The organism is Streptomyces sp. NPDC005962 (assembly GCF_040629205.1).
Taxonomy (GTDB): Bacteria; Actinomycetota; Actinomycetes; order Streptomycetales; family Streptomycetaceae; genus Streptomyces.
Map to the genome: position 1 here is coordinate 1 of NZ_JBEXVE010000015.1, position 55976 is coordinate 55976.

Annotated in this window: 51 protein-coding genes and 1 pseudogene (1 of these 52 running past the window's edge); 26 read left to right on the forward strand and 26 right to left on the reverse strand. The window is 73.2% G+C overall.

Annotated elements, in window-relative coordinates; genetic code table 11:
* The 3 genes and pseudogenes from ABZ370_RS24210 to ABZ370_RS24220 form a co-directional block, all read left to right on the forward strand.
* Positions 1 to 113, forward strand: a pseudogene (locus ABZ370_RS24210) (electron transfer flavoprotein subunit alpha/FixB family protein); the annotation flags it as partial.
* 178 nt (positions 114 to 291) lie between these two features.
* Entirely contained in the window at positions 292 to 1569 is a 1278-nt protein-coding gene (locus ABZ370_RS24215) for an aldolase/citrate lyase family protein (RefSeq protein ID WP_358624524.1), read from the forward strand.
* 76 nt (positions 1570 to 1645) lie between these two features.
* Positions 1646 to 2842: a hypothetical protein gene (locus tag ABZ370_RS24220; protein ID WP_358624527.1), complete on the forward strand. Its 1197-nt coding sequence runs from the start codon at positions 1646 to 1648 to the stop codon at positions 2840 to 2842.
* A gap of 10 nt (positions 2843 to 2852) precedes the next feature.
* Here the strand turns inward: ABZ370_RS24220 and ABZ370_RS24225 are convergent, their stop codons facing one another.
* Positions 2853 to 3485, reverse strand: a complete 633-nt coding sequence (locus ABZ370_RS24225; RefSeq protein WP_358624530.1) for a GAP family protein — start codon at positions 3483 to 3485, stop codon at positions 2853 to 2855.
* Between the two features lie 204 nt (positions 3486 to 3689).
* Between ABZ370_RS24225 and ABZ370_RS24230 the strand changes: the two genes are divergently transcribed.
* Positions 3690 to 4073: an SHOCT domain-containing protein gene (locus tag ABZ370_RS24230; RefSeq protein ID WP_358624533.1), complete on the forward strand. Its 384-nt coding sequence runs from the start codon at positions 3690 to 3692 to the stop codon at positions 4071 to 4073.
* An 86-nt stretch (positions 4074 to 4159) separates the two neighbouring features.
* Here ABZ370_RS24230 and ABZ370_RS24235 read toward each other — a convergent pair whose 3' ends face one another.
* On the reverse strand, positions 4160 to 5203 hold the full coding sequence (locus ABZ370_RS24235) for a LacI family DNA-binding transcriptional regulator (RefSeq protein ID WP_358624882.1): 1044 nt from the start codon (positions 5201 to 5203) through the stop codon (positions 4160 to 4162).
* 164 nt (positions 5204 to 5367) lie between these two features.
* On the opposite strand from ABZ370_RS24235, the gene ABZ370_RS24240 reads away from it, so the two are divergent.
* Positions 5368 to 6342 carry an ROK family protein gene (locus ABZ370_RS24240; RefSeq protein ID WP_358624536.1) on the forward strand — a complete coding sequence of 325 codons (975 nt, stop codon included), beginning with the start codon at positions 5368 to 5370 and terminating at the stop codon, positions 6340 to 6342.
* A 61-nt stretch (positions 6343 to 6403) separates the two neighbouring features.
* Positions 6404 to 8053 carry a serine/threonine-protein kinase gene (locus tag ABZ370_RS24245; protein ID WP_358624539.1) on the forward strand — a complete coding sequence of 550 codons (1650 nt, stop codon included), beginning with the start codon at positions 6404 to 6406 and terminating at the stop codon, positions 8051 to 8053.
* A gap of 51 nt (positions 8054 to 8104) precedes the next feature.
* On the opposite strand, the gene ABZ370_RS24250 is transcribed toward ABZ370_RS24245, so the two are convergent.
* Positions 8105 to 10171, reverse strand: a complete 2067-nt coding sequence (locus tag ABZ370_RS24250) for an NPCBM/NEW2 domain-containing protein (RefSeq protein ID WP_358624542.1) — start codon at positions 10169 to 10171, stop codon at positions 8105 to 8107.
* A 211-nt stretch (positions 10172 to 10382) separates the two neighbouring features.
* Between ABZ370_RS24250 and ABZ370_RS24255 the strand changes: the two genes are divergently transcribed.
* From ABZ370_RS24255 to ABZ370_RS24270, 4 genes are all read left to right on the forward strand, one after another.
* Positions 10383 to 11666: an ABC transporter substrate-binding protein gene (locus ABZ370_RS24255; RefSeq protein ID WP_358624545.1), complete on the forward strand. Its 1284-nt coding sequence runs from the start codon at positions 10383 to 10385 to the stop codon at positions 11664 to 11666.
* A gap of 12 nt (positions 11667 to 11678) precedes the next feature.
* Positions 11679 to 12593, forward strand: a complete 915-nt coding sequence (locus ABZ370_RS24260) for a sugar ABC transporter permease (RefSeq protein ID WP_358624547.1) — start codon at positions 11679 to 11681, stop codon at positions 12591 to 12593.
* A complete protein-coding gene (locus ABZ370_RS24265; RefSeq protein WP_358624550.1) occupies positions 12590 to 13513 on the forward strand; it encodes a carbohydrate ABC transporter permease in 924 nt (307 codons plus the stop codon). The genes ABZ370_RS24260 and ABZ370_RS24265 overlap by 4 nt, the downstream gene beginning before the upstream one ends.
* 224 nt (positions 13514 to 13737) lie before the next feature.
* The gene (locus ABZ370_RS24270; protein WP_358624552.1) at positions 13738 to 14772 is read left to right on the forward strand and encodes an NUDIX domain-containing protein; all 1035 of its coding nucleotides are present in this window, start codon (positions 13738 to 13740) and stop codon (positions 14770 to 14772) included.
* A gap of 519 nt (positions 14773 to 15291) precedes the next feature.
* Here ABZ370_RS24270 and ABZ370_RS24275 read toward each other — a convergent pair.
* The gene (locus tag ABZ370_RS24275; RefSeq protein ID WP_358624555.1) at positions 15292 to 16653 is read right to left on the reverse strand and encodes a dipeptidase; all 1362 of its coding nucleotides are present in this window, start codon (positions 16651 to 16653) and stop codon (positions 15292 to 15294) included.
* A 148-nt stretch (positions 16654 to 16801) separates the two neighbouring features.
* On the opposite strand from ABZ370_RS24275, the gene ABZ370_RS24280 reads away from it, so the two are divergent.
* Positions 16802 to 18007, forward strand: a complete 1206-nt coding sequence (locus ABZ370_RS24280) for a geranylgeranyl reductase family protein (RefSeq protein WP_358624557.1) — start codon at positions 16802 to 16804, stop codon at positions 18005 to 18007.
* A gap of 25 nt (positions 18008 to 18032) precedes the next feature.
* Here ABZ370_RS24280 and ABZ370_RS24285 read toward each other — a convergent pair whose 3' ends face one another.
* Complete coding sequence (locus ABZ370_RS24285) at positions 18033 to 18479, reverse strand: nitroreductase/quinone reductase family protein (protein ID WP_358624559.1); 447 nt, start codon at positions 18477 to 18479, stop codon at positions 18033 to 18035.
* 135 nt (positions 18480 to 18614) lie between these two features.
* On the opposite strand from ABZ370_RS24285, the gene ABZ370_RS24290 reads away from it, so the two are divergent.
* The 3 genes from ABZ370_RS24290 (at position 18615) to ABZ370_RS24300 (ending at position 21358) form a co-directional block, all read left to right on the forward strand.
* On the forward strand, positions 18615 to 19322 hold the full coding sequence (locus tag ABZ370_RS24290; protein ID WP_358624561.1) for a TetR/AcrR family transcriptional regulator: 708 nt from the start codon (positions 18615 to 18617) through the stop codon (positions 19320 to 19322).
* A gap of 93 nt (positions 19323 to 19415) precedes the next feature.
* Positions 19416 to 20687: a sensor histidine kinase gene (locus ABZ370_RS24295; protein WP_358624564.1), complete on the forward strand. Its 1272-nt coding sequence runs from the start codon at positions 19416 to 19418 to the stop codon at positions 20685 to 20687.
* 5 nt (positions 20688 to 20692) lie between these two features.
* Positions 20693 to 21358 carry a response regulator transcription factor gene (locus ABZ370_RS24300; RefSeq protein ID WP_358624885.1) on the forward strand — a complete coding sequence of 222 codons (666 nt, stop codon included), beginning with the start codon at positions 20693 to 20695 and terminating at the stop codon, positions 21356 to 21358.
* A gap of 25 nt (positions 21359 to 21383) precedes the next feature.
* Here ABZ370_RS24300 and ABZ370_RS24305 read toward each other — a convergent pair whose 3' ends face one another.
* The 4 genes from ABZ370_RS24305 to ABZ370_RS24320 all read right to left on the reverse strand — a co-directional run bounded on the left by ABZ370_RS24305 (position 21384) and on the right by ABZ370_RS24320 (position 24615).
* Entirely contained in the window at positions 21384 to 22283 is a 900-nt protein-coding gene (locus tag ABZ370_RS24305; RefSeq protein ID WP_358624566.1) for a DUF2797 domain-containing protein, read from the reverse strand.
* Positions 22280 to 22528: a DUF6332 family protein gene (locus tag ABZ370_RS24310; RefSeq protein WP_358624569.1), complete on the reverse strand. Its 249-nt coding sequence runs from the start codon at positions 22526 to 22528 to the stop codon at positions 22280 to 22282. The genes ABZ370_RS24305 and ABZ370_RS24310 overlap by 4 nt, the downstream gene beginning before the upstream one ends.
* A 61-nt stretch (positions 22529 to 22589) precedes the next feature.
* Positions 22590 to 23324 carry a maleylpyruvate isomerase family mycothiol-dependent enzyme gene (locus ABZ370_RS24315; protein WP_358624571.1) on the reverse strand — a complete coding sequence of 245 codons (735 nt, stop codon included), beginning with the start codon at positions 23322 to 23324 and terminating at the stop codon, positions 22590 to 22592.
* A 49-nt stretch (positions 23325 to 23373) separates the two neighbouring features.
* Positions 23374 to 24615: an MFS transporter gene (locus ABZ370_RS24320; protein ID WP_358624574.1), complete on the reverse strand. Its 1242-nt coding sequence runs from the start codon at positions 24613 to 24615 to the stop codon at positions 23374 to 23376.
* On the opposite strand from ABZ370_RS24320, the gene ABZ370_RS24325 reads away from it, so the two are divergent.
* Together ABZ370_RS24325 and ABZ370_RS24330 are read left to right on the forward strand one after the other, a co-directional pair.
* Positions 24606 to 25859 carry an ROK family protein gene (locus ABZ370_RS24325; RefSeq protein ID WP_358624576.1) on the forward strand — a complete coding sequence of 418 codons (1254 nt, stop codon included), beginning with the start codon at positions 24606 to 24608 and terminating at the stop codon, positions 25857 to 25859. The genes ABZ370_RS24320 and ABZ370_RS24325 overlap by 10 nt on opposite strands.
* Before the next feature lie 150 nt (positions 25860 to 26009).
* Positions 26010 to 26303, forward strand: a complete 294-nt coding sequence (locus ABZ370_RS24330) for an SHOCT domain-containing protein (RefSeq protein ID WP_358624579.1) — start codon at positions 26010 to 26012, stop codon at positions 26301 to 26303.
* A gap of 11 nt (positions 26304 to 26314) precedes the next feature.
* Here the strand turns inward: ABZ370_RS24330 and ABZ370_RS24335 are convergent, their stop codons facing one another.
* Positions 26315 to 26944, reverse strand: a complete 630-nt coding sequence (locus ABZ370_RS24335; protein ID WP_358624582.1) for an ATP-binding protein — start codon at positions 26942 to 26944, stop codon at positions 26315 to 26317.
* Positions 26945 to 27130: 186 nt separating this feature from the next.
* A complete protein-coding gene (locus ABZ370_RS24340; RefSeq protein WP_358624583.1) occupies positions 27131 to 27457 on the reverse strand; it encodes a hypothetical protein in 327 nt (108 codons plus the stop codon).
* A gap of 175 nt (positions 27458 to 27632) precedes the next feature.
* Between ABZ370_RS24340 and ABZ370_RS24345 the strand changes: the two genes are divergently transcribed.
* Positions 27633 to 28754 carry a PLP-dependent cysteine synthase family protein gene (locus ABZ370_RS24345; protein WP_358624585.1) on the forward strand — a complete coding sequence of 374 codons (1122 nt, stop codon included), beginning with the start codon at positions 27633 to 27635 and terminating at the stop codon, positions 28752 to 28754.
* Between the two features lie 76 nt (positions 28755 to 28830).
* On the opposite strand, the gene ABZ370_RS24350 is transcribed toward ABZ370_RS24345, so the two are convergent.
* Both ABZ370_RS24350 and ABZ370_RS24355 read right to left on the reverse strand, forming a co-directional pair.
* On the reverse strand, positions 28831 to 29301 hold the full coding sequence (locus ABZ370_RS24350) for an SRPBCC family protein (RefSeq protein WP_358624588.1): 471 nt from the start codon (positions 29299 to 29301) through the stop codon (positions 28831 to 28833).
* 33 nt (positions 29302 to 29334) lie between these two features.
* Positions 29335 to 30186, reverse strand: a complete 852-nt coding sequence (locus ABZ370_RS24355) for a DeoR/GlpR family DNA-binding transcription regulator (protein ID WP_358624590.1) — start codon at positions 30184 to 30186, stop codon at positions 29335 to 29337.
* Positions 30187 to 30529: 343 nt separating this feature from the next.
* Here ABZ370_RS24355 and ABZ370_RS24360 point away from each other — a divergent pair, with 343 nt between their 5' ends.
* Positions 30530 to 32812, forward strand: a complete 2283-nt coding sequence (locus ABZ370_RS24360; RefSeq protein WP_358624888.1) for a hypothetical protein — start codon at positions 30530 to 30532, stop codon at positions 32810 to 32812.
* A gap of 33 nt (positions 32813 to 32845) precedes the next feature.
* On the opposite strand, the gene ABZ370_RS24365 is transcribed toward ABZ370_RS24360, so the two are convergent.
* From ABZ370_RS24365 to ABZ370_RS24385, 5 genes are all read right to left on the reverse strand, one after another.
* Positions 32846 to 35287: a right-handed parallel beta-helix repeat-containing protein gene (locus ABZ370_RS24365; RefSeq protein WP_358624593.1), complete on the reverse strand. Its 2442-nt coding sequence runs from the start codon at positions 35285 to 35287 to the stop codon at positions 32846 to 32848.
* 202 nt (positions 35288 to 35489) lie between these two features.
* Positions 35490 to 36092 (reverse strand): hypothetical protein, encoded by a 603-nt coding sequence (locus ABZ370_RS24370; RefSeq protein WP_358624890.1) that lies wholly within the window; start codon positions 36090 to 36092, stop codon positions 35490 to 35492.
* 91 nt (positions 36093 to 36183) lie between these two features.
* On the reverse strand, positions 36184 to 37959 hold the full coding sequence (locus tag ABZ370_RS24375; RefSeq protein ID WP_358624596.1) for a GAF domain-containing protein: 1776 nt from the start codon (positions 37957 to 37959) through the stop codon (positions 36184 to 36186).
* Between the two features lie 74 nt (positions 37960 to 38033).
* On the reverse strand, positions 38034 to 38921 hold the full coding sequence (locus ABZ370_RS24380) for a universal stress protein (protein WP_358624599.1): 888 nt from the start codon (positions 38919 to 38921) through the stop codon (positions 38034 to 38036).
* 96 nt (positions 38922 to 39017) lie between these two features.
* The gene (locus tag ABZ370_RS24385) at positions 39018 to 39485 is read right to left on the reverse strand and encodes an ATP-binding protein (RefSeq protein ID WP_358624601.1); all 468 of its coding nucleotides are present in this window, start codon (positions 39483 to 39485) and stop codon (positions 39018 to 39020) included.
* 209 nt (positions 39486 to 39694) lie between these two features.
* Between ABZ370_RS24385 and ABZ370_RS24390 the strand changes: the two genes are divergently transcribed.
* Both ABZ370_RS24390 and ABZ370_RS24395 read left to right on the forward strand, forming a co-directional pair.
* Positions 39695 to 40144 (forward strand): cyclic nucleotide-binding domain-containing protein, encoded by a 450-nt coding sequence (locus tag ABZ370_RS24390; protein WP_358624604.1) that lies wholly within the window; start codon positions 39695 to 39697, stop codon positions 40142 to 40144.
* Positions 40145 to 40282: 138 nt separating this feature from the next.
* On the forward strand, positions 40283 to 41002 hold the full coding sequence (locus ABZ370_RS24395; protein ID WP_358624606.1) for a response regulator transcription factor: 720 nt from the start codon (positions 40283 to 40285) through the stop codon (positions 41000 to 41002).
* Positions 41003 to 41031: 29 nt separating this feature from the next.
* On the opposite strand, the gene ABZ370_RS24400 is transcribed toward ABZ370_RS24395, so the two are convergent.
* Positions 41032 to 41874, reverse strand: a complete 843-nt coding sequence (locus ABZ370_RS24400) for an MOSC N-terminal beta barrel domain-containing protein (RefSeq protein WP_358624607.1) — start codon at positions 41872 to 41874, stop codon at positions 41032 to 41034.
* Positions 41875 to 42042: 168 nt separating this feature from the next.
* A complete protein-coding gene (locus tag ABZ370_RS24405; protein ID WP_358624609.1) occupies positions 42043 to 42561 on the reverse strand; it encodes a DUF6643 family protein in 519 nt (172 codons plus the stop codon).
* Positions 42562 to 42772: 211 nt separating this feature from the next.
* Between ABZ370_RS24405 and ABZ370_RS24410 the strand changes: the two genes are divergently transcribed.
* On the forward strand, positions 42773 to 44098 hold the full coding sequence (locus ABZ370_RS24410; protein WP_358624893.1) for a TerD family protein: 1326 nt from the start codon (positions 42773 to 42775) through the stop codon (positions 44096 to 44098).
* A 4-nt stretch (positions 44099 to 44102) separates the two neighbouring features.
* On the opposite strand, the gene ABZ370_RS24415 is transcribed toward ABZ370_RS24410, so the two are convergent.
* The gene (locus tag ABZ370_RS24415; RefSeq protein WP_358624611.1) at positions 44103 to 45413 is read right to left on the reverse strand and encodes a glycosyltransferase; all 1311 of its coding nucleotides are present in this window, start codon (positions 45411 to 45413) and stop codon (positions 44103 to 44105) included.
* Positions 45414 to 45481: 68 nt separating this feature from the next.
* On the opposite strand from ABZ370_RS24415, the gene ABZ370_RS24420 reads away from it, so the two are divergent.
* Both ABZ370_RS24420 and ABZ370_RS24425 read left to right on the forward strand, forming a co-directional pair.
* The gene (locus ABZ370_RS24420; protein WP_358624614.1) at positions 45482 to 46285 is read left to right on the forward strand and encodes an aspartate/glutamate racemase family protein; all 804 of its coding nucleotides are present in this window, start codon (positions 45482 to 45484) and stop codon (positions 46283 to 46285) included.
* Between the two features lie 74 nt (positions 46286 to 46359).
* Positions 46360 to 46932 carry a hypothetical protein gene (locus ABZ370_RS24425; protein WP_358624616.1) on the forward strand — a complete coding sequence of 191 codons (573 nt, stop codon included), beginning with the start codon at positions 46360 to 46362 and terminating at the stop codon, positions 46930 to 46932.
* Between the two features lie 567 nt (positions 46933 to 47499).
* On the opposite strand, the gene ABZ370_RS24430 is transcribed toward ABZ370_RS24425, so the two are convergent.
* Positions 47500 to 48417, reverse strand: coding sequence for an O-antigen ligase family protein (locus tag ABZ370_RS24430; protein ID WP_358624895.1), 918 nt, complete (start codon positions 48415 to 48417; stop codon positions 47500 to 47502).
* 402 nt (positions 48418 to 48819) lie between these two features.
* On the opposite strand from ABZ370_RS24430, the gene ABZ370_RS24435 reads away from it, so the two are divergent.
* Genes ABZ370_RS24435 through ABZ370_RS24445 form a run of 3 tightly spaced genes read left to right on the forward strand, consistent with a single transcriptional unit; the run spans position 48820 to position 52179 of the window.
* Positions 48820 to 49299, forward strand: coding sequence for an NUDIX domain-containing protein (locus ABZ370_RS24435; protein WP_358624619.1), 480 nt, complete (start codon positions 48820 to 48822; stop codon positions 49297 to 49299).
* A 55-nt stretch (positions 49300 to 49354) separates the two neighbouring features.
* A complete protein-coding gene (locus ABZ370_RS24440; protein ID WP_358624622.1) occupies positions 49355 to 50179 on the forward strand; it encodes a 3-hydroxybutyrate dehydrogenase in 825 nt (274 codons plus the stop codon).
* The gene (locus ABZ370_RS24445) at positions 50164 to 52179 is read left to right on the forward strand and encodes a GAF domain-containing protein (RefSeq protein ID WP_358624624.1); all 2016 of its coding nucleotides are present in this window, start codon (positions 50164 to 50166) and stop codon (positions 52177 to 52179) included. The genes ABZ370_RS24440 and ABZ370_RS24445 overlap by 16 nt, the downstream gene beginning before the upstream one ends.
* Before the next feature lie 47 nt (positions 52180 to 52226).
* Here the strand turns inward: ABZ370_RS24445 and ABZ370_RS24450 are convergent, their stop codons facing one another.
* The 4 genes from ABZ370_RS24450 to dhaK all read right to left on the reverse strand — a co-directional run.
* On the reverse strand, positions 52227 to 53615 hold the full coding sequence (locus ABZ370_RS24450) for an MFS transporter (protein WP_358624627.1): 1389 nt from the start codon (positions 53613 to 53615) through the stop codon (positions 52227 to 52229).
* A 235-nt stretch (positions 53616 to 53850) separates the two neighbouring features.
* Positions 53851 to 54282: a PTS fructose transporter subunit IIA gene (locus ABZ370_RS24455; RefSeq protein WP_358624630.1), complete on the reverse strand. Its 432-nt coding sequence runs from the start codon at positions 54280 to 54282 to the stop codon at positions 53851 to 53853.
* Positions 54279 to 54914 (reverse strand): dihydroxyacetone kinase subunit DhaL, encoded by a 636-nt coding sequence (dhaL, locus tag ABZ370_RS24460; protein ID WP_358624632.1) that lies wholly within the window; start codon positions 54912 to 54914, stop codon positions 54279 to 54281. The genes ABZ370_RS24455 and dhaL overlap by 4 nt, the downstream gene beginning before the upstream one ends.
* Before the next feature lie 110 nt (positions 54915 to 55024).
* On the reverse strand, positions 55025 to 55976 hold the 3' portion of the coding sequence (gene dhaK, locus ABZ370_RS24465; protein WP_358624635.1) for a dihydroxyacetone kinase subunit DhaK. Its footprint extends 41 nt past the window's final position; only the last 952 of its 993 coding nucleotides appear in the window; the start codon falls outside the window, past its right edge; the stop codon is at positions 55025 to 55027.

Consider the following 55976-nt stretch of genomic DNA (forward strand, 5'->3'; position numbering starts at 1 on the left):
TCAACAAGGACGCCGAGGCCCCGATCTTCGACCTGGTCGACTACGGCGTGGTCGGCGACCTCTTCGAGGTCGTCCCGCAGCTCACCGAGGAGGTCAAGGCCCGCAAGGGCTGACCGCCCGGCCGGTGTTCCCGTGAGGCCCCGTACGCACTGCGCGTACGGGGCCCCACGTGCGTCAATGGGGTGTTGACCTCCACACGGACCCCGTATAACTTCACTCTACGGATATTCGTTTCCGCAAGGCGGAAACTTCAGGTCGGTTCGGGTGAAGGTGAAAGGCGGAGGTGCGGGCATGACTCAGCACGAGACGGCGGGGACGAGCCTGTCGCGCGGCGTACACGAAGGGATCGCGGCGACCCTGGCTCCCGTCGACGCCGACCTCGCCCGCCGCTACCCGGGCGACTCCGGCACCCGCCAGCCCGTGCACACCGTCTACGTCCCCGCCGACGCCTTCACCGGCGGCACCGTGCGCGACTGGGGCGACCGGGCGCTCGCCGCCCTCGACGAGCACGCGCCCGGCGCGGGCGCCCTCGCCGCCGTCCTCGGCCTCCCCGACGAGCTGGCCGAGCCGGTGTACCGGCGGGTGCGCGCCAAGCTGGAGCGCGAGCCGGTCGAGGACCTGCGCATCGACTTCGAGGACGGCTACGGGCCGCGCCCCGACGCCGAGGAGGACGCCGCGGCCGCGCATGCCGCCACCGTGGTCGCCGCCGCCCACGCGGCGGGCACCGCACCGCCCTACGTGGGCATCCGTATGAAGTGCATGGAGGCCGCCGTCCGTGACCGCGGCATCCGCACCCTCGACGTCTTCCTCACCGGACTGATGGACTCCGGCGGTCTGCCGGACGGGCTCGTGCTCACCCTCCCCAAGGTGACGTACGCCGAACAGGTCAGCGCCATGGTCCGGTTGTGCGAGGAGTTCGAGAAGGCCCGCGGGCTCCCCGCGGGGCGGCTCGGCTTCGAGATCCAGATCGAGACCACCCAGGCCATCCTGGGCTCCGACGGCCGCGCCACCGTCGCCCGCATGATCGACGCGGCCGAGGGGCGCGCCACCGGGCTGCACTACGGCACGTTCGACTACAGCGCCTCCTGCGGCGTCAGCGCCGCCCATCAGTCCATGGACCACCCCGTCGCCGACCACGCCAAGGCCGTCATGCAGGTCGCCGCCGCGGGCACCGGCGTACGGCTCTCCGACGGCTCGACCAATGTGCTTCCCGTAGGCCCCACCGAGCGCGTCCACGACGCCTGGCGGCTCCACCACGGCCTCGTCCGGCGGTCCCTGGCCCGCGCGTACTACCAGGGCTGGGACATGCACCCCGGCCATCTGCCCACCCGCTACGCCGCCGTCTACGCCTTCTACCGCGAGGGCCTGGAGACGGCCTCGGCGCGGCTCGCGGCCTATGTGAACCGTACGGGCGGGGACGTCATGGACGAGCCCGCCACCGCCAAGGCGCTCAGCGGCCATCTGCTGCGCGGTCTGGACTGCGGCGCGGTCGACGCCGCCGAGGTGGAGCAGCTGACCGGGCTGGACCGCGCCGAACTCGACACCCTCGCCGGACGCGCCCGGCGCTGATCCGCATGGCCATATCCGCTCACCCCTCCGTGTCACCCGGGATGCGGGCCCGCCGGGGAGGGCGGGAGATGGTGGCATGGTCAGACGTGCCGTGTCAGCCCTGCTGATCGTGCTCGGCTGCCTGCTCGTACCGGTGTCCGTGCTGACCGTATGGGTCCACGGCATCGTCCTGGACACCGATCGCTACGTGGCGACGGTCGCCCCGCTGGCGACCGATCCGGCGATCCAGGAGTCGGCCGTGGACCATGTCGGCGACGCCGTCGACCTCCGGCACAACAGTCGGAAGGTCACCTCCGAGATCGCCGACTGGCTGCGCGACCAGGGCCTGCCGTCCCGGGCCGCCGACACCGTCGAGGGCCTGGCCCCCCAGCTCGACGCGGCCCTGGACCAGGCCGTACGCAAGGTCGCGACCCACATCGTGCACACCGAGGAGTTCGCGGCCGTATGGACCGGCGCCAACCGGGCCGCCCATACGGCCGTCGTGCACGCCCTCACCGGCGAGGGCCGGGGCCCGGTCGCGGTACGCGGCGACACCGTCACCCTGAACGTCGGCGCGGCCGTGGAGAAGGTCAAACTCCAGCTCGTTGACGCCGGATTCCCCTCGGCGAGCGACATCCCCGACATCCACCAGCGGACGATCCTCTTCCACTCCCATCAACTCGACCGCGTCAAACGGGCGGTACACCTGCTCGATCTGGTCGGCAACTGGCTGCCCACCCTGACCGTCGCGCTCGGCGCCACCGGCGTCCTGCTCGCCCGGAGCCGCCGCCGCGCGCTCGTCTGCGCCGCCCTCGGCGCCGCCGTCGCCTCGCTGGCGCTGGCCCTCGCCCTCACCGTGGCCCGCCGGTACTGCCTCGACCATGTGCCGCCGGGCGTGCTGTCCCGGGCCGCCGCCTCGGCCCTCTTCGACACCGTGGTGCGCTTCCTGCGGGTCACCGTGCTGACCGTGCTGGTGCTCAGCGCCGTCGTGGCGGCGGGCGCGTATCTGGCTGGGCCAGGACGGCTGCCGTGCGCCGTACGGGCGTCGGCCGAGCGCGCCGCCGACTCCGCCGCGCACTGGGGCGCGGCCCGTGGGATGTGTACCGGACGGGCCGGGGTCTGGACCGCGGACCACCGCCGCGAGCTGACCGTCGCGGCGCTGCTCGCCCCGGCCGCCCTCTTCGCGCTGTGGAACGACCCCACCGTGCTGACCGTGCTGTTCCTGGTGCTGGTCCTGCTGGCCGTCCTCGCGGTGATCACGGTGCTGGCGGCGACGGGCCGGGACCGGCTTTAGGGAGTGAGTTTCAGGGGGTGAGGATGAGCACGATGAAGAGCAGGCAGGCGGCGATGTTGACCACCCAGCTGTGGGTGTTCAGCCACTCCCGCAGCCGGGGCATCGCGCGCTGCGCCCGGGTACGGAAGACGAGGTAGACCAGCAGCGGCAGCGCCGCGATCAGCACGGTCGCGCCGATGAACGGCAGCGCCTCCGCCAGAGCCGCCCGGTGCTGCTCCAGAGACGCCCCCACCGTCAGCAGCACCACGATGTCCGACGGCATCAGCAGGATGACCAGCAGCCCGGTCGACAGGGCCCGCAACGGGCCCGCCTCCATCAGCGAGCCCAGCCACTTCGGCGGCTCGACCGACTCCCGGCGTACGAAATTCTTCACCGCCACCAGCACCAGCAGCCCCACCAGCACCAGCTGCACGATGGTCGCGACCGACCCCCGGTCAGAGGGGTGGCCCGGCGCGACCGCGTTGCCCAGCAGCGCGAAGATCCCCCGGGTGATGGCGACACCCACCGTCGTCGCGACCGCCACCCCGAGCAGGAACGCCGAGGACACCCGCACCGGCCGCGCGGTGGTCACCAGGATCACGGCGGCCACGATCTGCGGCCCCGCCATCATGGTGACGGCCAGCGGAAGAATCTGGAGGTCCATGGCTGCCCTTCCGGCCCCCGTCCGTCCTGCCTCCGCCCTGCGCCGTCCTGTCTCCGATCCTGTCTCCATTGGTACGCGGCCGGGCCCGCGGCGCACCCGGTGCTGCGCCGACCGGGGCCGCGTACCGGCCGCCGCCGTAGGCTGGAAGCGTCGGCTCCGGTGGTGGCGTCGGTCCCGCCGGTCATGTCCGACGGGAGGCAGACCATGAACTACCCACTGCTCAATGTGTTCTGGACCACGATGTGGATCTTTCTGTGGGTCCTCTGGCTGATGCTGCTCTTCCGGGTGATCGGGGACATCTGCCGCGATGACTCGCTCAGCGGCTGGGCCAAGGCGGGCTGGTGCGTCTTCGTCGTCGTCCTGCCCTTCCTCGGCGTCTTCGTGTACCTGATGGCACGCGGCCGCGGGATGGGCGGACGCGAGATGAAGCGGGCCGAGCAGGCGGAAGAGGAACTCCGGGAGTTCGTCCGGGGCACCGCGGGAACGAGCCACGCCGAGGAGCTGTCGCGGCTCGTGGAGCTGAAGAACCACGGTGACATCACGGCCGAGGAGTACGAACGCGCCAAGGCCAAGGTGCTCGCCGCATGAACGCATGACGAAAGCCGTCTCCAGCGTCCAGAACGTCGCTCAGGGCATCGTCCAAACGTCGCTCAGGGCATCGTTCAGGACGTCGTTCAAGACAGGGACGGAGGCAGTTCGCCGGAGCCGCGGGCGATCAGGCGGGTCGGCAGCACGACCCGCCGCGGTTCGCCGCTCGCGCCGTCGAGGCGGCGGAAGAGCAGATCCGCGGCGGTGCGGCCGAGCTGGGCCGCGTCCTGGGCGACCACGCTGATGCCGGGGGAGAGCAGATCGGCCAGCTCGAAGTCGTCGAAGCCGACCAGGGCGACGGGAGCGGCGGGGCGGGGGCGCTCGGCGAGGACCCGCACCACCGTCACCGTCACCCGGTTGTTGCCCGCGAACAGCGCGGTGACCGGCTCGGCGGCGTCCAGCATGGCGGCGGCCGCGCCGCGTACCCGCTCCGGGTCGGTGGGACCCAGAGAGAGCCAGCCGTCGTGCACCGGCAGCCCGGCCGCGTCCATCGCGGCGTGGTAGCCGCGCAGCCGCTCGGCGGCGGTGTGGATGCCCGGCTGGTCGCCGAGGAAGCCGATCCGGCGGTGGCCATGGGAGATCAGATGGGCGACCGCGTCCCGCGCGCCGCCGAAGCTGTCGGAGAGCACCGCGTCGGCGTCGAGGCGGCCCGCCGGGCGGTCGACGAAGACGGTGGCGACACCGGCCGCTATCTCGGGGGCCAGATAGCGGTGGTCCTCGCCCGCCGGGATGACGACGAGGCCGTCCACCCGGCGCGCGCACAGGGCGAGCACCAACTCCTGCTCGCGGACCGGGTCCTCGGCGCTGGAACCGTTGATCAGCAGCGCTCCATGGTCCCGGGCGACCTCTTCGACGGCGCGGCTGAGCGGGCCGTAGAACGGGTCGGCGAGGTCTTCCAGGACGAGGCCGACGCTCGCGGTGCGCCCCTTGCGGAGGATGCGGGCGCTGTCGTTGCGGCGGAAGCCGAGGGCGGTGATCGCCTCCTGGACGCGGTGCTCGGTGTCGGAGGTGACGCCCGGCTCGCCGTTGACGACGCGCGAGACCGTTTTGAGGCCGACTCCGGCCCGGGCGGCGACGTCCTTCATCGTGGGCCGGGACCCGTAGCGGTGGGGTGTGGTGCGGCCGGCCATGTCCCGGGCGGTGTCGGTCACGGTGTGCTGGTCCCGTCGCTGATCGTCGTGGCGGAAGGGCGGAAAGGGGTGTCGAGCATAGCCTCTGGACAACGTTGTCAGCGGCAGGGAAGACTGTGGCCGCGTAACTGTGACACCCACGCCCACCAGGAGAGTCGACAGCCATGGCACGTGACCTCATCGCCGCGCTCGACATCGGCGGCACCAAGATCGCGGGCGCCCTGGTGGACGGCGGCGGCAAGCTGGTCGTACGGGCCCGGCGCGCGACCCCCGCGCAGGCCGACGGGCCGACGGTGATGCGGGAGGTCTCCGCGGTGCTCGGCGAACTCGGCGCCACCGCGCACTGGTCCCGGGTGGCCGCCGTAGGGATCGGCAGCGCGGGCCCCGTGGACGCCTCGGTGGGCACCGTCAACCCCGTCAACATTCCCGGCTGGCGTGACTTCCTGCTGGTCGCCGGGGTCCGGGAGATCACCGGCGACCTGCCGGTCACCCTGGTCGGCGACGGACCGGCGATGACCGCCGCCGAGCACTGGCAGGGCGCGGCGCGCGGGCGCGCGAGCGCGCTGTGCATGGTGGTGTCCACCGGGGTCGGCGGCGGGCTGGTGCTGAACGGGCGGCTCCACCCCGGCCCCACGGGCAACGCCGGGCATATCGGTCACATCAGCGTCGACCTCGACGGGGATCTGTGCCCGTGCGGCGGGCGCGGCTGCGTCGAGCGCATCGCCAGCGGTCCCAACATCGCCCGCCGGGCGCTGTCCGGCGGCTGGCGGCCGGGCCCGGACGGCGACACCAGCGCCGAGGCCGTCGCCGTCGCCGCGCGCGCGGGTGACCCGGTCGCGCAGGCCTCGTTCGACCGCGCGGCGCAGGCCCTGGCCGCCGGGATCGCCGCGACCGCCGCGCTCGTCGAGGTCGAGGTGGCGGTGGTCGGCGGCGGGGTGGCGGGCGCCGGTGATGTGCTTTTCGCGCCCCTGCGGCGCGCCCTGCGCGACTACGCGACCCTGAGTTTCGTGCGGGGGCTGGAGGTCGTACCGGCGCAGATGGGCACCGACGCGGGGCTGGTCGGCGCGGCCGCCGCGGCGGCCCAGGAACAGCGGCTGGAGGGTTTCGCCCCGGCGGGCGCGCCTGGCAGCCCGATTTAAGCCGCGCTGTCACCGGCTGCCCCTAAGCTGTTCGCTCACTGCTTGCGATGCGAGGGGACCGATGGTGGCACCGGGGGACATGGGCGGTGATCTGACCGGCAGACTGCTGGGCGGTCGCTACCGGGTGACGGGGCAGATCGGCCGCGGCGGCATGGGCGTGGTCTGCAGAGCGGTGGACGAGGTGCTGGGCCGGGAGGTCGCGGTCAAGGTGCTGCGCGCCTACACCGACGCGTCCGGCGCGGAGCTGGCCGATCTGCGCACCCGGATGCAGCGCGAGGCGCGCGCCGCGGCCCGTATCCGCCATTCGGGTGTGATCACCGTGCACGATGTGGCCGACGAGGGCGGGCTGCCGGTCATCGTCATGGAGCTGATCGACGGCCCGTCACTGGACGACCTGATCGACGAGCGCGGCGTCGTCGAGCCCCTGGAGGCCGCGCGGATCGGCGCGAAGGTGGCCGACGCGCTCGCCGCGGGCCATGACGCCGGGGTGCTGCACCGCGATGTGAAGCCGGGCAACGTGCTGATCGACCGCGGCGGTCGGGTGGTGCTCACCGACTTCGGCATCGCCAGCATGGAGGCGCCCGACGACGGCGCGTCCACCAAGCTGACCCGCAGCGGCGAGCTGATCGGCTCGCTGGACTATCTGGCGCCCGAGCGCGCCCAGGGCCAGGAGCCGGGCCCGGCCTCGGACGTATGGGCGCTGGGCATGACGCTGTACGCGGCGGTGGAGGGTTCGTCGCCGTTCCGCCGCACCTCCGTGTGGTCGACGCTGACCGCGATCGTCACCGAGCCGCTGCCGGAGCCCCGGCTCGCCGGTCCGCTGGCGCCCGTCCTGCGCGGGCTGATGGACAAGGACCCGGAGGGGCGTCCGACGGCGGCCGAGGCGCGGGAGCTGCTGGAGGACATCGCCGCCGGGGCCGCGCCGTCGCCCCGGCCGTCTCCGCCGCCGATTCCGCAGGCTGTGCGTGTGACGCGGACCCCGACCGCACCGGACATCGCGGCCGTGCGGCCGCCGGTGGGCGCCGGAGGCGGGGACGGCGGCGCGCCGGGACCGGGGCGCGGCCGGACGCGGGCGCTGGTGGCGGCGGCGGTCGCCGGTGTGGTGCTCGTCGGGGGCGGGGTGACCTACGCGCTGCTGGGCGGGGAGGGCGACGACCATACGACGACGGGCCAGTCGGGCCGGTCGGGCGGGTCGCCGGGCCCGACGGCATCCGGAACGCCGGTGTCCGGCGGAACGGCCCGTGAGGCGTCGGGCGGGGCGGACACGAGCAGCCCGCGGGCGAGCGGGGCGGCGTCACCACCGGCCTCGCGCCCGCCGGGCGGCAAGGACAAGGACGGTGGCAAGGACGACGGCAAGGGCGACACCGGGAAGGACCGCGGTGGCGCGGCCCCCGGCGCCGTCTCCCCGACCACCGCCCCCGGCGACGCCCCGGCCTGCAGCGACCTCGGCGGCGGCAAGTACAACTGCGTGGTGTGGCGCGACGCCACGTCGTACACCCACGGCGGCGAACCGGTCGGCGCGCTCAAGCAGGGCGTCAACTACTTCTACTGCCAGGAGAATCTGAACCGCCCGGAGCGGTACGGCAAGTGGACGAACGTCTGGTGGGCGAAGACGGACGACGACAACGGCAACAAGGACGTCTACGTCAGCGATGTGTACGTCCGGGGCGGCGACAACGACCAGCCCCTCCCCGGGCTGCCGGTCTGCTGAGGCAGAGACGGCGGCGAGGGGGAGCGGGCCGGTCGCCATGGTGGCCCGGCGTCAGCAGCTGAACGCCGCGTCCGCCCAGTCTCCGTGGTCGCTGGTGACCTCGTCCCCGCCGTCGGTGACGACGAGCCGGACCGTGCTCGCGCCGTCGATGGCGGCGGTGACGGCCTTGGCCGGGTCGGCATTGGTCAGCGTCCCCGTCGAGGCCACCTTGGTGCCGTCCGCCCACACCTCGAAGGCGACCGTTCCGGCGGTGCCCTCCTCGTCGTCCACGCCGACCTTCGCCGTGAAGTCGGTGCAGTGGCCGCCGGTGTAGTACAGGACCTCACTGGGCGCGTGCACGCCCAGACCCTTCGGGTAAGCGGTGCCGTCGAGGGTGATCGGATGGCCGTCGCCCGCGGCGTTCTCGCCGACGCTGGTGTCCTTCTCGACCGGTCCCCAGCCGTTGAGCGCGCTCAGCCACGGCAGATCGCTCGCGTAATGGGCCCCGGCGGGCGGCGCGACCACCACATTGACCTTCACGGGCAGCTCGGTGCCGACCTTGTCGCCGCGCGCCGAGCGATAGTCGGCGCGCACGTTCAGGTCGTACGCCCCGGGCTTGACGTCCTTCGGGGCGGTGACCTGCCAGCGGGTGGTGAGCCTGCTGCCGGTGGGCAGGGTGGCAGCCCGGGTCGGCCAGGTGGTCTTGATGCGCCAGCCGTCGGGGCCGGTGAGCCGGACACTGGCCTGGTGGGCCGCGGTGCCGCCGAAGTTGCGCAGCGCCGTCTCGACCGGTGCGGTGGCTCCGGCCTCGGTGAACGGGGCGGCGTCGACGCCGAGTTCGGCGGCGGGCGGGTAGGAGGCCCAGCGCCGGTCGGCGGAGACCCGGTAGAGCACCGTGCCATGGGCCGGGACGGTGGCCGCCACGGAGCCCGCGGTGTTCTGGTCCTGGTGCTGCCACAGATCGCGCAGCCGGTATCCGTCCGCCTGCGGCAGGCCGAGACGGGCGGCGGTGGTGGTGATGCGCTGCGGCCGGTCGGTCTCGTTGAAGAGGGCGACGGCGCGGCCGCCGTCCGCCATCTCCTTGGAGATCACCCAGCGTCCGCCCTCGGAGGACAGCACGGTGCCCTGCTTGCCCAGCGGGTCCTGGTCGACGGCGATGACGTCGCGGTTGCCGAGGATCTCGAACGCCCTGGCGTCGGCCTTGCGCAGATCGGTGCCGATCAGCAGCGGCGCGGCCATGATCGACCACAGCGAGAAGTGGCTGCGGTACTCGGTGTCCGTCATGCCGCCGTTGCCGACCTCCAGCATGTCGGGGTCGTTCCAGTGGCCGGGCCCGGCGTACGGGGCGAGCGGCAGGTTCTTCTTGGCGATCGACAGCATGCTGCCCCAGGTGTCACTGATGTCGCCGGTGGTGCGCCAGAGTTGGCCGACATCCGCCGCCCATTCCCACGGCTTGTTCTGCCCCCATTCGCACAGGCTGTAGACGATCGGATGCCCGGTGGTCTCGGACGCGGCCTTCAGCGCGTCCCGCATGGTGCGGTAGCGCTGCTTGGCGTCTACGCCTTGGTTATTGCAGTTGTCGTACTTGAGGTAGTCGACTCCCCAGTCGGCGAACTGCTGGGCGTCCGACCTTTCATGGCCCAGCGCGCCGGGGAAGCCCGCGGTGTTGCAGGTCTTGGTGCCCGCGCTGGTGTAGATGCCGATCTTGAGGCCCTTGGAGTGGACGTAGTCGGCGACGGCCTTGATGCCCTTCGGGAAGCGCACCGGGTCCGGGACCAGCTTGCCGTCCGCGTCGCGCTGCGGGAGCGCCCAGCAGTCGTCGAGGTTGACGTAGGTGTATCCGGCGTCCTTGAGCCCCTTGCTCACGAAGATGTCGGCGATGCCCTTGACCATCGCCTCGTTGAAGTCGGCCCGGCAGTGGGTGGAGTTCCAGTTGTTGAAGCCCATCGGCGGGGTGAGCGCGAGCCCGTCCCCGGGCGCGGCGGTTCCACCGGCCGGGGCGGTCTCCCCGGAGCGAGTGGGCTGGGCCGCGGCAGGCTGGGCCGCGGTGGGGAGGGTGAGACCGGCCGTGCCGAGCAGCGCGGCGGCCAGTCCTCCGATGATTCTCTGTCTCGCGGTGCGTAAAGAGCGGTGGCGCATGGTGGGGGTCCTCCGTTCTCAACGGGGTGACGCAGTGTCGTGGGCGCGTCATATGCGAGCGTTTACGGTAGGCCGTGTTGGAGTCTGTTGGAAGAGATGCGGTAACAGTTGTTCGATATCTCGTCAAAACCCTTGACTACGTGGCCTCTTGCCCGATGTGATCCAGCCACTCGCGTTCGGTTGTGTTTGATTGATCCTCTGTGGAGGGCCCATGGCACAGTCATCGTCAGGACATCGGATCTCCCGCCGGACGTTGCTCCGGGGTACCGCGATCGGAGCCGGGGCCGTCACCCTCCCGGCGGTCCTCACCGCCTGCGGCGGTCCGGGCAACGAGGTCAAGATGGGCTCCAACGCCTCGGATGCCGTGCCCCGCAAGGCGTTCGCCGAGGTGTTCGCGGCGTACGAGAAGAAGTCGGACAAGAAGGTCAAGGTCAACACCGTCAACCATGAGGCCTTCCAGGAGGGCATCAACCGCTATCTGAAGGGCACCCCGGACGACGTCTTCATGTGGTTCGCGGGCTACCGCATGCAGTTCTTCGCCGAGCAGGGGCAGCTCGCCGAGATCGGCGACCTCTGGAAGGGCTTCAGCGGTTTCTCCGACGCGCTCAAGAAGCAGTCCACCGGCAAGGACGGCAAGCAGTACTTCGTGCCGTACTACTACTACCCGTGGGCGGTCTTCTACCGGAAGAGCGTCTTCGAGCAGCACGGCTACGAGATCCCCAAGACGTTCGACGCGTTCCGGGCGCTCGCCAAGCGGATGGACAAGGACGGCCTCGACGCCATCGCCTTCGGCGACAAGGATGGCTGGCCCGCCATGGGGACCTTCGACTATCTCAATATGCGGGCCAACGGCTACGACTTCCACGTCTCGCTGATGGGCGGCAAGGAGTCCTGGACCGATCCCCGGGTCAAGCACGTCTTCGACCTCTGGCGCGGCCTCATGCCGTACCACCAGCAGGGCGCCAACGGGCGCACCTGGCAGGAGGCGGCGCAGAGCCTGGCGCAGAAGAAGTCCGGTATGGCGGTCTTCGGACTGCCCCACCCCGGGCAGCAGTTCGCCGCCGCCGACCGCGAGGACCTGGACTTCTTCCCCTTCCCCGAAATCGACTCAGCCTACGGCCAAGACGCGGTCGAGGCGCCGATCGACGGATTCCTGCTGGCGAAGAAATCCAAGCGGCAGAAGGAGGGCAAGGAACTGCTGAAGTACCTCGCCACCCCTGGCGCCGAGGAGATCTACCTCAAGCGGGACCCCAACAACATCGCGTGCAACGACAAGGCGTCCGCCTCGTCCTACAACGCGCTGCAGAAGAAGGCCGTCGAACTCGTCTCCGGCGCCAAGCAGATATCGCAGTTCATGGACCGCGACACCCGCCCCGACTTCGCGTCGCAGGTGATGATCCGGGCGATCCAGCAATTCATCAACAAGCCGGACGACATCGACACCCTGACCAAGGACATCGAGTCCCAGAAGAAGACCATATTCGCCGACAGCTAGGAGAACCGCGCCGTGCCGTTCACCACCGCGCGGCGTGCCAAACGGCGGGGACCGCGGAGGTTCACCTCCCGCGACCTCGCCGTCATCGGCGTGCTGCTGGGCATACCCGTCCTGCTCGACCTGGCCCTGGTCTGGGGCCCGACCCTCGCCTCCATCGGTCTGTCCTTCACCAGCTGGGACGGGATCGGCGACCTGCACTGGGTCGGCTTCGACAACTACCGGAACCTGTTCACCGAGTATCCGCCGTTCTGGCCCGCCGTACGCAACAATCTGCTGTGGGTGGCCTTCCTCGGCTGCGTCGCCACGCCTTTCGGGCTGCTGCTGGCCGTCCTTCTCGACAAGGGCGTGCGGTTCAGCCGCTTCTATCAGTCGACGCTCTATATGCCGGTGGTGCTTTCGCTCGCCATCGTCGGCTTCATCGCACAGCTGATCTTCTCCCGTGACCAGGGCGCGCTGAACGCGATTCTCGGCGACAAGAGCCATCCGGTGGACTGGATCGGCGATCCCGACCTCAATATCTGGATGGTGCTGCTCGCGGCCGCCTGGCGGCACACCGGGTACGTGATGATCCTCTATCTGGCGGGGCTCAAATCCGTCGATCCGTCGCTCAAGGAGGCCGCCGCGATCGACGGTGCGAGCGAGACACAGAGTTTCTTCCGGGTCGTCCTGCCCACGCTGCGGCCGGTCAATGTGATCGTCGGCGTCATCACGGTCATCGAGGCGCTGCGCGCGTTCGACATCGTCTACGCCATCAACCACGGCCGCAATGGCCTGGAACTGCTCTCCGTGCTGGTCACCGACAACATCCTCGGTGAGGCCAGCCGAATCGGATTCGGCTCCGCCATCGCCGTCGTCCTGCTCACCGTGTCCCTGGGATTCATCGTGACCTATCTGGTCCAGGAGCTGCGAGGGGAGAAGAAGGGATGATCACCGACATCCGTCCGGCCCCCGCACCGGCCGCGGGCCCGGTGAGCGGACCGGGGCGGCGGCGCCGGGTCCGCCCCGGGCGGCTCGGTCTGCACGCCTTCCTGATGACCGTCTCGCTGGCCTTCCTCGCCCCGCTGCTGCTCGCCGTCTACGCCTCGCTGCGGCCGTACGAGGAGACCGCGAAATACGGCTATTTCTCGTTTCCGCGCCATCTGTCGTTCGACTACTACCGGCAGGCGTTCACCGACTCCGGGATGGGCAAGTACTTCCTCAACTCGATCCTCATCGCGGTGCCCGGAGTGCTGCTGACGCTGTTCCTCGCGTCCTTCGTGGCCTTCTCCGTCACCCGGCTGAAAATGCGCGGCGGGCTCGTTCTGCTGATGGTGTTCACGGCGGGGAACCTGCTGCCGCAGCAGGTCATCGTCACCCCGCTGTATGTCCTCTTCACCAAGATCGAGCTGCCCTACTGGATGTCGGACTCGATGACGATGTACGACTCCTACTGGGCCGTGATCGCCGTCCAGGTCGCCTTTCAGGTCGGCTTCTGTGTCTTCGTTCTCGCCAATTTCATGCGCACCCTGCCGATCGAGATCATCGAGGCGGCGGTGGTGGACGGCGCCGGGGTGTGGACGCGGTACTGGCGCGTCACCCTGCCGCTGTGCCGTCCGGCCCTCGCCGCGCTCGGCACGCTGCAATTCACCTGGATGTACAACGACTTCCTGTGGGCGCTCGTCTTCATCTCCGACGGCGACAAGCTTCCCGTCACCTCCGCGCTCAACAATCTGCGCGGGCAGTTCTTCACCGATTACAACCTGCTGGCGGCGGGCTCGGTGCTGGTGGCGCTGCCCACCGTGCTCGTCTTCCTGCTGCTGCAGCGCCACTTCATCGCCGGGCTGACGCTCGGCGCCAACAAGGGCTGATGGGGCCTGATGAGGGCTGACGGGGGAGGGGCCGCTGTGACGAAAGGGGTCACGGTGTCTCTTGTGGCGCGTGGGGTTCCGCGGAATCAGACCCCCGCGGCACCCCTCGCGGCACCCCTCGCGACGGGGCCAGGACGGCGTGATCCGTAGCTCAGTCGTATTCGGGCGTTTCCGTGGCAGGGTGATGCGGGCAACTGTCAGGAGGCGATGGATTAGGGGGAAATGTGATCGTCTGGCTGAACGGTGCGTTCGGCGCGGGGAAGACCACCGCGGCCCGCGAGTTGGTGGACTTCATGCCCGGCAGCACGTTCTACGACCCGGAACTGGTCGGCAACGGTCTGCGCATGATGCTGCCGCGCAAGCGTCTGGAACAGGTCTCGGACTACCAGGACCTGCCGTCGTGGCGGCGGCTGGTCGTGGACACCGGGGCGGCGCTCATCGCGGAGGTCGGCGGCCCGCTCGTGGTCCCGATGACGGTCCTCAGACAGGAGTACCGGGATGAGATCTTCGGCGGCTTCGCCGCCCGGCGGATTCCTGTGCGGCATGTCCTGCTGCACACCGATGAAACGATCCTTCGCAGGCGTATAGCCGAGCGCGAGGAGATACCGGGCGACGCGGACGCCAGCGAGTCCGTGCGCCGCTGGTGCCTGGACCACCTCGCGCCCTACCGCGCGGCCCTGAACTGGCTGACCAGCGACGCCCATGTGGTCGACACCACCGGGCTCACCCCGCGCCAGACCGCCGAGCACATCGCCGACGCCGTCCGCGAGGGCGCCGGGAACTGCGACATCGTGCAGACGCCCGAGCCGACCGCCGAAACCCTGGCGGCCGGGGTCCTGCTCTTCGACGAGGCCGACCGGGTGCTGCTCGTCGACCCCACCTACAAGCCCGGCTGGGAGTTCCCCGGCGGCGTCGTCGAGCGCGGCGAGCCGCCGATGTGCGCCGGGCGCCGCGAGGTGGCCGAGGAGCTGGGCGTACGGCTGGACGAGCCGCTGCGGCTGCTGGTCGCCGACTGGGAGCGCCCCCAGCCGCCCGGCTACGGGGGTCTGCGGCTGCTGTTCGACGGCGGCCGCCTCGCCGCCGAGGACGCCCGGAAGGTGCTGCTGCCCGGCGGGGAACTGCGCGGCTGGCGCTTCGTCACCGAGACCGAGGCCGCCGACCTGCTGCCCCCGGTCCGGTTCAACCGCCTCCGCTGGGCGCTGCGCGCCCGCGAACAGGGCCGCCCGCTGTACCTGGAGGCGGGGGTCCCGGTGGGCTGACCGGAGTCGCCCCGCCGCCCCGCCGCCCCGCCGCCGTACGGCGCGTACCGCACTGCACGGCGGCGCCGATACGCCCCGGCGGCGCCGATACGCCCCGGCGGCGCATAGCCACCGGAGGGCGATTCCGATGTCCCGCAGGCGGCCCCGGCCCTAGCCCTGGCCCCGGCACCGGCCGCAGCCCCGGCCCGGCTTCCGACGCGAGCGGATCATCGGGCGGCGCCCGGCGCCCGGCGCCCGGTGAGTGGTGCGGCTCCGGCTGTGATCCGGAGCGGGGCTCGGGCGGCGGGTGTGAGGCGGGCTTGGCCGCCGGTGGCTGTGCGTCGGACTGGCCCTTCCGGGGGCGCCTCCGCCGTCTCCGGCTGCGAATCCGCGTCGGCCGTCACGGCGTCTGGGGGCCGCCCGCGTCTGCGGGGCGCCCGTGTGTGGTGGCCTCGCGCGCCTGGCGGCGGGCCAGGCCGCCGCGATGTACGAGTCGCGGTACGCGGTGGCCCCGCCCGCGCCCGGCGGCGGGGCTCGGGTTCAGCCCTTCTTGCTGTTCGCGTACCCGCCCAGGAACAGCGCCTCGGTGAGCGCGAGCTTCTCCAGCTCCTCCGGCGAGACGCTCTCGTTGACCGCGTGGATCTGCGCCTCCGGCTCGCTCAGGCCGATCAGCAGGATCTCCGCCTCCGGGTACAGCGAGGCGAGCGTGTTGCACAGCGGGATCGAGCCGCCCTGGCCCGCGGTGGCCATCTTCTGGCCGTCGTACGCCACCCGCATGGCCTCGCGCATCGCCTCGTACGCCGGGCTCCCGGTGTCCGCGCGGAACGCCTGGCCCTGGCCGACCTGCTCCACCGCGACCCGGGCGCCCCACGGCGCCGCCGCCTCCAGATGGGCGGACAGCAGCCGGTTTCCCTCGGCCGCGTCCACGCCCGGCGGCACCCGCAGGCTGACCAGCGCCCGCGCGCTCGCCTGGACGGAGGCGGTGGCGCCGATGACCGGCGGGCAGTCGATGCCCAGCACCGTGACCGAGGGGCGGGCCCAGATGCGGTCCGCGACCGTGCCCGAGCCGGTCAGTCCGACTCCGTCCAGCACCCCGGCGTCCTTCCGGAAGTCCTCCTCCGGGTACTGGAGGCCGTCCCAGGCCGTCTCCGGGTCGAGGCCGTCGACCGTGGTCGAGCCGTCCTCCGCGCGCAGCGAGTCCAGCATCCGGATCAACGCGGCGAGCGCGTCCGGGGCGGCGCCGCCGAACTGGCCGGAGTGCAGATTGCCTTCGAGGGTGTCCACCGAGACGCGCAGCAGCGTCATCCCGCGCAGCGTCGCGGTGACGGTCGGCAGGCCCACCCGGAAGTTGCCCGCGTCGCCGATCACGATCGCGTCGGCGGCCAGCAGTTCCGGATGCGCCTCGGCGTACCGCTCCAGACCGCCCGTGCCCTGCTCCTCCGAACCCTCCACGATCACCTTGACGTTGACCGGGACGCCGCCGTGCTCCTTGAGCGCGCGCAGCGCCGTGAGGTGCATGATCACGCCGCCCTTGCAGTCCGCCGCGCCGCGCCCGTACCAGCGGCCCTCCCGCTCGGTCAGCTCGAAGGGCGGGCTGATCCAGGCGTCCTCGTCCAGCGGCGGCTGCACGTCGTAGTGCGCGTAGAGCAGCACCGTCGGGGCTCCGGCCGGGCCGGGCAGGAAACCGTAGACGGACTGGGTGCCGTCGGGGGTGTCCAGCAGCGCCACGTCCCCGAACCCCTCGGCGCGCAGCGCCGCCGCGACCCACTCCGCGGCGGCCTCGCACCCGCTGCGCGGGAACTGCGCCGGGTCCGCCACCGACGGGAAGGCCACCAGCTCGGCCAGCTCGGCCAGGGCGCGGGGCTGCAGTGCGGCGACGGCGGCGGCGAGGTCCTGCTCCATGGGGGAACGCTCCTGGGATGCGCGGCGTTGGGTGATGATGTGCGGCTTGCTGCGGTGGCCCGATCATCCCACAGCAGGTTCGCGCAGAGGTGAGCCGTAGGATGCCCGGTAGGCGCATCAGGACGGGCGATTGGGAGCGGAAGCACACGTGAGCAGCGACAACGCAGCCCCGGACAAAGAGACGGTATGGGACGTCGTCGTGGTCGGCGCGGGGCCCGCGGGTGCCTCCGCGGCCCACGCCGCGGCGTGCGCGGGCCGCCGGGTGCTGCTGCTGGAGAAGGCCGAACTGCCGCGCTACAAGACGTGCGGCGGTGGCATCATCGGCCCGTCGCGCGAGGCGCTGCCGCCCGGTTTCGAACTGCCGCTGCGTGAGCGCGTCCACGCGGTGACCTTTTCGATGAACGGCAAGCTGTCCCGGACCCGCCGCTCCAAGCATGTGCTGTTCGGGCTCATCAACCGGCCGGAGTTCGACGCCGGTCTGGTCGAGGCGGCCAAGGACGCGGGCGCCGAGGTGCGTACCGGCGTGGCCGTCAGCCGCGTCGAGCAGCACGGCCCGTCCGTGCCGGACCGCCGCACCGTGGCGGTCGTCCTCTCGGACGGCGAGACGGTGCTGGCGCGGTCCGTGGTCGGCGCGGACGGCAGCGCGAGCCGGATAGGCGCGCATGTCGGGGTGAAGCTGGACCAGGTCGACCTCGGCCTGGAGGCGGAGATCCCGGTTCCGGACACGGTCGCGGAGGACTGGGCGGGCCGGGTGCTCATCGACTGGGGCCCGATGCCCGGGAGTTACGGCTGGGTCTTCCCCAAGGGCAAGACGCTCACCGTCGGCGTCATCTCGGCGCGCGGCGAGGGCGCCGGGACCAAGCGCTACCTGGAGGACTTCATCGCCCGGCTCGGCCTCGCCGGATTCGAGCCGAGCATCTCCTCCGGCCATCTGACCCGCTGCCGCAGCGACGACTCGCCGCTCTCCCGCGGCCGGGTGCTGGTGTGCGGGGACGCGGCCGGGCTGCTGGAGCCGTGGACCCGGGAGGGAATCTCCTTCGCGCTGCGCTCGGGCCGCCTCGCGGGGGAGTGGGCGGTACGGATCGCCGAGGCGCACGACGCGGTGGACGCCCGGCGCCAGGCCCTCAACTACGCCTTCGCGATCAAGGCCGGTCTCGGCGTGGAGATGGGCGTCGGCCGCCGGTTGTACGCGGCGTTCGCCCGCCGTCCCGGGATGTTCCACGCCGCGCTCACCGGCTTCCGCCCGGCGTGGCGCGCGTTCACGAAGATCACGCGCGGCACGACGACACTGGCCGACCTCATCCGCACCCACCCGGCGGCACGCCGAGCCCTGGCGGCGTTGGACAAGGGATAACCGGGCGCTCCCGCGGCCGCGGTGGTCACGCGGCGGTGATGCGGAAGACCGGGTGCATGGGAGCGATCCGGGCGAGTTCGGTGTCGGAGGAGGCGGCGGTCACGCCGTCGAAGAAGGCGCCGACCTCCCACCCCCACCGCTTCAGATAGGCCCGCAGCACCGCCGCCTTCTCCTCGCCCTCGGGCAGTTCGGCGGCGGTGAACGGCCGAGTGCCGCGGCCCTTGCGCAGCTGTCCGCCCCCGGCCGCCCGCAGGTTGCGCACCCACTGGGCGTTGCCGCGCGCCGAGACGAGGTACCGGGTGCCCTCCAGGGCCAATGGGTTGACCGGGACGCGCCGCAACGCCCCGCTGGCCCGGCCGGGCACGGACAGCTCCGCCGCGCCGAAGAGGCTGAGCCCGCGGCGCGCCAGCCAGGCCACGGAGCGGTGGAGGGGCGCCTCGAAGCGGCGGGGCTCGATGTAGTGCTGTGTCATGACGTCCTCTGTCTGCCGTGGACCGGGAGAGAGCGGTGCTCTCGTTCAGGAGCATTGTGCACAGAATGTCCCAACACGGCAAGAGCGGTGCTCTCGTATTGGGTCGCCGCTCCCATGCGGTGGCAGACTGGCCGCATGACCGCGATCCGAGGGGCCAGAGAACGGGCCCGCGCCGAAGTGACCGCCGCCATCAAGGAGGAGGCGCGTCGCCAACTGGCCGACCAGGGCGCGGCGAAGCTGTCGCTCCGGGCCGTCGCCCGCGAGCTGGGCATGGTCTCCTCCGCCCTCTACCGCTACTACCCGAGCCGCGACGAGCTGCTGACCGCGCTCATCGTGGACGCGTACGACGCGATCGGCGCTGCCGCCGGTGGCGCGCTCGCCGCGACGCGCGGCGACGACGATCCGGTGGCGCGCTGGACCGCGGTCTGCCGGGCAGCCCGGGGCTGGGCGCTGTCCCACCCGCATGAGTACGCGCTGATCTACGGCTCCCCGGTGCCGGGCTACTCCGCGCCCCAGGCCACCGTCGTCCCCGCCTCCCGCGTCGCCCTCGCCCTCATCGCCGTCGCCCGCGACGCCCACGCCACGGGCGCCTTGCGAGTACCGGAGGAGGCGGCGCTTCCGGAGGGGGTGCGGGCGGACGTCACGACGCTGGCAGAAACCCTCGGCACGCTCGGCACCGAGCTGCCCGCCGCCGCGTTCGCGGCGCTCGCCGCGGCGTGGGCGCAGCTGTTCGGGCTGATCAGCTTTGAGCTGTTCGGCCAGTTCCAGGGGGTGGTGGAGGCGCGCGAGGAGTTCTTCACGCACACGGCCGCCGCCCTGGGGCGGCAGGCGGGCCTGAGGTAGGGGGCCGCCTCCGGGGGCTACTCCGGTGGGAGTACGGGGGGCCACCGCGCGCGGGGGACGCTGTTCTTGGGGGGCCGGTTTAGCGTTACCGGTATGCACGCATTCACGGGGGAGCGGGGGTACGGGCACGGGCCGGGCGGGTGGTGGCGCGGCGGGCCGTTCGGGCCGCCGGGGGCCGCTGTGCCCTGGCGCTCCTCGCTCGGTGTCGCCGTCGTCCAGCTGGTGGGCACGGGGTTCGCCGCCCACCGGCAGCCCGGCCGGACGGACCTTGGTCCCGGTCTCTACGCGCTGCTCCTGGCTGGGCCCGCGCTGCTGCTTCTGCGCCACCGCCACCCCCGGCTCACCGTCCTCGGTACCTCGGCGGTGGCCCTGGGCTATCTCGCCGCGGGCGGACCGGCCGGGCCGGTCTTCCTCAGCGTCGTCGTCGCCTGCGTCGCGGCCGTCGCCGCCGGGCAGCGGGTGGCGGCCTGGTGCGCGGTCGGCGGGCTGTGGGCGGGGTGGCTGCTGATCGCGCACTGGCTCTACCGCTGGCTGCCGCCCCCGGGCGACCGGGCTGCCGGATGGGGGCAGGAGGTGGCGGTGGCGGCCTGGGCGGCGGCGGTGCTCGCCGCGGCCGAACTCGTCCGCGTACGGCGCGAGCGGTGGGCCCGCGAGCGGGCGGAGCGCGCGGCGGCCGTACAGCGCCGGGCGGATGAGGAGCGGCTGCGGATCGCCCGCGAACTGCATGACGTCCTCGCCCACAGCATCTCGGTCATCAACGTGCAGGCGGGGGTCGGCCTCGCCCTCCTCGACCAGGACCCCGAACAGGCCCGCACCGCGCTGACCACCATCAAGGCGGCCAGCAAGGAGGCGCTGGGCGAGGTCCGCCAGGTCCTGGACACGCTGCGCGCGTCCGGCGCCGCGCCGCGCCAGCCCGCCCCCGGGTTGGACCGGCTGCCGGAGCTGACCGAACAGGCCGCGGGCGCGGGGCTGGCGGTGGAGGTGGCGACGGACGGCGTACGGGCCGCCCTGCCGCCGGGCACGGATCTGGCCGCGTTCCGTATCGTCCAGGAGGCGCTGACCAACATCGTCCGCCACTCCGGCTCACGGACCGCACGCGTCCGGTTGTCGTACGCCCCGGACGAGCTGGAGCTGCGGGTGGACGACGACGGCCCGGCGACCTCGGACGACACGGCGGACGGCGCGACGGGCGGCGGCAACGGCCTGGTCGGCATGCGCGAGCGCGCCGCCGCCCTCGGCGGCACGGTGGAGGCGGGCCCGCGCCCGGACGGCGGCTTCCGCGTGCACGCGCGCATCCCGCTCAAAGTGACGCCCGCCGCGACCGCCCTGCCCGCCCCGCCCGCCGCGAACGAGGAGACACCGTGAGCCCAGTGATCCGCGTCCTGCTCGCCGACGACCAGCTTCTGGTCCGCGCGGGCTTCCGGGCGCTGCTGGCCGCCCAGCCGGACATCGACGTGGTCGCCGAGGCCGCCGACGGAGAGCAGGCCCTGAAGGAGGTGCGGGAGCACCGCCCCGATGTCGTGCTCATGGACATCCGCATGCCGCTCCTCGACGGTCTCGCCGCGACCCGCCGGATCACCGCGGACCCTGCCCTCGCGGAGGTGAAGGTGGTCATGCTGACCACCTTCGAGCTGGACGAATACGTCTTCGAGGCCATCCGCGGCGGTGCCTCCGGTTTTCTGGTCAAGGACACCGAACCGGAGGAGCTGCTGCGCGCCGTACGGGCCGTGGTCGACGGTGACGCGCTGCTGTCGCCCGGCGTCACCCGCCGCCTCATCGCCGAGTTCGCCGCCCGCTCGAAGGAGCCCGCGCCCGCCTCTGTCCTCGGGGAGCTGACCGAGCGGGAACGGGAGGTGATGGCCCTGGTCGGGATCGGCCTGTCGAACGAGGAGATCGCGCGGCGCCTGGTCGTCAGCCCGCTCACCGCCAAGACCCATGTGAGCCGCACGATGATCAAGCTGGGCGCGCGTGACCGCGCCCAACTCGTGGTCCTCGCCTACGAGTCGGGACTGGTGCGCCCGGGATGGCTGGGCTGACGTCCCCAGCCCGTTCAGCCGGGCGTCAGAACAGCGCCTCCGGACTCGCGGCCTCCCGCGCCGGAGCCTGAACCGGGGCCGTCGTCTCCGCGTCCGCCGCGGCCGCGCCGAGCGGACGGCCCGCCAGCAGACGGCCGTCCAGCAGCAGCGCGCGGCCGTCCGACGCGGTCAGATGGATGTCCGGGCCCGCGACGCCCTCGACGCGGCCCGCCACCGTGCGATCGGCAGCGAGCCGGATCACCCCCTGCACCGGACCCAGCCGCTCCAGATGGAACGCCTCGTCGTGGTGGACCGGCGCGAAGGCGGTGAGGGTCAGCGACTCCGGCAGACCGCCGAGCCCCCGCGCCCGCGCGTGCAGCGCCGCGAGTTCCTCGGCGCGGCGCTCCCGGGGCGGCGGCGCCTCGCGCGCGGCGCGTTTGGCCGCGTACGGGAACCGGTCCGGGATGCCCAGCGCGGCGCCCAGCACGGCCTCCGCGCGGCGCGCGGCCATCAGCGGGCCGCGGCCGAGCAGGGCGTACGAGAGCGCGGCCTGCTCCAGCAGCCGTACGCCCTCCCGCTCGGCCGCCGTGATACCGGCCTTGACCAACCCCGGCCCGAACCAGGCGAGGTAGACGTCGTACGGGCGGGGGTCGTCGGTGCGGGTGTCGGCGGCGACCGAGTACGAACGGTCGAGCCGGGCGCAGTCCGCGCACTGGGCCGAGACGGCCGACGGTGCCACCTCGGCGCCGTCCGGGCACGGGGTGTGCCGGGCGCCCCGGCGCACCCCGGTGCAGTGGCGCCCGGGCCCGGTGGTGAAGGCCAGCGGACGGCCCCGCGCCAGCGCGGACGTCCGCTCACCGTGGTCCGGGTGACGCCAGACGAGCGCGGGGCCGGAGCCGGCGGACCAGCGCAGCCCCGCGCATCGCCACCGCCGGTCCCCGGTCATTCGCGCCGCCGCTTGTGTGGAAGCGGCCACAGCACCCGTATGACGCGGTAGGCGAACCCGGCGGTGGCCGCGGTGGCGGCAGCCGCCCGCCACACGGTCTCCTGGGCCGGCCCCAGCTCCCAGAAGAGCGCGGGGCTCGCGACGGCGACGAAGAGGACGGCCGCCAGCAGCCCGCCCGTGACCAGGGCGAACACGATCTCCACGGTGAGCGCGTCCCGGTCGGCCTGGCTACGGGGTCCGGTCATCCGGCATCAGTCCTCTGTCGCGTCCGCTGTTACGTCCGGCCACCAGCCCCATCCTGTCCGCTCACAGGCTCGACCGCTCCCGCCACACCTGCGCCAGCGACAGATCGCCCTTGCCGCTCAGCGCGCTGTACGGCAGCCGGTTCCACGCCACCATGTACAGCTCGCCGGCCGGGCCGGTCAGCTCGCAGTCCGCGTCCCCCGCCGCGTCGCGCGTGGTGTGCGGGATCTCTTCGCTGAGCCGCACCGTCCAGACGGCGTCGGTGTCCGTGGCCCGCAACCGCAGGGTGCGCGGGGTGTCCGTGCGCACCCGGCTGCGCTCCATCCCGTGCAAAAGGATCAGCAGCTCGTCGATTCCGTCCGCCGCGAAGGCCGGGGCGAAGGGCGAGTGGTCCGCGCCCAGCGCCGATTCCGCGTCGACCCGGTGGATCGCCGTCTCGTGGGCCTGCCGCCGGGCCCAGAACGCCAGCGGCGGGGTGTCGGGCACGAAGGTGTAGCACTCGACGGCCGGATCGGCGTCGGTGAGCGCTTTGACCAGCGCCCGATGGCTTTCCCGGTACCAGGCCACCAGCTCGGCGCCGTCCTGCTCCGGCTCGTCACCCAGTTGAACCCGCTCCGTCAGGCCCTCGGTGACATAGCGGGTCACCCATCGGTGCACCCGCCCGGCGTGCGACAGCAGCTCCCGGACCTGCCATCCGGGGCAGGTGGGCACCCGGGCGTCCGTGCCCGCCTTGGCGGCGGCGTCGGCCAGCAGGTGTCCCTCGCGGTCCACGACGTCGATCAGCTCGGCAATCTCCATGGCGGAATTCTGCCAGCCACCACCGACATGCGGGGTGACGTGGCGGAATTCAACCTGGTCCGGGGCGTGCGGCGTTGCGGGTGGCGTACGCGACGACGGCCGCGACCGCCGCCAGCGCCGCGACCGTGGTGAGTGCGGCGGGCAGCGAGAGCCACTCGGTGAGGAAGCCGATCGCGGGCGGGCCGAGCAGCATGCCGCCGTAGCCGAGGGTGGAGGCCGCGGCGACCCCGCTGGGGCCGGTCAGCGCGCCCGCCCGGGCGATGGCCACCGGGAAGAGGTTGGCCAGGCCGAGCCCGGTGACCGCGAAGCCCAGCAGGGTGAGCCAGACGGTCGGCGCGAGCGCGCCCAGCAGCATTCCGGCCGCTGCCGTGGCGCCGCCCGCGGTCAACGTCGCCGTCTGGCCGAGCCGTTCGAGCAGCGTCGTACCGGACAGCCGCCCGATGGCCATCGTCAGCGCGAAGACGGAGTAACCGGCGGCGGCGACGCCCGCGGACGCGTCGAGGTCCTGGTCCAGATGGAGCGCGGCCCAGTCCGCCATCGCCCCCTCGCCGTACGCCGTGCACAGGGCGATCAGGCCGAATACCGCCACAAGACGGCGTGCGGGGCCCCGCCGCGCGCCGGTGGATGCCCCGTCCGCCGGGCGCGTAGCGGTTTCGGGCGGCGACGGTGGCGGCGGTGGCGGAACGGAGAGCAGCGTCCGGCCCGCGGCCGCCGCGAGCACCAGCCCGACGGCGGCCAGCAGCGCCAGGTGGCGGGTGGGGGAGAGATGGTCCGCGATCAGCCCGCCGAGTCCCGCACCGGCCATGCCGCCCAGGCTGAACGCCGCGTGGAAGCTGGGCATGACCGGTCGGCGCAGCGCGGCGATGAGATCGACGGCCGCGCTGTTCATGGCGACGTTGAGCCCGCCGAAGCCGGTGCCGAAGACCAGCAGCACCAGGCCGAGGGCGAGCGCGGAATGGGTCAGCGGCGGCAGCGTGACGCTGAGCGAGAGCAGCACGGCGAGGGCGACCGTCGTGGCGTGGCTGCCGAAGCGGCGGCAGAGCCACCCGGCGGTCATCATGGTGGCCGTGGCGCCCACCGATACGCACAGCAGGGCGAGGCCCAGGGCGCCCGCGGAGGCACCCGTCTGGTCCTTGATAGCCGGAATACGGGCCACCCATCCGGCGAACACGAAGCCGTCGAGGGCGAAGAACACGGTGAGGGCGGCGCGGAGTTGGGAAAGGGCGCGCTCCGGGGTGGCGGCGGCGCGTTTTCCCGGAATGGCCGTCCATGTTTTGTTTGATGTCGGCACAAAGTGAGAATAGAGGCGTGACCCAGACACGGACAAGGATCGAGCGGGGCCGGGGCGCTCTCGGCCCGGCACTGGCGCTCGTACACACCGGCCGCGCACCCACCCGCGCGGTGCTCACGACCGAACTCGGGGTGACCCGCGCGACCGCGGGGGCCGTCGCCGCCGAGCTGGAGGCGCTCGGCCTGATCGAGGTCGACGCGCGGCCGCTCGGCTCCGCCGGGGCGCAGGGCCGCCCGTCGCACCGGCTCGCGATCGCCCCGCGCGGGCCCGTCGCGCTCGCCGCCCAGGTGCACGCCGACGGCTTCCGGGCGGCGCTCGTCGGGCTCGGCGGGAACACCGTCGCCACCGCCCCCGGCTGCATGACGGTGCCCGCCGATCCGGCGCATGTCATCGACGCGGTCGTCGAGGCCGGGGCCCGGCTGCTGCGCGAGACCGGCCGCCGCTGCGTGGGGGCCGGGCTGGCCGTGCCGTCCGCGGTCGCCGAACCGGAGGGCACCGCGCTGAACCCGCTGCACGTCGCCTGGCCCGCGGGCGCGCCGGTGCGCGAGCTGTTCACCCGGAGCCTGGCCGCCGCGGGAATCCGCGGCGCGGACGGGGAACCCCTCACCGGCCACGCGGGCAACGACGTCAACCTCGCCGCCCTCGCCGAACACCGGCACGGCGCCGGGCGCGGCTCCCAGCACCTGCTGTGCGTCGCCACCGGGCACCGCGGCGTGGGCGGTGCGCTGGTCCTCGACGGGCGGCTGCATACCGGCAGCGCGGGGCTCGCCCTGGAGGTCGGCCATCTGACCGTCAACCCCGAGGGGCCGCCCTGCCATTGCGGCAGCCGCGGCTGCCTGGACATCGAGACCGACCCGCTCGCCTTCCTCGACGCCGCCGGGCGCGACCCCGGTCCCGAGGGGTCTCTGCTGGACCAGTCCCGCGGCCTGATCCGCGAGGACTACGCCGATCCGCCGGTGCGGGCCGCCGCCGAGCAGCTCATCGACCGCCTGGGCCTCGGGCTCGCCGGGCTCGTCAACATCCTCAACCCCGACCGCATCATCCTCGGCGGCCTCCACCGCGAGCTGCTGGAGGCCGACCCGGAGCGGCTGCGGGCGGTCGTCGCCGAGAGCAGCTTGTGGGGGCGCAGCGGGGGCGTGCCGATCCTGGCGTGCGCCCTGGACCACAACGGTCTGGTGGGCGCGGCGGAGCTGGCGTGGCAGCCGGTGCTGGACGATCCGCTGGCGGCGCTGGGCGTGGCGTAACCGCGCCCGCATCTCCTCGGCGGTATGGCGGATGGGCGGTGTACTCCCCGCGGACTACCTGAACCGCCCTCGCCCGGAGGACGACCCGGGCGCCGCCGGGCGGGACGCTCGGAAGCGACCTTGCGGAAACCACCGAGGAGCGCGATCACTATGAACACCCTGGCGCACGGCTTCGCCGACGGACCCGGACCCGGGCCGTGGATTCTCTTCTTCCCTCTGATGTGGGCGCTGGTCGTCGGCGGCGGGCTCGTCCTGCTGCGGCGGACGGTGTGGCGCGGACGCGCCCCCTGGCGGCAGGGCCGCCCGGCGTTCGGCGAGCAGTCGCCGATCGCGGTGCTCGGGCGCCGCTTCGCGGCCGGGGAGATCGACGAGGACGAGTACTGGCGCCGGTTGTCCGTCCTGGACGAGCAGTTCGGCCGACACACCAAGGGCGGTGTCGGCTGAACGCTCGGGGCTCAGTGGGATACGGCCGATCGGGCGGCCGGTGCCCGCTCCCGTACGGGCGCCGCCGCCGGGGCGGGAGCGGGCGCCGCAACCGGGGCCGGGGCGGCCACCGGAGAGACCGGAGTCACCGGGGCCGGGGCCGGGGCGACGGGTGTCGCCGGGCGGGACAGGTTCGCGTGGTGCGGCGGCGCGGTGCGGCCCGCTCCGTACGCGGCGTACGGCGAGCTCGTCACGGTGGCGGGCCGCGGCACGGCCAGGGTGAACCAGACGACCTTGCCGCCGCCGTCGTCCCGTACCCGCATTCCCCAGTTCTGGCTGACCGCCGCGACCAGCGCGAGCCCCCGGCCGTGGGTGGATACGGGGTCGCATTCGCGGAGCCGGGGCAGCCGCGGGTCCTGGTCGCGGACCGATACCGTCAGCTGGTCCAGCACGAGGGCGATCTCCACCGTGCACTGCTTGTCCGGCTCGGCGTGCCGGTGCACATTGGTGAGCAGCTCGGTGACACCGAGCGCCGCCGGGTCGATGAGCGGATCGAGATGCCAGTAGCGCAACTGCGCCGACACGATTCTGCGGACCTGACCGATCCGCGACGGCAGGGCTTGCAGCTCCACCGTGCAATGCCTGCTAGGACGACTGATCACGGCTGCGACTCCCTGAAGAAGTTGGGGCTAGCCTGATGCAGATGCGGGCGACGAACGCGTTCAGCAGTGGTGGCTGCCGTGCGCGACCGGTGGGCCGGTTCTCAGCGTCACCGCTTGTTGACCCTCAGTGATACTGATGCTCGTCCAGGGTCGGTCCCCCCGCGCGCATGCGCAACTCGGCCGCCTTCACCCCTTGAGGACGTGGTCCCGGGCGGATCGGACCGCGTCGAGGAAGCGGCCGGCGGCGCCGGACCCGGTGGGCTTGGCCGGGTCCTGCTGACCGAGGGTGAGGCGGTAGCGGGTGCCGTTGACGGTCGCCATGGCCTGGTCGCCGTCCACGAACCACGGCTTGCTCGCCCGGACCGACTGCACGGGAGCGCTGTCGATCTCGCGCCCGTAGCTGGTCAGCAACTGCAGCCTGCCATCCTTGATCGAGACTTGGCCGGCGCGGGTGACCGAGCGCAGGAATCGCTCGATCCGTACGCCCCTGGCGTTGAACTCGGTATCGGCCATCACGACCGCCTCCCCGGTGGCTCCGACTGGCAAGCGCGCTGCTGCCTATTCTCCCTGCTGCGCAGTGTGCCCGTGACCGGGCCGGGGCACCAGGGCGCACCGGGGTCCCTTTAGGATCGAAATGGACCGAGTATGCCACTCGGACCGGGCACGGGGCACAAGCACGAGGAGCGGCGTGGACAGTACAACGCGGGTGGTCGTCGACACGGTTGACGTGGACCGCAGCGACCACGGCTACCGGGACTGGCTCAAGGAGGCCGTCCGGAAAGTACAGGCCGATGCCCAGCGATCCGCCGATACCCACCTGCTGAGCTTTCCGCTCCCGGAGCGGTGGGGAATCGACCTCTACCTCAAGGACGAGTCCACCCATCCCACAGGGAGCCTCAAGCACCGGCTCGCCCGCTCGCTGTTCCTCTACGGGCTGTGCAATGGCTGGATTCGCCCCGGCAAGCCCGTCATCGAGGCGTCCAGCGGTTCCACCGCCGTATCCGAGGCGTACTTCGCGAAGCTGATCGGCGTCCCCTTCATCGCGGTGATGCCGCGCACGACGAGCCCGGAAAAGTGCCGCCTGATCGAATTCCATGGCGGCCAGTGCCATTTCGTGGACGACCCACGGAAGATGTACGAGGAGTCCATCGCGCTCGCGGGCGAGTCCGGGGGCCATTACATGGACCAGTTCACCTACGCCGAAAGGGCGACTGACTGGCGAGGCAACAACAACATCGCCGAGTCGATCTACCAGCAGCTGCGGCTGGAGCGCTACCCCGAACCGGCCTGGGTGGTCGCCACGGCGGGCACCGGCGGCACCTCCGCGACCCTCGCGCGCTATGTGCACTACATGCAGTACGACACCCGGGTGTGCGTCGCCGACCCGGAGAACTCGTGCTTCTTCGACGGCTGGGTCCACCACGACGCCGACGCGTGCAGCGAGTCCGGTTCCCGTATCGAGGGCATCGGCCGCCCCCGGATGGAGCCCAGCTTCGTGCCCGGCGCGATCGACCGGATGATGAAGGTCCCGGACGCGGCGAGCGTCGCCGCCGTACGGGCCCTGGAACGGGCGATCGGGCGCAAGGCGGGCGGGTCCACGGGGACCGGGCTGTGGAGCGCGCTGAAGATCGTCGCGGAGATGGTGGCGCAGGGGCGCACGGGGAGCGTGGTGACGCTGCTGTGCGACCCCGGCGACCGGTATCTGGACAAGTACTACTCGGACGCCTGGCTGGAGGAGCAGGGGCTGGACATCGAGCCGCACACGAAGGCGATCGACACCTTCCTGGCGACCGGACACTGGCCGGACTAGCGGGGCGCCAGCGCCGTCCCCCGAATCGTCCCCCGAATCGTCCCCCGAATCGTCACCCGGGGGAAGTCCGGGGCCCTCAGCCCGTCGTCAGCCGCCGGTCCAGGCGGCGGACCGCGTCGTGGAACGCCCGCCGCAGCCCCGGGCGGGCGAGCCGCGCCGAGGCCCGGGTCACCGCCGTGCCGTCGAGGGCGAACGTGTAGCGCACCACGGTGCCGGAGTGCCACGGCACCAGCCGCCATTCCTCCAACAGCGCCCGCAGCCCCGGTACGTTCGTCTCGTCGATCCGGTACGCGTACCGCTCGCCCGGGTCCGCCGCCACCACCGTCTCGCGGAAGCGGGTGCCGCCCCTGAGGCGGATCTCCCGCCCCGTCCCGTCGGCCGTCGGGCGGGCGTCGGCCACCTGACGGAACCAGCGGGGCCAGCCCTCGACGTCGGCCAGCGCCTCGAACACCGCCTCGGGCGGCGCCGACGCCTCGGCGGTGAAGGCGAGTTGGACCGGGGCGGTTTCGGTGTAGTCCGGCCCCACGGAACGCAACCGGTATGCCATGGGGCCACGATAGCCGCAGCGGCTGTCGCTCCGTCAGATGTCCGACGCGGCCTCGGCCTGTTCGCCCGCCACCACCAGCTCCGGCAGATACTCGGCGATCTCGGCGCGCGCCTCGGGCGCCAGCCCGGGGTCCGTCACCAGCGCGTCCACCTGGTCCAGCGAGGCGAAGGAACTCAGGCCCACCGTGCCCCACTTGGTGTGGTCGGCGACCACCACCACCCGCCGCGCGGACCGTACGAAGTGGCGATTGGTCTCCGCCTCCGCCAGGTTCGGCGTGGACAGCCCGGCCTCGACCGATATGCCGTGCACCCCGAGGAAGAGCACATCGAAGTGGAGCGAGCGCACCGCGGCGTCCGCGACCGGCCCCACCAGCGTGTCCGACGGGGTGCGCACCCCGCCCGTGAGCACCACGGTGGCCGCCCCGGGGCGCGGCGCGGCGCCGCCGAGCGCCGCCGCCGACCGCTGCGCGTTGTAGAACACGTCCGCCACCCGGACCGAGTTGGTCACCACGGTCAGATCCGGCACCTCCAGCAGCTGCTGGGCCAGCGCGAACGCCGTCGTACCCCCGGCCAGCCCGATCGCCGTGCCCGGGGTGGCCATCGCGGCGGCGGCCTTCGCGATGTCCTCCTTCGCGGTCAGCTCCAGACCCGACTTGGCCTCGAACCCCGGCTCGTACGTGCTCGCCTCGGCGACCGGCACCGCACCGCCGTGCACCTTCTCCACCACACCCAGCCGGGCCAGCGCGTCCAGATCGCGACGGACCGTCATGTCGGACACATTGAGCTTGCGCGTCAGCTCGTTGACCCGCACTCCACCACGCCGCCTGACCTCGTCGAGAATCAGGGCGCGCCGCTGCTCGGCGAGGAGATTCTGGTTGTCGCTCACCCTGCCCGTTCCCTTCCGGTCGGCGCATATCGCCCGCGCGGCCATCTTCGCACGGGGGGCCGACAGCCGATCCCCGGAGCACCGGGGGGTTACGATTTCGCCACGCCCGGCCTGTCATGGTCCGTGTCGGACCCCGTTGGGCACAATCCTGGAGCGAGCACCGGAACGGAACGACCGCACCACACCGGGATCGGGGGACACGGTGGCATCGACCACGGGTACGAGCGCATCGGCAGCGGGGGAGGACCGGGCGCTGGGGGCGCCACCGCCGCCCCGGAACGGCGAACCCCCACCCGATCTGGAGCTCCTGGTCCACGGCGTCGGCGGCACCACCCCCCAGGAGATGCTGAGCGACCCGCGCACCACGCCGGTCACCGGCGACGAGACCGCGGCGGTCTACCGGCGCATCGACGACATCGACGCCGAGTCGCGGCCCGACGACCACCGGGGCGCCCCGGTCCGCGAGGCGTACGTCTGGTCCAACCTCACCTCCGGCAACAGCGCCCGCGCCCTGTGGCTGCTCCTGCTGCCCTTCATGGTCGTCAACCTGGCCCACTGGATGCGCCCCGCGGCCGACCGGCGCGAGCGGACCGTGCGCGGCTACGGCCTGCTGGTGCGCCTGGTCGCGCTCAGCCTGACCGTGCTGCTGATCGCCGGGGCCTGCGAGGTCGCCCTCGACCTGGTCGCCTGGCAGTGCGCGGGCACGGCCGACTGCTCCGACGGCACCTGGCTCGGCTTCCTGTCGGCCGGGGACGACGGCTGGTGGAGCCAGCCCGGCCGCCGCCTCGCGCTCGCCGCCGTCGTACCGGCGGCCCTCAACGGCCTGCTGTGGTACCTGTCCAACCGCACCTGGAGCGCGTACGAGTCGCAGCCCCCGGTGGAGCTGCCGGTCGACGAGACCTGCCCCGAGTCGGGCAACAGCCCCGCGCTGTGCCTGCCGGGCTTCTGGTACGGCCGCCGGATCGTCGCCCGGCTGCGCGCCGCCCACACCGCCGCCGGGTTTCTGACGATCGCCGCGGGCGTCACCGCGGCCACCGCCGGGTACGACCGCCGCGCGGGCGGCAGCGCCCTGCCGGAGGCCATCGGCTGGACGCTGCTCGCCCTGGTGGTGACCGGCGGGAGCACGGTGGTCTACGTGGTGTGCCGCCGCGGCCGCAGCGAGACCAAGGCCGACAGCCACCTGGACCGCCTCACCATCAGCGCGCTGCCCGGCGCCGCGCTCGGCGTGCTCGCGCTCGCCATGCTGTACGCGGGCTGGTCCCGCCCCGGCTGGGTCTCCCACGGGAGGCTGCCCGGCGACCAGACCTTCGTCACGATCGCCATCGTGCAGGGCGCCCTCATCGTCGCCATCGCGGTGTGCGCCCTGCTGCTGTACCGGGAGGCGCCCACCGCGCGCACCCCGCTGCGCGGGCTGGCCGGTCCCGCCGTCGCCATGCTCGCCTGCGGACTCGGCTCGGTGCTCGCCGGAGGCGTCGCCCAGCGCATCGCCGACTGGCTGGACGGCGGCGCCACCCCGGGCGAGGGCGGCACCATCGGCCCGCCCATCCTGCTGTCCTGGTGGGCCACGGCCATACCGGTCCTGCTGCTGATGATCCTGCTGCTGGCCGTGATCACCGCCCTGCGGGCCTGGCGGATAAGGGAACGGCTCATCCCCGGCGTCCTGGACAGCTATCCGGGCGAGCAGGCCGACGCGGTGCGCACCCGCCGGATCGCCTCCACGATCGCCCGCGCCGGGCTCACCGACTCCACGCCCTGGCTCGTCGGCCCCGTCGCCCTGTTCACCCTGCTGCTCGGGGCACTCGCGGTCATCGGGACCCTGCTCACCAACGAGGTGCCCGGGCGGGCCGCCGACGACACCCCGGGGATCATCGACGCGGCCACGCAGACGGCCCAGGCGCTCGGCTCCTGGATGATGGGCTTCGCGGTCCTGACGCTGGTCGCCTGGGCCCGCCGCGCCTACCGCAGCCCGTCGGCCCGGCGCACCATCGGCATCCTGTGGGACGTCGGCACCTTCTGGCCGCGCGCCGCGCACCCCTTCGCCCCGCCCTGCTACGCCGAGCGCGCCGTCCCCGACCTGACCTGGCGGATGGAGACCTGGACCCGCACCTACGGCGGTCGCCTCGTCATCTCCGGGCACTCCCAGGGCAGCGTGCTGGCCGCCGCCGCGGTCTGGCAGGTCGACCTGCGCACCCGCGCACAGGTCGCGCTCCTCACCTACGGCTCACCGCTGGAGCGGCTGTACGGGCGCTGGTTCCCCGCCTATTTCGGCCCCGCGCAACTGCGTTCGCTCCACGGCGAGGTGCGGTGCTGGCGCAACCTGTGGCGCTACACCGACCCCATCGGCGGCCCGATCCGGCTGCCCGACGGCACCGGGCCCGAGGTGGACTGCGACGCCTTCAAGGACCCGCTCGCCTACGGCCGCACCGCCGAACACCCGCTGCCCGCACCGATCCTGGGGCACGGCGAGTACCAGGCGGACCCGGCGTTCGACCGCGAGCGGGCCGCCCTGCTGGCCCGGCTCCCCGAGCGGAAGCCGGGCGCCGCGGCCGCGCCCGCACCCGTGCCGAAACCGGCCCGGGGCGATCCCGAACCGGGCCGGAACGATCCTCAACCGGCCCCGGAGTGATTCCGAACCGGCGCAGGGCAACCCGAAGCCCGCTCAGGGCAGTTCGGGCAAGTCCTCCGGGTAGAGCAGGGTGAGGTCGTCGGTGGTCGGGTCGCCCACCTGGGCGACCCGGCCCGCGTGCCGCTCCACCATCGCCTCGAAGGTCTGCCGGGCGGTGCGGCCGTTGCCGAACGCAGGGCCCTTCGGAAGTGCCGTGAAGTACTTCAGCAGCGCCTCCGACGCACCCTCGCCGATCCGGTACTCCTGGTCGTCGGCCTGCTGCTCCACGATCCGCAGCAGCTCCTCGGGCGCGTAGTCGCCGAAGGTGATGGTGCGGGAGAAACGGGACGCCACACCGGGGTTGACGGACAGGAAGCGCTCCATCTCGGCGGTGTACCCGGCGACGATGACCACCACCGAGTCCCGGTGATCCTCCATCAGCTTCACCAGGGTGTCGATCGCCTCGCGCCCGAAGTCCCGGCCGGAGTCCTCGGGGGAGAGCGCGTACGCCTCGTCGATGAACAGCACCCCGCCGCGCGCCCGGTCGAACGCCTCCTGGGTGCGGATCGCCGTCGACCCGATGTGCTCGCCGACCAGGTCCACCCGGGAGACCTCCACCAGGTGGCCGCGCTCCAGCACGCCCAGGGAGGCCAGGATCTCGCCGTAGAGCCGGGCGACCGTCGTCTTGCCGGTGCCGGGGGAGCCGGTGAAGACCAGATGGCGGCGGACGGAGGCGGCCTTGAGCCCGGCCTCCTGACGCCGCCGGCCGACCTCGATCATGTCGGTGAGGGCGCGCACCTCCAGCTTGACGCTGTCCAGCCCGACCAGCGCGTCCAGTTCGCCCAGCACCGTCGTGGAGGGCCGTACGGACACCGGTTCGGCGGCGGGCGCGGCGGGCAGGGCCGGGGCCTGGGTGGCGCGCTGCGCCGGGATGCCGCCCAGCAGCCCGCCCGTCGAGGCGGCGGTCTCCACGGCGGTCGCCGGGAGGGCGGGGGCGGTCGCCGGGGTGGTGACGGCGCTGGTGGCGCTCTCGTCGCTGGTGCAGTCCTCGACGACCGGGCCCGCCTCGGAGAACTCGTAACCGCCGCGCGCGCACCGCTCGGTGCGGCACCGGGTCAGGGTGGTGCGGCAGCCGTCGATGATGTGGAAGCCGTAGCCGTTGCTGCCCGTCACCCGGCAGCCGCTGAAGGTGCCGCGGCCCTCGGCGGATACGTAGAACCCGGCCTCCGCCGGCGAGGAGACCGTGGTCCGCTCGACCGTCGGATCGGCGCCCTTGGTGACGATCACTCCGGTCGCGGCGCCGTCGATGGTGCAGTTCGCGAGGGTGCCGCCGCTGCCGTGGTCGCGGAACCAGGCGCCGGTGGCGGCCTCCCGGATGCGGCAGTCGTCCAGTTGGGCGATCGCCCCGTCGCTCACCGACACCGCCGTGTTGCGCACCTGCGACAGATCGCTGTCGACGACGTCCACGCGCGAGCCGCGGTCCAGTACGAACAGCGCGTCGGGCACGTCGCGCACCCGGCACGAGTCGAGCACGGCCGTCGCGCCGTCGCTCACCCACACCGCCGGATAGTCGCCCGTACTCTCGTGCAGTTCGCACTGGTTGGCGTCCACCCGGGTGCCCGGGTCCCACACCGACAGGCCGTTGCGCCCGAACCGGCGCACCGTCGAGCGGGTCAGCGTCAGCACCGAACGGGACCGCAGGTCGACCGCGTTCTCCGGGACGTCGTGGATCTCGCAGTCCGCGAGCGTGAGCACGGCGTCGGTGTCCAGGTTGACGCCGTCGCCTGTCGTCCGGTGCACCTTACAGTCGGTCAGATGCCCGGTCGCCCGCGAGGAGACCGTCACCCCCGCGCCCCGGATCTCGTACACCTCGCAGCCGACGGCCTCCAGCGAGCTGCCCTCGCCGGTCAGCGTGACCCCGGCCCCCGACGAGTGGTGGATACGGCAGCGCTCCAGGCGTGGGTGGGCGCCGCCGCGCACCGCGACCCCGGACTGCCCGGCGGACACCACCTCGCAGTCCTCGAACACCCCGCCCGCGCCGTCCAGCACGCTCAGGCCCACGCCCGCCGGGTTGTCCACGGTGCAGCGCCGCACGGTCGGCCGGGCGCCGCCGCGCACCTCGATGCCGACGGCGGAGCGCGTGGCGACCCGTACGTCCGTCAGCTCCGGGGTGCCCTCCTCGACCAGCAGCGCGGGCGACGCCGAGTCCATGCCCTCCACATGCAGGTCCTGGACCACCGCGGACGCGCGTATCGTCAGCGCGACGCCGTCGGCGGGAGCGATCCGCACCGAGCCGCGCGAGGAGCCCTCGGGGCCGCGCAGCGTGACGGCCCGGCCCACCACCAGATTCTCGCGGTAGGTGCCGGGCGAGATGGAGAGCACATCGCCGTCCCCGGCGGCCTCCAGGGCCGCGGCGAGGGAGGCGTACTCTCCGGTGCGGCGCCGCCACCGCGACGTTCCGCTGTGCGTCACCTGGACGACCGAGCCCTGTGCCATGGTGCTGCTGTGCCCCCACCTCGTGCGTATGCCGGATGTGCGCGACTGTGCCGCTGTTCACGTGAAGGCCCCACCGTAGCGTGCGCGCGGCACGCCGAGTTGACCTGCCCGGAACGTCCGGCGCACGAGGTGTCCCGTGCACAGGGTGCTCTGGTGACCAGGTGAGTGCCGGGGCGGTGCCCGGCTCTACGTTACTGTCCGCTCAGCTGTCCGCGTCGGCTCGTCCCCAGTCCTGTCCGGCCCGCTGCCACGCGATGTCCCACTGGGCGTAACGCCGTCGCATGAGGCGCCATACGACCAGCCGCCGGGCGCCGTCGACGAGCCCTGCCGTCGCCAGGCCCGCGCCGATTCCCGCCAGCACCGCGTGGGTGGCGGTGGTGGCCGGGTCCAGCGGACGCGCCCTCAGACCTCCTTGGTCGTCCGTCCAGATACGGAACCTCTCGCCCGGGTCGGTGCCCGCGCGGGCACCGAGCGTGCCCTGGTGACTGCTGCCGTCCGGACCGGTCCACCGCGCGAGCACCCGGCGTTGGGCGTCGCGCGCGGAGGCGGTCTCGGGATCGGAGTCGATGGGTGGCTGTGGCAGCACCTTGACCACGGTCGCCGCCACCACATGGCGCTCGGCGCGCTGCTCCTGCGCGGTCCGCTCCAGCGCGCCATGCGCCAGCGAGCCCGCGGCCCAGCCCGCGGCCGGGGCCGCGAGCAGGATCAGCACGGCGGCGACAAGCGCCGCGTACGCCTCGGCCAGGTCGGTCTTACGGCGCAGCGAGTTCTGCCGCCAACGCCACAAGCCCTTGATCATTCGCATCATCCGCACGTCTTTCGACAATCCCCTTCCCCATTCGTGGATACCGCATCGGAGGCCGGATATGCGCGAATTCGGTGAAGAGAGAGCCATATCACGGGCTGAGCCCATTCGCCGTGCGGGCGGCGCCGCCGGGGCCGTCGGGTCTGTTCACGGTCCGTGGCACCCGCCACACCACCCGGGTGCCGCCTGCCTCGGGGGCCTCCACGGTCAGCGTGCCGCCCAGCAGCTCGGCCCGCGCCCGCATGTTGACCAGCCCTCCACTGGGCGCGGCGGCACCGACGCCCACCCCATTGTCGGTGATCGTGAGCACGACATCGGCACCGACCGTGAACCGTACGTCCACCCGCTGGGCCCGTGCGTGCCGGACGGTGTTGCTGAGCGCCTCGGCGAGCACCGCCAGCGCCTGGTCGCCGGTCTCGTCCGGCACATCGGTGTCGACCGGTCCGTCCATCAGCAGCGACGGGGTGAAGCCCAGCGTCTCCGACGCCGACCGTACGGCCTTCACCAGCCGCCGCCGCAAGGTGGCCGGTTCGCCGTCCTCGTCGCCGACCGCCCGCAGTGCGAAGATCGTCGAGCGGATGATCTTTATCGTCTCGTCCAGGTCGTCCACCGCCCGGCCGACCCGCTCACCCGCCTCGGGATGCTCGATCAGCCTGCTCGCGCTCTGCAGCGTCAGCCCCGTCGCGAAGAGCCGCTGAATCGCCAGATCGTGCAGGTCACGGGCGATCCGGTCGCGGTCGTGCAGCAACGCCAGATGCTCGGACTCGGCACGGTGCCGGGCCAGTTCGAGCGCGAGCGCGGCCTGCGCGGCGAACCCCGACAGCAGCTCCACCTCGTGGTCGTCGAACGCGGGCCGCCCCGCCAGGCGGCACAGCCGCAGCGCCCCGGAGGACCGCTCATGGGCGACCAGCGGTACGGCCACCAGCGGGCCGAACTCGCTCTCCTGGTCCGGCAGCGGCCAGGCCCGCGCCCGGGAGTCGGTCCGTACGTCGCTCGCGACCGCGGGCCGCCCGGTGCGCACCGCGAGACCGGCCAGCGAGCCGTCGGAGGGCACGACCAGGCTGCTGATGCGCTCCGCGTCATGCCCCTCCGCGACCTCCACCATCAGGCTGTCCGTGCCGGGAGCGGGCAGCAGGATGGCCGCCGAGTCGGCCAGCGAGACCTGGAGGGCCAGCCGGGCGATCAGGCTCAGCACCTCCGCCGCCGGAGTGCCCGCCAGCAGCGTGCGGGTGATCACCCCCAGCGCCTCCAGCCACTGCTCGCGGCGGCGGCTCTCGTGGTACAGACGGGCATTGTCGATGGCCACCCCGGCGGCGACCGACAAGGTGGTCAGCACGGCCTCGTCATCGGGGTCGAACTGCGCGCCGCCGCGCTTCTCCGTGAGGTACAGATTGCCGAACACCTGGTCCCGGACCCGGATCGGCACCCCCAGGAACGAGCGCATCGGCGGATGGTGCTCGGGGAAGCCATGGCTCGCCGGATGCTCCGACAAATCGGTGAGCCGCAGCGGCTGCGGATGGCGGATCAGCTCGCCCAGCAGCCCATGGCCGCTCGGCAGCGGGCCGATCCGGTGCGCGAGATCCTCCGATATGCCCACCGGCAGAAACTGCGACAGCCGGTCGGTGTCGACCACGCCCAGCGCCCCGTACTCCGCGTCCGCCAGCACCACCGCCGCCTCCACGATCCGCCGCAGCACCTGCTCCAGATCCAGCTCACGGCCCACGCTGAGCACGGCCTCCAGCAGGCTGTGCATCCGCCCCTGTGTGGCCCGCGCCGCGTCCAGCCGCGCCTGCAGCTCGTCGAGAAGCTGATCCAGCCGGAGTTGAGGCAGCGCCGGATGACGCCCGTCATCCCCACTACCCGACACGCAAGACCCCCCTTGCCACCCCAGACCCTCCCTTGTCGCCCCGCCGTGCTCAGGGTATCGACGGGGTACGACAGTCAGGGCTGGGGGACCACCGCCACCGGGCAGCGGGCGTGGTGCAGGACGGCGTGGTTGACCAGACCCAGCTGCATCCCGAAGTGACCCTGCCGCCGCCGGGCGCCCACCACGAGCAGATCGGCGTGGTCCGACGCGTCCAGCAGCGCCTTGCGGGCCGGGCCCTCGACCGCGCGGTAGGCCACCGGTACGGGCGGCCGCGCCATCTCCGTCACCCCGCCCAGCGCCTCGTCCAGCAGCTCGGCGGCGTGCCGGGCGTGGTCCTCGCGCGGCTCGTGGTCGTCCGGCCCCGCGCAGCGCCAGGCGTGCACCGCCGCCAGCTCGCAGCCGCGCAGCCGGGCCTCCCGGAGCGCGAAGGCGACGGCGGGGGAGGGTGCGGTGTGCTCGTGCTCGCCCCCGCGCTCCCGTTCGGCGATGCCCACCGCGACGCGGTTCACCGGGCCGTACCCGCCCTCCGCGCGGCCGCGGACGACGATCACCGGGCAGGACGCGCGGGCCGCGATGCCCAGCCCGACCGAGCCCAGCAGCAGCGACGCGAACTCGCCGCGCCCGCGCGACCCGACGACCAGGGCCTCCGCACTCTGCCCGGCGCGCAGCAGGGCGGTCACCGCGTCGTCGGCCGCCAGATCGGTCATCACCTTCAGGGCCGGTGCGCGCCGCCCGGCCCGCTCGGCCGCGGTGGCCAGCACGGTCTCGCTGTACAGGCGCTCGGCGGGGCGGTCGATGGCCGCGGCGGGGACGTAGCCCTCGTACCGCTCCCACAGGGAGGCGTGCACGATGCGCAGGGGAAGCTGCCGCCGGGCCGCCATGTCGGCGGCCCAGTCCAGCGCGTCGGAGGCGGCGTCCGAACCGTCGACCCCAACGACCACGGGAAGCTCCACCGCGCCCACCGCCTCTCCTGTCGGCACCTGGCTGTATGCCCGCTCATTGTCCCGCCGAAGCGGTCGCCATGACGCGGTATCCGGGCACCGGGAGTAACGGCGCTTCTACCGCAGCCGCATGGCGAGCGTCACGACGGCGCCCATGGCCCCGGCGCTGATCGCCAGCCGGTCGGTGACCAGGCGGGTCAGCCACAGCCCGCGGCCGCTGGTCGCGCCGTCCAGGCCGGGCAGGATCTGCGGGATGACGTCCTCGGAGAAGCCGGGGCCGCAATCGCTGATCCGGCACTCCAGCTCGTCGCCCACCCGCCGCAGCAGCAGGGAGCCCTTCCCGCCCGCGTGTTCGATCGCGTTGCTGGCGATCTCGTCGACGGCGAGGACGAAGTCGCCGCGGCGGGTCTCGCTGAGTCCGGCCCAGGCGGCGCACTCCTCGACGAGTACCCGCAGCCGCGGCAGCTCGCCCGCGGTGAAGCGGCGGTGCAGGAGATGTTCCAGCTGTGCTCCGGCTCGGTTGGCGGACCGACGGAGAGAGTCGGCTGGCACCAGGGCCTCCCGTGTGACGAGGGTGAGCTGCATCGGGCTCGGTGAAAGAGCCGAGGGTATGGGGTGTGGAGTGCCAGGGGGAGGAGTGACCACAAATGACGTGTCATATCGGCAACTCGACGGGAAATGACTAAGGGGGAGTCGGTACGCGCTCATCGGCGTATCGCTTCGGATCGGCGGTGGCTCGCACGCACGGTCACCGCCGAGGGGCGAGGCGGGGGAGGAGACGGCAGAGTGAGGCCATGAAGGGACTTCTGGGCGCACTGAGGACCGAGCACCGCGAGCGGCTGATGGCGCTCGCCCACGATGTGTCCTTCCCCTCGGGCGGCCGCATCTTCGAGGAGGGCCGGAAGGCCGACCACTTCTGGATCATCCGCACCGGCGCGATCACCCTCGACCTGCGGGTCCCGGGCCGCCGGGCCGCGGTGATCGAGACCCTGGGCCCCGGCGAGCTGATCGGCTGGTCGTGGCTGTTCCCGCCGGACACCTGGCACCTGGGAGCGGAGGCGCTCAGCCCGGTGCGCGCGTACGAGTTCGACGCGGAGGCGGTACGACGGCTGTGCGACGAGGACGCGGAGCTGGGCTACTCGCTCGCGCTGGCCTGCGCCCAGGTGATCGGGCGGCGGCTGCAGGCCGCCCGCACCCGGCTGCTGGACCTGTACGGGCCGTACGCGGGCGGCATGTCCCCCTGACCGGGTGCGCGACCGTTGACCGAGTGCGGAACCGTGATCGGGGAGGGCCGAATGGCCCCTTACCCCTTCCCGCGGCAGGACGTAAGAGTGGGCAGCCGGATCACGACCGGCGCCCCGCGCGCTACGGAGGAGAGGGCAGTGCCCGAGACAGCCGACACCGCCGAGGCCGGGGGAGCCGACCCTCCCGCCGACCCCATCGGGGTCTTCCTGCTCGACGACCACGAGGTGGTGCGACGGGGCTTGCGCGACCTGCTCGACGCGGAGCCCGACCTCACGGTCGTCGGCGAGGCGGCGAGCGCCCGCGAGGCCATCGCCCGCGCCCCCGCCGTACGGCCCCATGTGGCGGTGCTCGACGTACGGCTGGGCGGGGCGGGGGAGGGCGCCGATCACGAAGGGATCGCGGTCTGCCGGGAGTTGCGGGACCGGCTGCCCGGTCTCGCCTGTCTGATGCTCACGTCCTTCGACGACGACGAAGCGCTCTTCGACGCCATCATGGCGGGGGCCGCGGGCTATGTGCTCAAGCAGATCAACGGCTCCGACCTGGTGTCCGCCGTGCGCACTGTGGCGGGCGGCCGGTCCATGCTCGACCCGGGCGCGACCGCCCGGGTCATGGCCCGGCTCCGCGGGCCCCGGCCCAGCGCGCCCGACGAGCTGGAGCGGCTGTCCCCGCGTGAACGGGAGATCCTGGAGCTGATCGGCGACGGGCTGACCAACCGGCAGATCGCGGAGCGGCTGTTCCTCGCCGAGAAGACCGTCAAGAACCGGATCTCCTCGATCCTGTCCAAGCTGGGCGTGGGACGGCGTATCCAGGCCGCGGTGATCGCCGAACGGATCAGGGAGCGCGAGACGGGGCAGTGAGCCCGGGTGGGCGCCCCCGCGCCCCGCCCCTACTCCAGGATCTCGACCGGGTCGCCCAGCCGCAGCGTGCCCGTGCCCTCCGGCACCAGGTTCTGCCCGAAGAGCAGGGCGTCCCCCACCCGCCGGTGCCGCGCCAGCGTGCGCAGCGGCTCCTTGCCGCGCTCGCCGGTGCTCTGGTCGGTCGTGGTGACGACGCAGCGGGAGCACGGCTTGGCCACCCGGAAGACGACCTCGCCGATCCTTATCCGCCGCCAGTCGTCCTCGGCCCACGGCGCGGTGCCGTCGATGACGACGTTCGGCCGGAAGCGGTTCATAGGCAGGGGGCCCTCATCGGGGTGGTCGCCCTGGGCGATGAGCGAGTTGAGCGCGTGCAGTGACGCGGTGGTGGTGAGCAGCAGCGGAAACTCGTCGGCGAGGCTCACGGTCTCGCCGCCGAGCGCGTACTCCGGGGTCAGGGGCCGCCGCAGCGGGTCGTCGAGGTGGACCAGCCGCACCTCGGTGCCCAGGAAGCCGCTGAACCAGGCGTCGGCGGCGGCTCCCGCCGACACCACCTCTACCTCCGTCCGCGCCAGCTTCACGGGGAAGGGGGCGGATGACGGCACCGACGGGTCCCCCGGCCCGGGTGCGGTCACGGTCAGCGGCTCATGGCCCTCGGCGCCGAGCCGGACACCACCGCCCGGCAGCGGGTCGGCCGAGGCGAGAGCCAGCCTCGGCTGCTGGCGCTGGGTCACATAGCGGCCGTCGGGCTCGACGACCATCCATCTGCGGTCCCCGGCCAGCCCCCACGGCTCCACGGCCGCGGCACCGGGCGCCGACCCCGCGACGGACTTGACGGGGTAGACGTGAACGGCGCTCAGCTGTGGGTGGACCATGCCGAACATCCTGCCAGCAGGGTCCGACAGGCCGAGAGGGCCACGGGGTGAACACAAGCCGAGGCCCGGAGGTCCGGCGGACGGAACACCGGACCTCGGCCGTGGTGCGTGATGCGTGGTGGTGCGTAATGCGTGGTGCGAAGGGTGCGCGGAGGTGCTGCGCTGGGGTCAGTAGCCGCCCCCCGGCTGCTGGGGACGCCCCGGGTACTGCTGCTGACGGCCGTACGGGTCGTCGTACGGGGACGGCGCGGGCGCCGCCGGGCGGGGCGCCGCGGGACGCGGCATCGCCGGGCGCATCGCCTCGTACCCGTTCGGCGCCGCCTGGCGCGGCTGCTGCGCCCCCGGGTAGCCGCGCGGGCCGCCCTGCGGCGGGATGTACGGCGAGGGGGCCTGCTGGAGCCCGCCCGGCTGCATTCCCGGCTGCATCCCGGGCTGCATTCCGCCCTGCTGCGGCGCCTGCTGCTGATAGCCGGGCGGCGGGCCCTGCTGGGAGGGAGCGGCCGGGAGCGCGGGAAGCGCCGAGGGCAGTGCCGGGAGGTGGCTTCCGGTGTCATAAGCGGAAGGCACCCGGATGGGCGCGATCTGAGGCGTTCCCCGCTCGGCGACAAGGCTGTCGTAGATGGGGGTGTCCGGGAAGGACGGCGAGGAGTAGTAGCCGCCGCCGTAGGTGCTGCGGGGGGAGGTCATAGACCATAAGTTAAGCCCACCATGTGCTGATTGGGGAGCCCGGTAGGAGGGTTGTTTTCAGTGTTCGGAGCGGTCGCGGACCCCCAATCCGATAGAAACCGGGGAAAACGGTCGTCAGGGTACGTTGAGATCCTGTAAAGGGCGCGTTTTCAGAGGGTCACATGCCCGTCCAAAGATGAAGCGAACAGAAAGACAGGGGGACAGAATGGCGATGCGCAAAGGCAGCAACATCCAGGTCACGGCAGGGGCGGTGCGGGTCGAACTCGGCTGGCGCGCCAGCCCCGGAGCGCCGGATGTGGACGCCTCCGCGCTGCTGCTGGTGTCCGGAAAGGTTCGCTCCGACGCGGACTTCGTGTTCTACAACCAGGCGGTGCACGCCTCGGGCGCCGTACGGCACGAGGGCAAGCGGACCGCGGGTGACACCGTGACGGACACCCTCGCGGTCGACCTGGGCCGGGTGGAGCCCGCCATCGAGACCGTGGTGCTCGCCGCCTCCGCGGATGGCGGAACGTTTGGCCGGGTGCCCGGGCTGTTCATCCGGGTCCTCGACGCGTCCGGCGGCGCCGAGATCGCCCGCTTCGACAGCGAGGACGCCTCCAAGGAGACCGCGTTCGTCCTCGGTGAGCTGTACCGCAGGCAGGGCGGATGGAAGTTCCGCGCGGTCGGCCAGGGGTACGACAGCGGGCTCGCGGGCCTCGCCACCGACTTCGGTATCAGCGTCGACGAACCGGAGCGGGCACCCGCTCCCGCCTCCGTACCCGCGCCCCCGGTCGCGCCGCCCGCGCCGCCCGCCGCGCCCCTGGCTCCGCCGTCGGGGCCTCCGGCCGCCGCCTTCCCGCCGCCTCCGGCCGCGGCCGCGCCTCCAGTCGCGCCGGGTTCGGCGCCCGCGGGCGCGCCGGTGAGCCTCAGCAAGGTGACGTTGACCAAGGATGCGCCCGCCGTCTCGCTCACCAAGCAGGGCGGCACCTCCGGCTCCCTGCGGGTCAACCTCAACTGGCAGGTGCACAAGCAGTTCCAGGGCTGGGGCCAGAAGCTCGGCCGGGCCCTGGCCCTCCACGGCGACCTCGACCTCGACCTGGGCTGCCTGTTCGAACTCGCCGACGGCAGCAAGGGCGTGGTGCAGGCGCTCGGCAACTCCTTCGGGTCACTGCACCAGCCGCCGTTCATCCAGCTCGACGCCGACGACCGGACCGGTGCCCGGACGTCCGGCGAGAACCTCACCGTCAATCTCGACCGGAAGGACTCGTTCCGCCGCGTCCTCGTCTTCGTCACCATCTACGAAGGTGCGCGCAGCTTCGCGAACCTGCACGCCACCGTCACTCTTCAGCCACAGTTCGGCGCGCCGGTCGATTTCTCGCTCGACGAGTGCACCGTCCCGTCCACCGTCTGCGCGCTCGCGCTCATCACCAACAACGGTGGCGATCTCGTCGTGCAGCGCGAGGCCCGCTACCTGGTGCCGGACCGCGGCGTCAGCCCGCAGCGCACCCTCGACCACGCCTATGGCTGGGGCATGAACTGGACACCGGGCCGCAAGTGACGGCTCATTCGCCGGGCGCGGCGCTGGGGCGGGCGTAGGTGCGCCCCTTCCAGGCCGCGCCCCGCCCCCGCCAGTGCCGCACCGCCGAGTCGACGGTCATCAGCAGATAGAGAAACGCCGTCAGCGGCAGCAGCGGAGCCAGCCAGAGGGTCTGCCAGTAGTAGCGCAGCATCGGGACGTACGTCACGGTCATCAGCGCCCACGCGGCGGCGCCCGCCGTGAGCAGCACCGGGCGCCCGGTGAGTGCGCCGGCGCACAGCGCGACGGGCGGCGCGAGGTACACCACCGCGAGCCCCGCGACGGCTGCCATCAGCAGCAGTGGATTGTGCCGCAGCTGGGCGTACGCGCTGCGCGAGACCATCCGCCACAGTTCACCGAGCCCCGGATACGGCCGGACGCTGTCGACCCGGTCGGCGAGGCCCAGCCAGGTCGCCCCGCCGGAGCGCTTGACCGCCCGGGCGAGTGCCACGTCGTCGATGACCGCCTGCCGGATGGCCTCCGGCACCCCGGCCCTCTCGGCCGCCTCCCGGCGCAGCAGCACGCAGCCGCCCGCGGCGGCCGCCCGGCGTCCCCGGCGGCGGTTGACCCACCGGAACGGGTACAGCTGGGCGAAGAAGTACACGAACGCCGGGACGATCAGCCGCTCCCAGCCGGTCGCCACCCGCAGCCGCGCCATCTGCGACACCAGGTCCAGACGGTGGGCCCGGGCGGCCCGCACCAACTCCCGCAGCGAGTCCGGCTCATGAGCGATGTCGGCATCCGTCAGCAGCAGAAAGTCCGCGGGGTGGCCGCTCGCGGCGAGCGCGATACCGTGCCGCACCGCCCACAGCTTCCCGGTCCAGCCGGGCTCCGGCTCACCCGGCGAGCCGACGGTCAGCGGCAGCCCCCCGTGGGTGTCGGCGAGTTCGCGGGCCAGCTTTCCGGTGCCGTCGGAGCTGCCGTCGTCGATCAGGAAGATCTCGGCCGGTCCGGGATAGTCCTGGGCGAGCAGCGACGGCAGGCTCGCGGGGAGGACGGCGGCCTCGTCCCGGGCGGGCACCACGATGGCCACCGAGGGCCAGCCGCCCGGCTGCTCATCGGCCGGGGTCCCGGGCCCGCCGATCGCGGCTCCGGGGCCACAGGCCGCGGCTCCGGGCCCGCCCATCGGCGCTCCGGGCCCGCCGACCGGCGCTCCGGGCTCACGGACCGGGGCTCCGGGCCCGGCGGCCGGGGCCCGGGGCAGTCGGATATCCGTACGCCAGAAGAACCCCTGGCCCAGCAGCAGCCACAGCCATACCACCACGGACCCGGCGGCGATCCACGTCAGCGCGCTCACCCGTCGCAGTCTGCCCGAACCGGCGCCCGGGTGCCGGGGACTCGGGGCCGATCCTTTAAAGTGACCGGGTGAAGATCGCGCTGATTGACTCCGGATTCGGCCTGCTGCCCGCCGCGGCCGCGGTGCACCGCCTTCGCCCCGACGCCGATCTCGTTCTCTCCTCCGACCCCGACGGCCTGCCGTGGGGGCCGCGTACTTCCGAGGACATCACCGAACACGCCCTGGCCTGCGCCCGGGCCGCCGCCGCCCACCGTCCCGACGCGCTGATCATCGCCTGCAACACCGCCTCCGTCCACGCCCTGCCCACGGTGCGGGCCGAGCTGGAGCCCGGGCTGCCGGTCATCGGGACCGTCCCCGCGATCAAGCCCGCGGCGGCCGGTGGCGGGCCCATCGCGATCTGGGCCACGCCCGCCACCACCGGCAGCCCGTACCAGCGCGCGCTGATCCGTGACTTCGCGGACGGCGTCGAGGTGACGGCCGTGCCGTGCCCCGGTCTCGCCGACGCCGTCCAGCAGGTCGACGACGCGGCGATCGACGCCGCGGTGGCCGCTGCGGCGGCCCGTACCCCGGACGATGTCCGGGCCGTCGTCCTCGGCTGCACTCACTACGAGCTGGTCGCCGATCGCATCCGCGCCGCCGTCCAGCCCGCCGGTGCGCCGCCCGTCGCGCTCCACCAGTCGGCCGGGGCCGTCGCCGCGCAGGCGCTGCGGCGGATCGGAGCCGAGGCCGCGCTGCTGCCCGGTGCGGCCGCGACCGCGCCGCGCGGCACGCTCACGGTCATCCTCAGCGGCCGCGAGGCCACGCTTCCGGAAGCCGCGCTCGGCTACGCCGAGGGTGCTCTGCTGGCCCCTGCCACCCCGGCGCGGGGCTGACCCGAACCGCCTCCCACCAGCCCGGACACCGCGGTCTGCTGCCGTGGTAGCGGAACGTGAGTACCCTGCCAGTCATGAGGCCCCACGCCGAGGACCCCGAGCACCACGGCAAGCAGACCCCGGGCCAGGGCACGCCCGCGGTCTGGACCGGTCATGCCCACAACCGGGTGCAGTGGGTGCTGGCGACCGCGGGCGCGGCGTGCGTGGCGCTCGGCATCGACCTCGCCGTCGCCTCCTCCTGGACCACCGGGATCGCCCCGCTGCTGATGTCGGTCATCGGCTGCCTCGCCGCCGGACTGCTGATGCTCTTCGGCACCCTCGCCTTCGTCCATGTGGCGGTGCGGGTCGACGAGGAGTGCCTGGAGGTCCGCTGCGGCCACATGGGGCTGCCCCGCCGCCGCATCCCCCTCAGCGACGTGGTCCACGCCGACGTCGCGCCCCGCGTCACCCCCTGCCAGTGGGGCGGCTGGGGCTACCGGTGGCGCCCCGACAAGGGCACGGCGGTGGTGGTGCGGCGCGGCGAGGGGCTGGTGCTGAGGCTGGGAGACGGCCGCGTCTTCACGGTGACGGTGGACGACGCGGAGGCGGCCGTCCGGGTCATCCGGGCCCGCCTCCGCCTGATCGCAACCCGCACGTCCCAGGTCTGACAGGTTTCCCTCCCCCACCCCGCCCCTCCCCGAATCCGGGGACACCCCGGGCCCCGTCCTGGGGCATTGCGGAGTGCCTCGCCGGGGCAGCGCCCGGGTGCGGCTGGGGTTGTTCCCCACCCCGCCCCTTCCCGAAACCGGGGGGCACCCCGGGCCCCGACTGGGGCATCGCGGGAGTGCCCCGCCCGGGGTGGCCGAGGTTCGGGGCGCGCGTGATCGGTTCGCGGTGGGCTGCTCCGGGGCGGCTGTGGTTGTGGCTTCACGCTGAGGGCGCCCCGGGCCCCGTCCTGGGGATCGCAGGGGCGGAGCCCGGACGTGGTGCAGGGTGCAGGTGGGGACGGGGCCGGGGCTTCGGCTCGGCCTCGTCCTGTAGCGCTCTCCGTGGGCGTCTCACCCACGGCCGGGCAACGTGGCGGGCAGCCGAGTGCCCTCGCCGAGAACCCAGAGCCGGGGGCCCGGGGGAGTCCCCCGGTTTCGGGAAGGGGCGGGGTGGGGGAACAACCACAGCCGCACCGGGGCAAGCCCACCGCGGACCGGGCCGCGCCCCCCAACCCCGACCGCCCCGGGCTAGGCACTCCGGGACTGGGCCGGGCGGGGTGGGGGTGTGGGGGACTCCAGGTGGCGGGCTGTTGCCAGGCCTGCCAGGAGGCCTGCTCCTGCCGTCACCTGGGGGAAGCTGAGCGCGTTGCCCAGCGACGCTTCGACGGCCAGGGCCGTCAGCGCGGCCGCCGCCGTCAGGGCGATCGGGGTGGACCGGGGCGAGCGCCACAGGGCGTACAGCAGCCAGGCGAAGGCCGCGCCCAGGAGAGCCACGCCCGGCAGGCCCTGACCGGCGGCCTGCTGGAGTGGGGCGGAGTGCGGCCTGGTCTCCGGTTCGGGGGAGGCCGAGGCCGTCGGGCTCAGCTCGGCGAAGAGGTCGGGCCCGGCGCCGCGGACCGGGTTCGTCCCGGCGAGGTGGGCCGCGTCCTGCCACAGGTGGAGACGGTGCTCGGTGAGGTGGGACCGCAGCGAGGGCGGCAGACCGCCCGGCACCGCGTCCGCCGCGACCGCCCAGCAGCCGAGGACGCCGAGCGCGGCGACGAGCGCGAGGGCGGCCAGCCCCGCGAGCCGCCGCGGCCGGGCGGCGGCCAGGGAGCAGAGCAGGACCGCGCCGCTCGCGGCCCAGCCCGCCGTCGGGCCGCTCACCACGGCGGTGAGCGTGATCGTCAGGGCCAGCAGCCACAGGGCCAGCCGGAGCGCGGTCCGCCGGGCGGCCCAGGCGGCGCAGCAGGCCGCACCGGTGGCCAGGGTCAGCTGGGCCGCGTCCAGCCCCTGGTGGACGCTTGAGCCGGTGTGGGTGGCCAGGGTCAGGCCGAGCCCCGCGAGCCCGGCGGCGGCACCGCAGGCGACCGGCAGGAGCGATCCGGCGATACGCCCGCAGGCGTACCCGGCGGCCACGGCCAGTACGGCGAGCAGCACCCCTTCGGGGCGCGCGGTGCGCCCCATGGCGGAGATGAGCGCCCACAGGGCGCAGGAAGCGAGGATCGCCACGCCCGCGATGTCGGGCACACTGCCCAGGGCGTGGCGGGAGTGATCGCTGTAGTAGTCGCTGTAGTAATCGTTGTCGTGATCGTTGTGGTGATCGCTGTCGTCCTGGTCGTGATTCCTTACGACCGGTTCCAGCGCAGATGACGTCATCCCGTCGACCCCCCGTCGTGACGGGCATCGCGCAGCGACCGGAAGTCGCGTCGCGTGCCATGCACCAGAAACCGTAGCGCCAGCGGCGAGTTATGTGTATATGTTGCGCAGAAACGATGTGTCAGTGGTGAAACACACCCGGGGCGCACAGAACGGGCGCCCGGCGCAGGCCACCGGCGCGGGCGCGCGGCCGGTCGATACCCTCGGCGCATGGCGACCCCCGACTTCATCCGCGGCCTCCGCTCCTCCATCGGCCATCAGCTTCTCTACCTGCCGGGCGTGAGCGCCGTCGTCTTCGACGACGAGGGCAGAGTGCTGCTGGGCCGTCGCGCCGACAACGGCCACTGGGCGATCATCTGCGGCATCCCCGAACCGGGCGAGCAGCCCGCCGAGGCCATCGTGCGCGAGGTGCACGAGGAGACGGCGGTGCGCTGCGTACCGGAGCGCATCGTGCTCGTACGGACCCTGGCGCCGGTGACGTACCCCAACGACGACCAGTGCCAGTTCATGGACGTCTGCTTCCGCTGCCGCGCGGTGGGCGGCGAGGCGCGGGTGAACGACGACGAGTCGCTGGACGTGGGCTGGTTCCCGCTCGACGCGCTGCCGGAGCTGGCGGACTTCTCGCTCACCCGGATCAAGCAGGCGCTCGGCGAGGAGCCGACGTGGTTCGAACCCATCCCGGGGGAGTGAAGAGTGTGCCGCGCCCCCATCGGTCCGTGCGCGGCCGCCGCCTAGTCTGCGGCTCATGAACGCGCCCCCCGTGCCCGGCCCCGCTCCGGGCTCCGCCCCCCGGTCCGCCGACGCCGGTCTCACCGGCCGTACCGCAGTCGTCACCGGCGCCGCCGGGGGCATCGGACGCGCGTGCGGCCTGCGGCTGGCGGCCGCCGGGGCGCGGGTACGGGCCGTCGACCGGGACGCCGAGGGCCTGGCCGACTTGGTCGCCTTCGCCGAGCGGACGGTCCGTACGCCGGGCACCGTCGAGGCGTACGCCCTGGACCTCACCGACCTCGACGCGGCCGAACGGGCCGCCGAGGGCGCCGACATCCTCGTCAACAACGCGGGGATGCAGTTCGTCCGCCCGATCGATGAGTTCCCGCCGGAGGTCTTCTCCCGGATGCTCACGGTGATGCTGGAGGCCCCGTTCCGGCTGGTGCGCGGCGCGCTGCCGGGGATGTACGAGCGGGGCTGGGGGCGGATCGTGAACATCTCCTCCGTACACGGCCTGCGCGCCTCCGCGTACAAGTCCGCGTATGTGGCCGCCAAACACGGTCTGGAGGGGCTCTCCAAGACCGCCGCCCTGGAGGGCGCGCCCCACGGCGTGACGTCCAACTGCGTCAACCCCGGCTATACGCGCACCCCGCTGGTCGAACGTCAGATCGCCGACCAGGCCGCGGCGCACGGCATCTCCGAGGAGCGCGTCGTCTCCGAGGTGCTGCTGGCCGACGCGGCGGTCAAGCGGCTCGTCGAGCCGGAGGAGGTGGCGGAGGCCGTGGCGTATCTGTGCGGTCCGCACGCCTCGTTCATCACCGGTACCTCGCTCTCCATGGACGGCGGATGGACAGCCCACTGAACGGCTCACCGGACGGCACGCCTAAGGGAACACCGAACGGCTCACCGCACGACCGGCCGCACGGCGACCCGCCGGAGACCCCGTACCTGGAGCTGCTCGCGCGAGGCGCGCCCGCCGAGGCGTACGAGCGCCCCGGTCTGCTCGCGCGCGCCGAGAGGGCCCCGGCCGAGCGGCTGGCCGCCCTGGAGCGCGCCAAGCTGCTCGCCCTGCGGGTACGCGGCGAACTGGAGGGGCGCAGGCGCCGCGAGGCCGAGCTGTCCGCGCTCTTCGAGACCGCCCACGACCTCGCGGGGCTGCGCGACCTGGACGCGGTCCTCCAGGCCATCGTGCAGCGCGCCCGCTCGCTCCTGGGGACCGAGGCCGCGTATCTGACCCTCAACGACCCGACAGCCGGGGATACCTACATGAGGGTCACCGACGGTTCGGTCTCGGCGCGCTTCCAGCAGCTGCGGCTGGGCATGGGGGAGGGGCTCGGCGGGCTCGTCGCCCAGACCGCGCGCCCCTATGTGACCGACAGCTACTTCGACGACCCCCGGTTCCAGCACACCCGGACCATCGACGCGGGCGTCAGCGACGAGGGCCTGGTCGCCATCCTCGGGGTGCCGCTGCTGCTCGGCAGTAACGTCATCGGGGTGCTGTTCGCGGCCGACCGCCGCGTCCGCGTCTTCGAACGCGAACAGATCGCCCTGCTCGCCTCGTTCGCCGCCCACGCGGCCGTCGCGCTCGACACGGCCAATCTGCTCGCCGAGACGCGGACGGCGCTGGCCGAACTGGAGGCCGCCAACGAGATCATCCGGGACCGCAGCGGTGTCATCGAGCGCGCCTCCGAGGTTCACGACCGGCTCACCGAACTGGTGCTGCGCGGCGGCGGGGTGCGGGACGTCGCCGCCGCCGTGGCCGAGGTGCTGAGCGGGTCGGTGGAGTTCCTGGAGGCGGACCGGGCGCCCGCGGAGGCCCTCGACCGGTCGCGGGCCGACGGCCACGCCGTACGCCACGGCGACGACTGGATCGCGGCCGTCTCGGCGGGCGGCGAACTCCTCGGCGCGCTCGTCCTGCACGGCCACCCCCGGCTCGACCCCGTCGATCAGCGCACCCTGGAGCGCGCCGCCATGGTCACCTCACTGCTGCAGCTCGCCCGCCGCTCGGCGGGCGAGGCCGAACAGCGGGTGCGCGGCGAGCTGCTGGACGATCTGCTCGACGCGCCCGACCGGGAGCCGCGGCTGCTGCGGGAGCGTGCCGCGCGGCTGCGGGCGGACCTGGACGCGCCCCATGTCGTCCTCGCCGCGGCCATCGACGCGCCCCGCGCCACGGCGGGCCCCGAGGCCGCCACGGAACCCGAGGACGCCGCCGACCGGCAGCGCCTGTGGTCCGCCGCGTCCCATCTGGCCGCCACCCGGCAGGGGCTGGCCGCGGCGCGCGACGGCGGCACGGTGCTGCTGCTGCCGCTCGCCGGGGGCGACAGCGCCGACGCCCTGGCCCGCCGTACCGCCCGGCAGCTGGGCACCGCCGTGCACGCGCCCGTCACCGTCGGCGCCTCCACACCCGTGGCCGCGCCCGCCGCCCGCCCGGCCGAGGTCGCCGTCTCGTACGCCGAGGCACGGCGATGTCTGGCCGCGCTGCGGGCGCTGGGCCGGGCCGGTGAGGGGGCCGCCGCCGAGGACTTCGGCTTCCTCGGCCTGCTGCTGGCCGGTACCCGGGACGGCGCCCCGGACGGCACCCGGGTGCGGGACTTCGTCACGCGCGTCATCGGGGCGGTCGTGGAGTACGACGCGCGGCGCGGCACCGGGCTGGTCCGCACGCTCGACGCGTACTTCGCGAGCGGGATGAGCCCGGCGCGCACCAAGGACGAGCTGCATGTGCACGTGAACACGGTGGCGCAGCGGCTGGAGCGGGTCGGGCGGCTGCTCGGCGACGACTGGCAGTCGCCCGCGCGGGCGCTGGAGATACAGCTGGCGCTGCGGCTGCACCGGCTGACGGGGGCCGTAGACATCGAGTGTTGAGCGCGCTGAGCCGGGCGGGTCCTCCTGACGGCCCGCCCGACGCGCCGCTATGCCGAGGCCGAACGGGAGGCCTCCGACGCCGTCCGCGCGTCCTCGGTGTCGTCCGGCCGGATGGCGCTCAGATCGCGTTCGCGGGTCTCCTTCGCCGCGCCGACCGCCACCACCGTCAGCAGCGCCGCCGCGATGACGTACAGGGCGATCGGAGTGGCGCTGTCGTAGTCGGCGAGCAGCGCGGTGGCGATCAGCGGGGCGGGCGCCCCGGCCGCGACCGAGGAGAACTGGGCGCCGATCGAGGCGCCCGAGTACCGCATCCGGGTCGCGAACATCTCCGAGAAGAAGGCCGCCTGCGGCGCGTACATCGCACCGTGGAAGACCAGCCCGACGGTGACCGCGAGGACCAGCGCCCCGAAGCCCTCCGTGTCGATGAGGGCGAAGAAGGGGAACGCCCACGCGCCGACGCCCACCGCACCCAGCAGGTAGACCGGGCGGCGGCCGATACGGTCCGAGAGCGCGCCCCAGGCCGGGATCGTGGCGAAGTGCACCGCGGAGGCGATGAGTACGGCGTTCAGCGCGGTCTGCTTGCCGAGGCCCACATGGTCGGAGGTGGCGTATACGAGGACGAAGGCCGTGAGCACGTAGTAGCTGATGTTCTCGGCCATGCGGGCGCCCATCGCGACCAGCACGTCCCGCCAGTGGTGGCGCAGGACGGCCACCAGCGGCGTCTTCTCCACCACGCCGGTGGCCTTCCGGGCCTCGGCCTGGGCCAGCGCGGCCTTGAACACCGGTGATTCATCGACAGAGAGACGAATCCACAAGCCGACCAGCACCAGCACACCGGAGAGCAGGAACGGCACCCGCCATCCCCAGGACTCGAAGGCGGACTCGGAGAGCAGACCGGTCAGCGCGGACAGCACCGCGGTGGCCAGCAACTGCCCGGCGGGGGCGCCGGTCTGCGGCCAGGAGGCCCAGAATCCGCGCCGCCGCGCGTCCCCGTGCTCGGACACCAGCAGCACCGCGCCGCCCCATTCGCCGCCGAGCGCGAAGCCCTGGACCAGCCGCAGCGCGGTGAGCAGCACGGGGGCGGCCGAGCCGACGGTGGCGTGGGTCGGCAGCAGACCGATCGCACAGGTCGCCCCGCCCATCAGCAGCAGGCTGAGGATCAGCAGCTTCTTACGGCCGAGCCGGTCGCCGTAGTGCCCGAACACCAGGGCGCCGATGGGCCGGGCGGCGAAGCCGACCGCGTACGTCAGGAACGACAGCAGGGTTCCGACGAGCGGGTCGGAGTCGGGGAAGAACAGCTTGTTGAAGACGAGTGCGGCGGCCGACCCGTACAGGAAGAAGTCGTACCACTCGATGGTCGTGCCGATGAGGCTCGCCGCGACGACGCGGCGCAGCGAGCCGGGGCTGGTCGGGGGAGCGGGGGCCGGAGACGCCATGGTTACCACTTCCGAGCGGGTGCGGGGACGGATTCGTGTGCCACACCGTAGAAATGCGCATGTCAGCTCGGATATGTAGGGGGACTACACACTTCCGCCGTCCGTCGCGGGCGCCGCACCCATGCGGGCGGGATGACGGAGACGGGTCCGGGATGACGGAGACGGGCCCGGTGCGATGGAGACGGGCCCGGTGCGGGGGAGTTGGCTCCCCGGCCCCGGGCCCGCATGCCCTGGCTCAGACCTTGCGGTAGTCGTACGCCTCCGCGGCGGCGCCCGCGACCGTGTCCACGTCCGCGCCGGTGGACGCGGTGACGACGGCCGCCACCGCACCCTCCACCAGCGGCGCGTCCACCAGCCGGGAGCCCTCCGGCAGCTCGTCCTCCTCGGCCAGCAGCGCCTTGACGGTCAGTACGGCGCTGCCGAGGTCGACCAGTATGGCCACCCCGGCGCCCTGGTCGACCGCGTACGCCGCCTCGCGTATCAGCTCCTCGCTGGTGCCGAATCCGCCGTCCGGGGTGCCGCCCGCGGCGCGCACGGGCGCGGTGCCGCCGCCTGCCAGCGCGGTGGCCAGCCGGGCGACCGACTCGGCGACCTCCCCGCTGTGCGACACGACCACGACCCCGACCAGCTTCTCCCCGCCGTCCTCCGTGATGGCGCCCTCGGTCATCGGACGGCCTCCGCCAGCGCCGTGACGATCAGCGCGGACGAGGTGGCGCCGGGGTCCTGGTGGCCGACGCTGCGTTCGCCCAGATAGCTGGCCCGGCCCTTGCGCGCCAGCATCGGTACGGTGGCCAGCGCGCCCTTGTCGGCGGCCTCGCCCGCCGCGGTGAACGACGCGGTGTCGCCGCCCAGCGCCTCCACCGCTGGCAGCAGCGCGTCCAGCATGGTCTTGTCGCCCGGCGCGGCGCCGCCGAGCTGCGCGACCGCGTCCACCCCGGCCCGCAGCGCGTCGGCCAGCTGCTGGGGCGTGACCTCCGCCGCGTCCCCCAGCGCCTTGCCCGCGCGCCGCAGCAGCGTCCCGTACAGCGGCCCGGAGGCGCCGCCCACCTTCGAGATCAACTGGCGTCCGGCCAGGATGAGCGCGGCGCCGGGCGAGCCCGGCGGCTCTTTCTCCAGCGCTTCGGCCACGGCCGCGAAACCGCGCTGCATATTGGTGCCGTGGTCGGCGTCGCCGATCGCGGAGTCCAGATCGGTGAGCCGGGCCGCCTCGCGGTGCACGGACTCGGCCGCGGCGGTGAGCCAGCGTTGGAAGAAAGAGGTGTCGAGCGCGTGTTCGACTGCGGGTTCACTGCTGGACACAGACGCCTCCTCATGACGAAAACCGACGGCGACAGCGTACGTACCGGGTCCACCGGCGGGACGGGCCGGTGGGGCCCGGTGGGTGAGTCCTGTGTGTATGGGGGGCCGGGTCAGCAGCCCCAGCGGAGCCCGGCGGTCCGTACGGGGGCGTCCCACAGCCGCAGCAGGTCCTCGTCGACCTGGCACAGCGTGACCGAGGCGCCCGCCATGTCGAGTGATGTGACGTAGTTGCCGACGAGCGTACGTGCCACCGCCACATGGCGCTCGCCGAGCACCCGGTGCACCTCGGCCGCGAAGCCGTACAGCTCCAGCTGCGGAGTCGCGCCCATTCCGTTGACCAGGACGAGCACCGGACTGTCCGGGCGCAGGTCGTCCAGCACCGCGTCCACCGCGTAGTCGGCGATCTCGCGCGAGGTCATCATGGCCCGCCGCTCCCGCCCCGGCTCGCCGTGGATGCCCACGCCCAACTCCAGCTCCCCGGCGGGCAGATCGAAGGTGGGGCCGCCCTTGGCAGGTGTCGCACAGGGGGAGAGCGCCACGCCGAAGCTGCGCGAGGACGCGTTGACCCGGCGGGCGATCGCCTCCACCCGCTCCAGCGGCGCCCCTTCCTCGGCCGCCGCACCGGCGATCTTCTCCACGAACAGCGTCGCGCCGGTGCCCCGGCGGCCCGCCGTGTGGGTGCTGTCGGATACCGCCACGTCGTCGTCGACGAGCACCCTGGCGACCTGGATGCCCTCGTCCTCGGCGAGTTCGGCCGCCATGTCGAAGTTGAGCACGTCGCCGGTGTAGTTCTTGACGACGAACAGCACGCCCTTGCCGCTGTCCACGGCGGCCGCCGCGCGCACCATCTGGTCGGGCACGGGGGAGGTGAAGACCTCGCCGGGGCAGGCAGCGTCGAGCATGCCGGGCCCCACGAACCCGCCGTGCAGCGGCTCGTGGCCGGAGCCGCCGCCGGAGAGCAGGGCCACCTTGTCGGGTACCGGCGCGTCGCGCCGGATGATGACCCGGTTCTCGACATCCACCGTCAGTTCGGGATGGGAGGCGGCCAGTCCGCGCAGCGCG

Excerpts from the sequence above, each read along its gene's own strand:
- ABZ370_RS24330 (WP_358624579.1), top strand. The coding sequence starts at position 26,010 with ATGAACACCCTGGCGCACGGCTTCGCCGACGGACCCGGACCCGGGCCG.
- ABZ370_RS24230 (WP_358624533.1), top strand. The coding sequence starts at position 3,690 with ATGAACTACCCACTGCTCAATGTGTTCTGGACCACGATGTGGATCTTT.
- ABZ370_RS24405 (WP_358624609.1), bottom strand. The coding sequence starts at position 42,561 with ATGACCTCCCCCCGCAGCACCTACGGCGGCGGCTACTACTCCTCGCCG.
- ABZ370_RS24440 (WP_358624622.1), top strand. The coding sequence starts at position 49,355 with ATGAACGCGCCCCCCGTGCCCGGCCCCGCTCCGGGCTCCGCCCCCCGG.
- ABZ370_RS24250 (WP_358624542.1), bottom strand. The coding sequence starts at position 10,171 with ATGCGCCACCGCTCTTTACGCACCGCGAGACAGAGAATCATCGGAGGA.
- ABZ370_RS24265 (WP_358624550.1), top strand. The coding sequence starts at position 12,590 with ATGATCACCGACATCCGTCCGGCCCCCGCACCGGCCGCGGGCCCGGTG.
- ABZ370_RS24445 (WP_358624624.1), top strand. The coding sequence starts at position 50,164 with ATGGACAGCCCACTGAACGGCTCACCGGACGGCACGCCTAAGGGAACA.
- ABZ370_RS24450 (WP_358624627.1), bottom strand. The coding sequence starts at position 53,615 with ATGGCGTCTCCGGCCCCCGCTCCCCCGACCAGCCCCGGCTCGCTGCGC.
- ABZ370_RS24290 (WP_358624561.1), top strand. The coding sequence starts at position 18,615 with ATGACCGCGATCCGAGGGGCCAGAGAACGGGCCCGCGCCGAAGTGACC.
- ABZ370_RS24340 (WP_358624583.1), bottom strand. The coding sequence starts at position 27,457 with ATGGCCGATACCGAGTTCAACGCCAGGGGCGTACGGATCGAGCGATTC.
- ABZ370_RS24325 (WP_358624576.1), top strand. The coding sequence starts at position 24,606 with ATGTCGGCACAAAGTGAGAATAGAGGCGTGACCCAGACACGGACAAGG.
- ABZ370_RS24350 (WP_358624588.1), bottom strand. The coding sequence starts at position 29,301 with ATGGCATACCGGTTGCGTTCCGTGGGGCCGGACTACACCGAAACCGCC.
- ABZ370_RS24425 (WP_358624616.1), top strand. The coding sequence starts at position 46,360 with ATGAGGCCCCACGCCGAGGACCCCGAGCACCACGGCAAGCAGACCCCG.
- ABZ370_RS24310 (WP_358624569.1), bottom strand. The coding sequence starts at position 22,528 with ATGACCGGACCCCGTAGCCAGGCCGACCGGGACGCGCTCACCGTGGAG.
- ABZ370_RS24430 (WP_358624895.1), bottom strand. The coding sequence starts at position 48,417 with ATGGGGCGCACCGCGCGCCCCGAAGGGGTGCTGCTCGCCGTACTGGCC.
- ABZ370_RS24295 (WP_358624564.1), top strand. The coding sequence starts at position 19,416 with ATGCACGCATTCACGGGGGAGCGGGGGTACGGGCACGGGCCGGGCGGG.
- ABZ370_RS24385 (WP_358624601.1), bottom strand. The coding sequence starts at position 39,485 with ATGCAGCTCACCCTCGTCACACGGGAGGCCCTGGTGCCAGCCGACTCT.
- ABZ370_RS24245 (WP_358624539.1), top strand. The coding sequence starts at position 6,404 with ATGGTGGCACCGGGGGACATGGGCGGTGATCTGACCGGCAGACTGCTG.
- ABZ370_RS24215 (WP_358624524.1), top strand. The coding sequence starts at position 292 with ATGACTCAGCACGAGACGGCGGGGACGAGCCTGTCGCGCGGCGTACAC.
- ABZ370_RS24305 (WP_358624566.1), bottom strand. The coding sequence starts at position 22,283 with ATGACCGGGGACCGGCGGTGGCGATGCGCGGGGCTGCGCTGGTCCGCC.
- ABZ370_RS24365 (WP_358624593.1), bottom strand. The coding sequence starts at position 35,287 with ATGGCACAGGGCTCGGTCGTCCAGGTGACGCACAGCGGAACGTCGCGG.
- ABZ370_RS24455 (WP_358624630.1), bottom strand. The coding sequence starts at position 54,282 with ATGACCGAGGGCGCCATCACGGAGGACGGCGGGGAGAAGCTGGTCGGG.
- ABZ370_RS24235 (WP_358624882.1), bottom strand. The coding sequence starts at position 5,203 with ATGGCCGGCCGCACCACACCCCACCGCTACGGGTCCCGGCCCACGATG.
- ABZ370_RS24400 (WP_358624607.1), bottom strand. The coding sequence starts at position 41,874 with ATGGTCCACCCACAGCTGAGCGCCGTTCACGTCTACCCCGTCAAGTCC.
- ABZ370_RS24370 (WP_358624890.1), bottom strand. The coding sequence starts at position 36,092 with ATGCGAATGATCAAGGGCTTGTGGCGTTGGCGGCAGAACTCGCTGCGC.
- ABZ370_RS24315 (WP_358624571.1), bottom strand. The coding sequence starts at position 23,324 with ATGGAGATTGCCGAGCTGATCGACGTCGTGGACCGCGAGGGACACCTG.
- ABZ370_RS24275 (WP_358624555.1), bottom strand. The coding sequence starts at position 16,653 with ATGGAGCAGGACCTCGCCGCCGCCGTCGCCGCACTGCAGCCCCGCGCC.
- ABZ370_RS24410 (WP_358624893.1), top strand. The coding sequence starts at position 42,773 with ATGCGCAAAGGCAGCAACATCCAGGTCACGGCAGGGGCGGTGCGGGTC.
- ABZ370_RS24285 (WP_358624559.1), bottom strand. The coding sequence starts at position 18,479 with ATGACACAGCACTACATCGAGCCCCGCCGCTTCGAGGCGCCCCTCCAC.
- ABZ370_RS24360 (WP_358624888.1), top strand. The coding sequence starts at position 30,530 with ATGCTGAGCGACCCGCGCACCACGCCGGTCACCGGCGACGAGACCGCG.
- ABZ370_RS24435 (WP_358624619.1), top strand. The coding sequence starts at position 48,820 with ATGGCGACCCCCGACTTCATCCGCGGCCTCCGCTCCTCCATCGGCCAT.
- ABZ370_RS24390 (WP_358624604.1), top strand. The coding sequence starts at position 39,695 with ATGAAGGGACTTCTGGGCGCACTGAGGACCGAGCACCGCGAGCGGCTG.
- ABZ370_RS24220 (WP_358624527.1), top strand. The coding sequence starts at position 1,646 with ATGGTCAGACGTGCCGTGTCAGCCCTGCTGATCGTGCTCGGCTGCCTG.
- ABZ370_RS24255 (WP_358624545.1), top strand. The coding sequence starts at position 10,383 with ATGGCACAGTCATCGTCAGGACATCGGATCTCCCGCCGGACGTTGCTC.
- ABZ370_RS24225 (WP_358624530.1), bottom strand. The coding sequence starts at position 3,485 with ATGGACCTCCAGATTCTTCCGCTGGCCGTCACCATGATGGCGGGGCCG.
- ABZ370_RS24240 (WP_358624536.1), top strand. The coding sequence starts at position 5,368 with ATGGCACGTGACCTCATCGCCGCGCTCGACATCGGCGGCACCAAGATC.